Consider the following 57,671-nt stretch of genomic DNA (forward strand, 5'->3'; position numbering starts at 1 on the left):
CTGACATTCACTATGGTAGTAGCTGCAACTATGCATCTTCAAACATCAGCCAATTACATGGTTGCTTCGCAAGCCATTGAAGTCGGGGTCGTATTTTTGGGACTGGCATTTATAGGGCCGGGAAAATACAGCATTGATAAGAAGTGATCTTAAAATAAGTAATGCTTTAAATAAAAAGCTCCCTGGTATAATAATACCAGGGAGCTTTTTCGATAGATCACATTCTTTAGTAACCCGGATTTTGTGTCAAATTAGGATTCGCGTTAAGCTCATCCTGTGGAATCGGCCAAATGTATTTATGGTCGGTATACGGAATTGCAGCCTTACCTGTTGCTGTAACCGGGCGATTCACCACATCCCAGTTGGATCCGGTACCGCTTAAGTTTGTTACCAGGATCTTAGCGGGTATACCGCCGCCCGCAACAGCGAACTGGCTTTGAGATAAGCGCGTGATATCCGGCCACCTGCGTCCCTCTCCGGCAAATTCAACTCTGCGTTCATTCAGGATCGCCTGGGTTAAAGCATCCTGGGAAGTAAAGTTGGCGATTGTATAACGATCCGTCACTGGAACCGCCCTGTTTCTAACAGCGTTTAGCAAGCCTAATGCACGTAAGTCAAGAGCTGTAGTTCTTGAATATGCTTCTGCTACGTTTAGCAAAACCTCTGCATAACGAATGATTGGCGCCCAGTCCGTACTAGTCGTAGGGTCGCGATACTTGTAATTAAAGAAGTATTTGGCCCCATTAGTGCTTTGTTGAATCTGAAGCAGAGTTCTTCTTGTATCGCCGGTAACCCAGAAGGCAGCATTATATAAATTAGGACTGGTAGCAACCAATCCACGGCCAACCTGACTGTTGATAGCATTAGCGGCCGGGCCAAACATATTTGGCAAAGCTCCATTCACGCCGCCATTTGCCGCAGATCCATTTTCTATAGAGAAGATTGATTCTGTGTTGTTGCTAAAACTCACAAATGGCCCGTCAGGACTTGCCGTAAGGCTATAACCTCCTATAGGACTGGTGTATGGTGCCGCAGCAGCACCCGTTCCAAGCTTGGCACCCTCGGTTATAACACCGGCAAAGTCATTCATATGCAGCTTCACACGCGTTTTAAGTGCAATAGCCGCACCCTTAGTGGCGCGTGCGATCTTGCCGGTAGTTCTTGTAGCAGGAAGATTAGTCTCCGCGAAATCAAGATCCGCAAGGATCTTGTTATAAACTTCAGCAACTGTTCCTCGTGTCTGTGAAAGAGTTGAAGCCACGGTGGAAGCACCGGTTACAGCAACTGTCCGATATGGTACGCCCGGCTTATTTCCATTTCCATCAACGAATGGACGACAGTAATTGATCACGAGCTCATGATGAGCCAGGGCGCGAAGAAATCTTGCCTCTCCTGCATACTGGTCTGCAATCGCCTGAGTTATCGTGCCTGCCCCTGCCGCGGCAGTAACACCGTCAATAACGACGTTACACTGGTTGATCACTGAGTATAAATTAATGAACATATTCCAGTTGTTGGCGCTCGATGCCGCGGCAGTGATCGTGGTTTCGTAAGTAATCTGGTAGAATGTTGCCAGGTTAACCATATCTTCGCCTCTCATCTCCCCCTGCTCAATAGAAGCAGCGCCAAAAGGGTAACCACGACCTGTAGTACCATTATAGTTTCCAACAGCCGCCCTGCTATACACACCGTTCATCGCCAGCTCGATATTAGCCGGGTTAGAGAAGGCTGTAGCCTCGGATAACTGGCTCAGGGGACTTAGTTCCGTGAATTTTTTACACGAAGAGATAAGCAGCAAGCCCGTAAAGCATATCACCAGCATCCCTCTTTTAACAAATGTGTTTTTTATAATACTTTTCATATTTCTTCTTATTTAAAATCCAACATTTAATCCCAACACGAATGTCCTTGATATCGGATTTGTGTTATAATCAACCCCGACAGTACTGTTTGATGTCACGCTTGTATTAAGCTCCGGATCCAGCCCAGAGTAATCGGTAATGATGAATGCATTCATCACTTGTGCGTACAGTCTGATTTTGTTGAATTTGAGGCTGTTTACTGCTGATACTGGCAATGTATATCCGAGGGTTATATTTTGCCCGCGGATATAGCTTCCATCTTCCACGAAACGGGAAACAGTATTAGCAGTTAGGTTAGTGAATGCGTCACGTCCGTAGTATAGGCGTGGAGTCTGTGTGTTTGGATTTGACGAAGTCCATCTGTTCAGTAACTCAGCACCTCCGTTAAGGAATTTTTGATTTAACAAACTCTCCTGACGGGTTGCATTCATCACCTCGTTTCCACCGGAGAAAGTCAGGAATATGTTCAGGTCCAATCCTTTATACGTAAAGGTATTGTTTAATCCGCCGAAATAAGTCGGGCTTGAATTACCCAGGATTACCCTGTCGGCCGCAGCTAACGTAGATGATGCGCCAGCAGTACCCGGATTAGCCGGATCATACACGTTATATGACTGGGTAGCAATATTACCCTGAATGATCTGTCCGTTTGCCTTACGGTATAGCGGGTTTCCATTTGCCGGGTTCACACCTTCATATCTATAACCATAGAGAGATGCAATCGATTCACCCACACGGTGGATATTATATGTAAATACAACATCAGAGTTCTTATTGGCAAGAGCTTTAACCTTGTTTTTCACTAAAGTGAGATTCAGGTCTGTTGACCATGAGAAATCATCTTTCTGAACATTAACCGAACCTACAGTGAACTCAAAGCCTTTATTGTTCATGCTGCCGACGTTCTGGTTAATACCGTTTCCAGGTACGCCAAGAGATAAAGGAGTAGGAACGAAAAGAATAATGTTATCTACGTCATTTGTGAAATAATCAGCGCTTAAGTTTAAGCGGTTATTGAACATCGCAAGATCAACCCCAACATTGTACTTTTTGCTGGTTTCGAATTTCAGATCAGGGTTACCTGCCTGGCTGAAGAACAATCCGCTATTGGCGCCGTAAGTAGCCGCGCTGAAGTTACCAGCGAACGGATAATTACCTATATCTGTATTACCTACTTTAGAGTAACCACCGCGAATTTTGAAGTCGTTAATGAACTGGAATGCAGACGAATTCTTGAAAAAGCCTTCTTCCGAAATTCTCCAACCCAAAGAAGCACCCGGGAGGTTTGCAATCTGGTTTCCCTGTGGCAGGGAAGAGATCTGGTCAGAACGGAATGTAGCGCTTAACAGGTATTTTCCTTTGAAGGAGTAGTTACCCCGGACAAACAGTGATTTGTAAGCCTGTTCCGAAACTGAACCGCCAAGCCCGAATGTAGCTTGCGGAAAAGAGTTACTGATAATGTTTTCTCCGCCAAAGAATGTTGTCGATATACTGGTCGCACTGGCATTAAATGCCCGGTATCTTGACTTCTGGAATTCTAGTCCTCCGATCACACCGAAATTATGGTTCCCCATGGTTTTGTTATACCCCAGGGTGTTCGTCCATACATAACGGAATGTGGGGATATATTGTTGAAATGCATATCCTCCGACACCTCTTCCGTCACCGTGCAGAGGGCTGTAATATTGGTAATCCTCGCCAAAAAGGCCATTCGTAGAGATCTGTGTCTTAAGATCAAGACCATCGATGATATTAAAGTTCACAAACGCACCACCAATCAGATTAGTAGTTTGATTACGGAATTTGTTGTTCGCCAATACAAATGCGATGTTGGTATAATTATCATCAATCTCCCTCAAGTTGGCTCCTCTTCCCAAACGGGCAAGGTCGGCACTGAAATTATATGAACCATCCGGATTCATTGGAGCTACGTTAGGTAAGGCGCGGATTGCATTTCCAACGTTCCCTGAAAGAGCGTTAGTTCCTGCATTCAATCCAAAGTTCCTGGTATAGGCTACATTAGCATTGATCCCGAACGTAAGGTGCTTATCAAGCGCACTTTGTTCGATCTTTCCAAAGAATGAATATTTGTTCTGAGTGTTAGACTTAATGGCCCCTTCAAGGTCATTATAACCTAAGGAGAAATAATAATTGGATTGTTCCGTTGCACCGCTCACTGCTATTGCATGACTTTGCTGGAACGCACCTTTGTTAAAAACTACGTCCTGCCAGTCGGTATTAATACCACTTGCAACAGCACCCGCTGCACCGCCGGCATTGGTTAATTTCTCATTAGCAATCGTTATAAACTGGTCAGCGCTTAAAAGATCAAACGTCTTTGCCACGCTTGAAGACGAGAACCATGAATTATAAGCTATCTGGGGCTTCCCAGCCGTCCCTTTTTTAGTGGTGATTATAACCACACCATTGGCCGCTCTTGAACCATAAATTGCAGTTGCTGCACCGTCCTTCAATACGTCAACGCTCTGGATATCATTAGGATTGATATCTCCAAGCGGATTTGTAGTGGTAGTACCACTTTGGTTTCCCGTCACCACAGGAAGACCATCGACAACATACAAAGGCTCAGTACCATTAGAAATACTATTTACACCGCGAATTCGCACCCTTGGCGCCTGACCTAAGATACCGCTCGACACGGTAACCTGAACTCCCGAAACCCGCCCTGCCAGAGCCTGGTCAAAACTGGCTACCGGTTTGTCAGCAAGTGCTCCGCCTGTAACGCTTCCTACAGATCCGGTAACCTCCTTACGGGACTGTGTACCATATCCCACGACAACTACCTCGCTAAGCTGACGCCTGTCTGAAGTTAATTGCACAGTCATTGAAGTACCTGAGATTGCCACCGTTTGAGGCAGGTAGCCAATATAGCTAAATGCTAACGAGGTTGCTCCTGCCGGAACCTGCAGCGAAAAACGACCGTTTCCGTCTGTCGTTGTACCTGCAGTTGTTCCTGTTGCTTTAATACTTACCCCGGGCAGAGGCAAGCCATCCATCTTGTCTGTAACTGTTCCGGTTACAGTGCGTTCCTGTGCAAATGCCTGTACGGCAATAAATAGCACGAGAAACAAACTTTGTAAAAGTCTTTTCATCCTTGTTCTATATTTAGTTAGTTATTATGGTTAGAATGTCAAAAATGAGCAACAAACACGTTACAACAAAATATTTTGTTAATTCTTTTAACCTTTTCAATACAATGAATTGATTAACAGGTAATTAATTTTAAACAAGAAAATTACACTAAATCAAAATCTACTGAAATTCAGCTGGTTATAAGCGTTGGAAAGGAGTAAGATATCGAAGTGAAAAAGAAATCGTTCAACACTATATCCGATTTATCACCAGGTAAAAAATGCTGGCCCATCTATAATTCCCTGATCCAATCAAAAAAGTTCGGGGAAATAAAATCGCATAACACATTATAATACAGCAAATTGATTTGATATTAAATACATACAATGTAACAAAATAATATACATTATATATTTGCACACTACTATGTATTGCAACATACCATACAAAGCATATATCTTTGCTATATGATAGTGGAGAACACACAAACCCAAATGAGGAAGGGAATACTGGAATATTGTATTCTTTCAATTATTTCCCGAGGGGAGATATATGCTTCAGACATTATTGCCGAATTAAATAAAGCCAAGCTGTTGGTGGTCGAGGGTACGCTGTATCCGCTGCTGACCCGTCTAAAAAACAACGGGCTGCTTTCCTATAACTGGCAGGAATCAACTTCCGGTCCGCCTAGAAAATACTATATACTTTCTCCTGCCGGACTCGAAGTTTTAAAAAGACTGGATATCACCTGGGAAGAACTTTCGTATTCAGTAAAAACATCTCTCGAAGGGCGAAAACTTAATTCAAACGAAACAACCAAAAACCGCGATCATGAATAAGACTATAATTATAAATATAAACGGCATCGTCTTTCATATAGAGGAAGACGCTTATGAGGTTCTCAGGGCCTATATGACCGATGTTAAACGGCACTTTGCCTATTCGGCAGATAGCGAGGAAATTGTCACAGACATAGAAAACAGGCTGGCTGAGATGTTTAATGAAAGACTTGAAGTTGATCATAAACAAGTTATTGAACTGCCTGATGTAACCTTTGTTACAGGAAAAATGGGCAACGTTAATGATTTTGACCTGGATGAAGAGGACGGAACCTCATTGCGGTCTGTCAGGAAATTATTCCGCGACACTGATGACCGTATTCTTGGGGGCGTTTGTTCAGGTATAGGGCATTTCTTTAATGTTGAGCCGAGGTGGATGCGTTTACTCGCAATCGCGTTAATCTTCATCGGAGGGCTTGGCTTACCTGTCTACGTTATTTTATGGATCATTATGCCGGCCGCTAATACACGTGCAGAGAAAATGGCAATGAAAGGGGAGCCTATTAACCTGCAGAACTTTAAGAAGAATTTCGATGAGGAGATAGAGGGCTTAAAGGGCGGCTTAAACAGGGCACATAATGAAGTAAGACCGGTAGTATACCAGATCGGAAAATTCATAGAAACATTGGCAACTCTGTTCATTAAACTTGTGGTGAGCATTGTTGCATTCGCGGGTATCCTGGCAATGATCGCATTATTTATAGGCTTGGTAGTTTTCCTCGGCTACTGGAACAGCAATGAACTTAATACGTTCCCGTTTACTATCGTGAATCCGGGTTATAAGTCCGTTTTAGCGCTAAGTGCATTCATTATAGTAGTTATACCACTTACCGCCCTGGTGCTGTTCGCTCTCCGGGTTTTGGTAACCAGGATTACAATATCAAAAACAGTTTATTTCAGCATGCTTATCATCTGGATCGCCGGTCTTGTATTGGGTGCATATCACGCGTCCAAAATTGCGTCCGAATTTAATGAGGAAGCCGAGTTTTCAGTCACAACACCATTGACCCCGTTGCCGGTCTACCACCTCAAAGTAAACCGCGTGGAATTCCTGACAAAGGAAGACAGCCTGCAGTACAATATTAACCCCGCCAATTTTAAGGGAACATTGATAAGCAGGGATCGGGATTCCAACAATCCCAGAAGTGTAAGGATCGTGATCGTAAGAGGAGAGGTCAACAAACCAACACTGGTCCAGGAGTTTAGCGCACGCGGCCCTAATTTCGAGACTGCCCTGGCAACAGCCCGCCGTACTAAACATGAGTTCGTTCAAAAAGATTCCGTTTTGATGTTCCACTCCAAAACACACCTGCAAAAACGCGAGTTGTGGCGCGACCAATCGGTAAGGTTAATTCTTCGCATTCCAGAAAACACAAGGCTGATGATTGACGATGATGTTAACTCATACTTGTCAGACCATGACGTTTGGGAATGTCATCCACCTAATGCTCCAAGGGATTATATTTCCGAGTGGAGGATGACATCAGAAGGATTAAAGTGTCAAAATGATACGTTGTTTCCTCAACAGCAAGATTCTATACAACTAAACCCATAAGAAAGGCCGGGTGTTATCCCGGCCTTTCTTCTTTTTAATGGCCTACCATAAAAACGGCATTGCTAAAAAGGAGTTTGCCGTTCTCCCAAAAACTTCTGAACAGAGGATTATCAGCCAGGTAAACTACTGAACCATTTCCCATTTCCTGAACACCAAAAATAAGTCCGTCTACCAGTTTCTTCCGCACTTGCGCACCTACAAAACCAGTTACATAATTATCTTTTTTTAGCACGCCGACATTCCAGCCTGGCTTCATATACTGATAAACCTTATCGTCTAACTTTAACGTGTAGTAAAATCCCGGAAAACCGAAACCAAGAGGATGAGTATTGTCCAGGTCTACTTTATATATTGCACCGGGAATGTTTGCCTGAACCTGCTCACGTTCCCTGTTCTCATAAACTTTAAGGTCTTCATAAGGGTCGGCATCCTTTTCGTTCTTTTTCGGCTCTTCTTTATTCTTCAGGTCAAACCCCTTCTTGCCCGCGAGCTGTCTCATGGCCCCTTCCATGGCTATTAACTTACCGCCCCCGCGAATCCATTGCAGTATCTTGTCATTTACCGGATCGGTGTAGTTTCCATCCGGGAAAATAATAACATCAAAATCGTTGAGATTTATCCTTCCGAGATCTTCCGTACGAACAATGCTCAACGGATAATTGATCTGTTGCTCAAAGAAATGCCAGATCTCGCCAAATGAAAGAGATGAGGTTGACGCCCCTGTCAGCACCATTATCCGGGGCTTAGCGATAAGCTTGACCTTGTCTGAACCGAGGTCAGCACCTTTGTCCATAAATGCGGATGGGATAGCCTGGAGTGAGATTCCAGAGCTTTTTGCTAAATCCGTAAGCGTTTGCTCGAAGCTCGTCCCAAGGTTTTCGTTGCTGGCTCGGGCAATGATCAGTGATCCTGCGTTAAAAGCCATTCCTCCGGTTTCAAAAGGAACTTCGGAATACCTTACTTTAATATTGTGCTTCAAAAGCTGCCCAAGAAATTTCACATCCGACAGTGAATTCCAGTTTGCTACATAGGCAACGGGGTTGGAAACACCACTGGAAGCAATAGCCACTTCCGGCAGGGTTGCCGACAAGGGCTTAAGATTATCTGATGTTGCAAAAGCGGGTAAACCAAATGCATAGGGAAGCGACCATGCAGTTATATCGTAAGTGGCTGAATCTGATATAAATGTATTAGGCTCAAATAATACCTTCAGCAGCACGGACTTCGGCTGATAGGCACTGATCACCATGTCGTTTTTATCGACCTTAAAGCTTTCTTTCTTCCCACTGAAATAATTATAGCCGCTGCCGCCTCTCGCAGATCCGTAACCGAACTCAATGCCATTACGCTGAAGCATTGTTGCAAGGGTTTTAATCTTTTCGGTATTCTCCCCTTTTATTATATATGTTTTATATTCCCCGGGTGGATTCGATCTGCTTGCTGCAAAATAGTTCTTAAACTCCGACACAGCCTTCGACGCATTCTGAGACAATGCTTCCACAGTGGCAAGAGCGGTAGTATGATGATGATCTATACGGTCCTTCAGCGTCAATGTATCACCGTCGGAGTTTATTATGGCTAAACCTGCCCGGCCGGACCCTCCCTGCTCGTAAGTCATACCTACCGAACCATTGTATATCGGATATGTATCGCCATAAGAAGGGTAAAGCAGATCGAAACGTTCCCGTGTAAAATACATCCAACCCTTCTTATCGAAGTAACGGGCATTATTCTTACCTATTATCCTCTGAAATTCACGCTGCCAGCCGGTGATATCCTGGTGATAAGGTTCCGCAGCTGGCGCGAAATAGTACGGCTCGTTAACGCCTTGCTCATGAAAATCGACATGAACCTGCGGAAGCCATTTATTGTAAAGCAACATTCTCTGCTGAGTTTCACGCTGAGACTGCCAGGCCCAGTCCCGGTTCAGGTCAAAATAATAATGATTCGACCTTCCGCCGGGCCATGGCTCAAAATGCTCCCTTGAATAAGGAAAAGGATCGGGTACAGCGCTGCGGACGGGGTTATAAAAATTAACGTATCGTTCGCGGCCATCAGGATTCAAACAGGGATCAACAATTACAACCGAATTCTTCAGCCAGGATTTCGTTCCCTGATTTGAGGGATCTAGCAGGTCATAGATGGTTTGAAGGGAGGCTTCCGTAGAAACGGCCTCGTTGCCGTGGACATTATAGCTCAGCCAAACTATAGCAGGCTGATCGTTCGAAGCCGTTCCACTGGCAAGTCCGGCCAGGCGGAGATTGTTCATCCGGATATCCTCGATCCTGGAAATATTATCGTCGGATGCCACAATAGCCAGAATCAAGGGTCTCCCTTCGTTAGTCTTTCCGTACTCCTCTAACCTGATGTTCTTGGATGCGGTGGCCAGATAACGGTAATAATCAACAACCCGGTAATGCGGCGTAAATTGCTCGCCCAGCTTATATCCTAAAAATTCTGACGGAGATTGTATTCTTTGAGCCCGCACGCCCAGGCTATTAATAACGAACAGCAATAACAGGATGAGAAATCTATTCATATATCTTCTAATCTACGGATCGTTAGGCTTAAATACCAAATTGTTCATTCGATAACAACAAAAATCTTAATATTGCATAAGGCATAAATATGAAAACAGAAGAGCTCTACGAGATTTATCTCAAACATCCTGTCGTTTGCACAGATACGCGTAAGATCACTGAATCGTGCATATTTTTCGCCCTTAAGGGCGAAAATTTTGACGCCAATGAATTTGCTTCAAAAGCCATCGAAAGCGGGGCTGCGTTTGCAGTAGTTGACGATCAGCGATACGCAGCCAGCGACAGGTACCTGCTGGTCGATGACGTGTTAAGCACACTGCAGCAGCTAGCCTCTTTTCATCGTAAACAGCTAAAAATACCAGTTATCGGAATTACCGGCACTAACGGCAAAACCACAACCAAGGAACTTATTAAATCCGTTCTGTCTCAGCATTGCAGAACTTACGCGACCGAGGGAAACCTAAATAATCATATTGGAGTCCCCCTAACACTTCTGTCCATCAGGCCCGACTGCGATATTGCCATCATTGAGATGGGAGCCAACCACCAGAAAGAGATCGGTTTTCTTTGCAGTCTTGCGCAACCGGGTTACGGGCTTATAACTAACGTCGGAAAGGCACATCTTGAAGGATTCGGCAGCCTTGAAGGTGTGAAGATCGCAAAAGGCGAGCTTTACGAATATCTCGCTCAGACAAACGGAATAGCCTTTATCAATACCGATAATCCTTTATTGGTGGATATGAGCCGTGAAAGGAATGTCGGGAATGTTGTTGGCTACGGCAAAGGACCTGCGAATTATCTATCCGGCAGCTTAAAAGAAGTTTCACCCACTTTAATTGTCGAATGGCAGCTGAAAGGACATGAGGATGGAGCTGTTAACTCCGCTGAATCTAACCTGCCGGGCATTTATAACTTCGAAAATATCCTGGCGGCTATTGCTATCGGAAACTTTTTCAAGCTTAGCCCCGGGCAAATCAATGAGGGGATAAAATCATACATACCACACAACAACAGATCCCAGATCCTCGAAACAGCCAGTAATACGGTGATCTGCGATTTTTACAATGCAAATCCCAGCAGCATGCTGGTTGCTCTGGACAATTTAGCTACCGTCCCCGCAAATAATAAAGCTTTGATACTGGCAGACATGTTTGAACTTGGTGCGGATTCAGCGATGGAGCATCGCTTTATCATGGACAAAGCTTTGAAAACACCGTCTGAAAGGCGGATCTTCGTTGGTGAAGCCTTCTTCAGGATGAAAAGTAGTGTTGATGCAGAGTTTTATAAAAACACCGTCGAAGCTGCGGAAGCGCTGAAAAGACATCCCATCACCGATGCCACTGTGTTACTGAAAGGATCACGGGGAATGAAGCTCGAAGCTTTGGTTGGCTTCTTATAAATCAGGACCCTCCGAGAAGTTTTTTCCTGTATCGCTGCAGGAAAAAGATCGCCAGGCCGCATCCTATTGAAAATATGTACAAAGGATGCGTCACATCGAGAAGAAGCACCGAAGCAATGCAGAAGACGATCAGGAAGACTGCAAGAAAAGTGAAAAATCTGCTTGTCAAAAAGCGCTGAAATGCATTCATCAGTTTGTTTTTTCAACCCGGACGCCGGCATCGGCAACATGGTTCAGGGGATTATCCCGCATATTCTGTTCAAGCTCAATCATATATTTTCCTTTCCGGGGAAACTTATAATTCTCCTTAAAGGGGATCTGATAGCTGTATAAATTTCCTGAACCGCTTCCCAGCCATTCGCCGTCGGGAAGCGCCAGCCTGAACTCCTTTCTTTCCGTACTCCTTTTCCCATCAGGTGTTGTAATATGGACCAGAAGAAAGATATTAGAATATTTATAAGCGGCAGTATGCCGGAGGTTCAGATACAAATTATAAGCGATGCCCGTATCCTCGATTGTTACGGGCACCCGTACTTTCTCGGTATAGCTCCAATTGCCCCCGGGTATTTTTGAATTGCTATCTGCAATAGTTTGCCTATCCTCACAAGCAGAGAGACTGAGCGTAAGGAATAAAATAAACAGAGCTGTTTTAATGGATCTCATTCTCTATTCCGAAGACGGACGTTCACGATTGCTATTATTCCTGTAATTCTTTCTTCGCTTATTATTCCGGCTCGGACCAGTACGTTGACCTTCTGGATTTGCCGCGCCTTCAGGTTTATTTCCAGCCTGTTGCTGAGTGTTCACCGGCTTTGCCTGCATCTGCTGCGGGGCACGTTGCACCTGTTCACCTGCGGTTGCTGTGTTTGGATTAGTACCCTTTGGCCTGTTCTTTTTATTGCGGTTATTCTTTTTGTTCCTGTTGTTCTTATTATCCAGCCGGGTTAAACTATCCTGTCCGACCACGTTCTCGTAATCAAGAACCTTGACCGGAGCCGCTTTACTTACTTCAGCTTCAACTTTCAGGTATTCTGGTTTGATACCCTCGCGGTTCATTTTCTGCACTTCCTTCACGCGCGCGATATCCAATGCAATCCAATTTTCATCATTAGGATAACTGAACCACATCAGTTTTTTGAAGATGTCGGTCTTCTGGTGCCGCACGGTTCCCGTAAGGGTTTCCAGGCGCTCCACGTTATCAGGTATATCCTTTAAGGCATCCATATACGTGTCCAGCTCATAATTGAGGCAGCATTTAAGTTTGCCGCATTGCCCTGCCAGCTTCAGCGTGTTCAGAGACAGGTTTTGATACCGGGCAGCGGAAGTTGACACAGTTTTAAAATCAGTTAACCAGGTGGAGCAGCAAAGCTCACGTCCACAGGAACCGATACCTCCTAAACGGCTTGCTTCCTGCCGCATTCCGATCTGCCGCATTTCTATGCGGATACGGAAAGTCTCCGCCATTTTTTTGATCAGCTCCCTGAAGTCTACCCGCCCCTCAGCAGTATAATAAAATGTAGCTTTTGTCCTGTCGCCCTGGTAATCCACATCGCTTAACTTCATCGCTAACCCAAGTTCTTTTGCCAGAACCCGTGATTTGTGCATGGTCTCAAATTCGAGATCCTTAGAGATCTTCCATTTATCAACGTCTGCCGGGGTAGCTTTTCTATAGATCTTTTTTACGACATCCTCGGTGCGTACATGCCGCTTTTTAAGTTGCATCCGCACCAGTTCGCCGGTGAGCGACACATGGCCGATATCATAGCCGCCGGTAGTGGTTTCAACTGCAACGAGTTCGCCGGCTTCGAGGTAAAGGTTTTCTGTATTTAAAAAGAACTCCTTCCTGGAGCCCTTGAACTTGATCTCTATGATATTGAATGGCTTATAATTCGATGGCATGTCCATATGCGACAACCAGTCATAAACATCCAGTTTACTGCAGCCATTGGTAAGGCACGAGCCATTACTCTTGCAACCTGCAGGAGCACAGCCCCCTGTTGAACAACTTCCACAACCCATAATTAATTCAGTATATATTGAGTCCCCGCAGGGAGCGTATTAAACTTTAAAATTTTAACGAATTGTAAAGATACATCTAAAAATAAAATTTTAGGATTCGCGTTGCGCTCAATGTGATAGTAGGCCTTGTCCATCTCATTAATAAGTGCCTCCGCTTTAGCGAGATCAAGTTGCTGGCTGAATTTATTTACAAATTCCAGCTCGATACCCGGCAAATGTACGAGTTCACTTGCATCCGAAAGTACCATGATACATTCACGGATAAGATTGATCCCATACTTAAGCAGGTTCTTCTGACTTTCCCGTCCAATTTTTGATGTTTCTTCCACAAATTCAAATATTGAAGGGCCCCGGTCTGCAAACGTCATCCGCATCCAACCGGTAAACAATCTGAAATTATCGTTGTCATCTTCTTTCAGGAAATTAAGTGCAGCCTGCAGATTCCCCTCACTTAAGTAGGCAGTTTGAGCAGCCTTTGATTCGCTTATATTTTTTGTTTTCAATAAATAATCACATATCTCCTTCTGGTCCAATGCAGGGATCTTCACTAGCTGCGTCCTTGAAATTATAGTGTTCAGAAGCTGATCCTGATTTTGAGCGACTAATATGATGAGTGTTTTATCAGCAGGTTCTTCCAGTGTTTTTAAAAGCCGGTTCCCTTCATTCTTTAAATATTCTGGAAGCCAGATGATCATCGCCTTATATTCCGACTCAAACGGCTTTAATGAAAGCCGGTGCAAAATGTTCATACATTCCGCTTTGTTGATATTAGGTTGCTTATTCTGTGCATCCAAACGCTCACGCCATTCGTCAAGGTTAAAATAGGGATTTGTAAGAACAAGATCCCTCCATTCCTCCAGATCGGCCATGCTGTCTTCCTTCTCGCCGCCGCGGAAAAAAGGATATGAAAAATGCAGGTCGGGATGGATAAGCTTATTATATTTCCTGCAGGAAGCACATACCCCGCAGCTATCGGTATCTGAACGCTCGGTACATGAAATGAACTGGGCATAAGCAAGGGCAAGGGCAAAGTTTCCAGACCCTTCGGGCCCAAGGAATAGTTGCGCATGGCTTACCCTGTTCTCAGCCACCGTACGGATCAAATGTTCCTTCACTTCATTCTGCCCAACGATATCTCTAAACTGCATGGTTGCAAAATAAGAAAAGAAGAGGTTCCAGTGAAATTTTTTAACCCGCGGCCTCAATTATAGATCACTTGCATTTAAAGCTATGTACATTATATGATATATTTGCCTGCTAATTATCGTCACTACATGCGGATCTTAGCCTTCGATTATGGTACAAAGCGTATAGGCATTGCCGTTACGGATCCCTTGCAGATCATCGCAACCGGTCTCGATACTATCCACCCGAAAGATATCGTAGATTACCTGAAAAAATACCTTGCCAAAGAAGATGTGGAGCTTTTTGTAGTAGGCGAACCGCTCCAGATGGATGGCACACCATCTCAATCCACTCCCCACATCAAGGGCTTCATCACCATTCTAAGCAAGCACTTTCCCGAAATTCCGGTAGCAAGGATAGATGAGCGTTTTACCTCCAAGATGGCCTCGGCTACTGTTGCTCAAAGCGGATTAAAACGTTCTGACCGGCAGGATAAAGGGCGTCTGGACACCATTTCAGCCACCATTATCCTGCAGACCTACCTCGAGAAAAGGGGCCTGATCTAGAGTGACTTAGCTGTCTCGGCCATATTTTGTACCTTTGGCCGATGGAATTTATCAGCGACGACCTAAAAAGCTACCTGCTAAAATACTGTGATCCCGAAGATGATCTCCTCAAAAACATCGACCGGGAGACCAACCTTAAAGTGTCTATGCCGCGCATGTTGTCCGGACACTACCAGGGCCGCGTACTAAGTATGCTCAGTAAAATGATCAAGCCCGACCGCATTCTTGAGATTGGTACGTTCACCGGATACGCAACGCTTTGCCTTGCTGAAGGACTTAATGCGAACGGAGTAATTCACACCATTGACATCAATGCGGAGCTGGAAGATATGGTCAGGGCTAATTTTGCCAAATCACCCCTGAACGGAAATATCGTCTATCACATTGGCAACGCAGTCCGGATAATCCCGGAAATCAATGAAGTTTTCGACATTGTTTTTATTGACGCAGATAAAAAGAATAATGGTACATATTACAGCCTGGTGATCGATAAATTGAGGTCAGGCGGAGTAATCATCATTGATAATGTGTTGTGGAGTGGAAAAGTTCTGGACGAAAAGACAGACACTAATACAGCAATAATTACTAATTTTAATAAAATGGTTAGCGAAGATCAGCGTGTTGAAAAGCTGATCCTGCCAGTTCGCGATGGATTGTTTATCGTAAGAAAAAAGTAAAGGGATTTTTTCCTTTTGTTATTCAGAAATAAAGCATCAATCATGAAACACTTCTTCACACTGCTCTTTATTGGTCTGAGTTTAAGTTTGTCTGCCCAGACTACCGCCCTGGATTACATCGAAAAATATAAAGACATAGCCATCCAGCACATGAATCAGCAGGGAGTACCTGCCAGCGTGATCCTGGCCATCTCTATGCACGAATCGGCCAATGGCCAAAGTAAAATTGCTAAATACCTGAATAATCATTTCGGCATAAAGGGCAAAAATACAAGCAAGGAGATAAAGTCAGCGTACCGCGGGTACGAATCGGTCACCGATTCCTATCTCGACTTTATGGCCGCGATGAGGCGTAATAAAAAGTTCGAAGCGCTGTTCGGAAAATATCCCAGCTATGATTATTACAATTGGGTGCTTGGTATCCAGCATGGCGGTTATGCGGCAAGTAAATTATGGGGCTCACAGGTCCTGGCAATCATCAGGAAATACCGGCTTTACGAACTTGATAACCGGCCAGAGGGATTGGAAGAGAGCGCTGTGGCCGCCTTAGTGCCGGAAAGCGCAAAAAAAGAAGGATCATCAATACCAAAAGTTTACAGGGTCAAAAAGGGTGACACCCTTAACGGTATAGCTAAAAGATACAGTATAAATGTCAAAAACCTAATGAGAAAAAATTCGTTATCTAACAGTAGGCTCTCTATAGGCCAAAAACTATTACTGTAAAAGCGTAATCTCATGAGCAAGTATGTAATTGTATTGATGATTGTGGCATTATTTACCGGTGCATGCAGAATCAAAAAAGCGGGACTGCCAAAACCGAACAACGGCTTTACACCGATTCAATCCGTTAAATAGGCTTGTATCGAAAACGAAAGGCTTTAATGCACCGGAAATATGACAAAGGGTAGCAATATTTAAATGTAAATATTCAATTTAGAGGCGGGATTTTACCGCCACATTGAAATGAAGATATTCCTTATACCCTTATTGGTCGTATTGACCCTTGCCAGCGCCTGCAGTACCCGAAAAACTACCCTTTCAAAGCCCGCGGCTTCTGCACCAAAGGCTTCTCAGCCTGTAAAAACTATTGGCGAAAATACCCTTGTTAATAAGTATTCTGCTCAGGATTATATTGAACGATTCAAAGCCATCGCCATAAAGGAAATGAACAGTTATGGCATTCCTGCTAGCATCACCCTGGCTCAGGGCTTACTTGAATCAGGTAACGGTAACAGCAGCCTTGCCAGGGATGCTAATAATCATTTCGGAATTAAATGCACCAGCGAGTGGAGGGGTAAAACCATCCTGAAGGACGACGACGAGAAAGATGATTGCTTCAGAGTCTACGCTACCCCCGAGGAATCTTTCCGTGATCATTCGGAGTTTTTAAAGCGCAAGCGGTATGCCGCCCTGTTCGAACTTGATAAAAATGATTATCGTGGCTGGGCAGCCGGATTGAAAGAAGCTGGCTATGCAACGAATCCGCGATATGCTGAATTATTAATTACCCTGGTAGATCGTTACGATCTTAGTAAATACGATCGCAGAGAAGGTTATGTAGAGAAAATAAAGCGTGAAGACAAAGTTCTGACGGAAATAGCCCGGAATATTCCTGAAGAAAAAAAACAGGAGCCTCCTAAAACTCCTGTCTCCATGAAAATTTACGAAGTGAAACAAGGCGATACAATGTATTCTATCGCAAAGCGTTTCACTATCACCATCGAAGAGCTAAAGATCCTGAACGACCTCGGAGCTACCGATCTGAAAATGGGACAGTTATTGCTTGTTTCTAAATAGTTTGTTAAGATTTGTTAAATCGGAATCGGCTTGCAGCTTAAACCCGTAAGTTTATGCAATTGAAAAAAGCTATTTATATATTATTTCTCCTTGGGGTTTGTGCTACCAACCTTTTCGGACAAGACAGACCTGTGCAGGGCATTGTATTTGATATGGATAGCAAACAGCGCTTGACCCGCGTGTATATTTTCAATACACGCACGGGCGAGGGTTTCTACAACAATACCAAGGGCGAACTAAAAACAACTGCACGCACGGGCGATGTGCTTGTCGCGGCACTCCAGGGTTATGGTGTGGATACGGTTAGTGTTAAATCTGAAAATACCATCCTTTTCTATCTTCGTAGAAATAGCATTCAGCTTCGGGAAGTAATTGTGCGCGACAGTTTAAAAACGCCTGCTGAACAGCTCAAACAATCACAGGAAGAATACAACACCATCTATTCAAAAGGTGCGGTGAAGGATGTATTCCAGGTAGGTGGCGCTAATGGCGGCGGAGGGGCGGGCTTAAGTATAAATGCCTTGTACAGTTTGTTAAGCAAGGAAGGGAAGAATGCCAGAATGCTCCAGAAGATCCTTGAACGTGATTACCGGGATGCGATGATCGAATACCGATATACAAAAACGCTTGTAAACAGGGTAACCGGGCTAAGCGGCGACCAGCTTACCGACTTTAAACAACAATATAAGCCGGGATATTACTTTATCCTGGAGGCTAATGATTATCAGCTTATACAGTACATCCAGAAATCATATCAAAGCTATATTGAGAATCCCGCAGCCTTGCGTTTGATGCCGCTAAAAACAAACGGTCAATGAGGTTTCCGGTTGTGCATCTCAGGTTTTTACCGGCAAGCGGAATGGCAATATTTCCTTTCGTGCTGATCAAATATCCTGAGCTGAAGCAAGACAGGCAGATCATTAATCATGAACTCATTCACCTCCGGCAACAGCTTGAATTATTAATTCTTCCTTTCTTCCTGTTATATCTTATAAATTATCTCGTCAACCTGATAAAATACAGAAGCCATCATCAGGCATACAGAAATATAGTGTTTGAACGCGAGGCATATACTCATGATTCTAACTACTCATATCTGCGAAGCAGGCGATTTTTCGCATGGATAGCCTATATTTGATGTAACAAATCCTAAAAACATATCATAAAGAGGCCTTTTTTCGTTTTATTTGCTAAATGATCCTTCGTTATCTGGTAATATTATTCTTTGTTCTGCAAGTTCCTCGCGCTTACGCTCAGCAACCCGAGAATAATGCCGATACCACTCTCCTAAAAGAACTCAGGCAGTATCCCCGGAAAAATACTTTACCTGTACGGCGTCCGGTAATCTTTCCCGAAACAGTCCGGCTCTCCGATCCCTCGGAACTGGATATCAGCATAAACTATTGGCGAAGCTGGACCACGTTTGGCCTGAATGTGAACCAGGCTTCGTTCAGCGACAACTGGGGTGGCGGTGGAGTCAATTCATTGGCACTGGGCGGACAGTATTCGTACAAAACCGACTATACCAAGGGAGACAAAAACTTTGTTTCAGAGCTCCTGCTTCAATACGGTAAGCTAAAGAACAGAGGCCAGCTGGCCCGTAAAACGGTCGACCGAATTTTCTGGGATAACAAGGTTGGTCTTAAATTGTCTAAAAGCTGGTATTTTTTCGGTTCCATAAACTTTGAATCACAGTTTGATAAAGGATTCTCGTTCTCCAAAAATGCCCAGGGAAATGAAACCAGAACCCTTCTTTCAAGGTTCATGGCTCCGGGTTATCTTACTGAGTCATTGGGTTTTGAGTATAAGCCGGTTAAGTATTTTTTCCTTCGTATCGGTACCGGAACAGCCCGGCAAACCTTCATGTCCGATACAACCCTGTACAAAACCAATCCGAAGAATTTTGGTGTTGATCAGGGAAAGAGCTTCAGGAATGAACTTGCATTCCAGGTGGTGGCATCATTTGACAAGGAAATAGCAAAGAACCTCACTTTGAAAAGCAGGTATACAATGTTTGCCAATTACGAACAGCTAAGCAGAATAGATAACCGTCTCGATGCGACACTTACAGCACAGGTAAACAAGTTTATTAATGTTTCCCTGGCGGGCGTGATGCTTTATGATGATGATACAGCCGATAAGATCCAGAAAAGCCAGGCATTCTCCTTCGGGCTGGTCTACAAATTACAGCGCTGATCAAACCAACTTTTTTCTGTCAATTCAAGGCCTTTACGTTCAGGTAAGTGGTATTCTAGCCAAAAACCTTAACTTTGTGTTTGCTAAGCTTTTTAAAAAATGTTTGAAAATTTACAGGATAAACTGGACAGGGCCTTTAAAGTATTAAAAGGACAGGGGAGCATTACTGAAATAAACGTAGCGGAAACCATGAAAGAGATTAGGAAAGCTCTCTTGGATGCCGACGTTAACTATAAAACTGCCAAAGCCTTTACAGATGAGGTTAGGGAAAAAGCTATAGGTCAGAATGTTCTGACTGCCGTTTCGCCCGGCCAGTTGCTTACCAAGCTGATGAACGATGAGCTGGCCAATTTAATGGGCGGCACGGTTCAGGAACTTAACATTAGCTCAAACCCAACCATTATACTGATTGCGGGCCTTAACGGAGCCGGTAAAACAACTTTTTCGGGAAAGCTTGCTAATTTTCTTGCAACCCAGAAGAATAAAAAGCCGCTTTTAGTTGCCGGCGATGTGTACCGCCCGGCGGCAATCGATCAGCTGGAAGTACTGGGTAGCCAGATAAATATACCTGTATATACCGACCGGGAGTCAAAGGATCCCGTAGGTATCGCAAAAGCCGGTATCGCTGAAGCGAAAAAGAACGGACAAAATGTTGTCATCATTGATACCGCCGGACGTCTTGCGATCGACGAGGAAATGATGAACGAGATTGCCGAGGTAAAAGCGAACACAAATCCTCACGAGATCCTCTTTGTAGTAGATGCCATGACTGGCCAGGACGCGGTGAATACTGCCAAAGCCTTTAACGACCGCCTTGACTTTACCGGTGTCGTGCTGACCAAGCTGGATGGCGATACCCGCGGTGGTGCTGCTTTATCCATCAAGTCGGTTGTGAACAAGCCGATAAAATTCATCGGTACGGGTGAAAAAATGGAAGCACTGGATGTTTTCTATCCCGACAGGATGGCTTCCAGGATTCTCGGGATGGGCGACGTCGTTTCGCTTGTTGAACGTGCGCAAATGCAGTTCGACGAAAAAGAAGCTGCTGAGCTCCAAAAGAAGATCCGTAAAAACAAGTTCGACTTTAATGATTTCCTTAGCCAGATCCAGCAGATCAAGAAGATGGGAAATATGAAAGATCTTATGGGCATGATACCAGGCGTCGGCAAGGCTATAAAAGACGTTGATATCGATGATAATGCCTTCACTCCAATCGAATCAATCATCCGCTCTATGACGCCTCATGAGCGTGAAAACCCCGACGCCATTAACCAAAGCCGCCGTTTACGTATTGCCAAAGGTTCAGGAACCGACCTTGCCGAGGTAAATAAGCTTATTAAGCAATTCGAGGATATGCGTAAGGTGATGAAACAATTCTCAAACCCGGCCGCCGCGGCGAAAATGATGAAGGGCATGCCGAAGATGCCGTTTGGGAGGTAGGATTAAACGGTAACTAACGTACCATTTTTTTTAACCGCAGAGGACGCGGAGTTTTACGCAGAGAGCGCAGAGAAATGAGTTGTATTTCCGTAGCGCTGTCAAGCTTCCCTCTGCGCTCTCTGCGTGTACTTTGCGGCCTTTGCGTTTAAATATCCATTCAGGTACGAGGTCTCGTGAAATCCATATTCCTACAGCAATATTACACCCCACTTGCATTAACAATATATTTATCCCCCAATATTCCTAAATTTATAGTAATGCTATAAGTTGGAAATGGTTAAAGGCTATCTGACATTGGTGTTCCTGCTTCTGTCGCTGCTTACCCGCGCAGCCTCTATACTCATCCCCATGGATGAAAGCCAGAAAGATCATCTCAAATCTTACGGCATTGCCTACTGGACCTTAAGGAAAGACGTAGCCGTAGACTGGCTGCTCAATTACCGCGGCGGAAGCTTCCTGATCAAATACTCACAGGCTATAGAAAATGAATGCCGTGTGCGCGGAGTTTCTTACGAAGTGATCACTGACGGGCAGGTCAACACAATCCTGACCGAAATTACGAGCCCTGAGGTAAATATGGACATGATGAAATTGGAAACGGCTGCGAAAATTGCGGTTTATTCGCCCAATAACGTCTTCACTACAAAGGATTATACCGATGCGGTACAGCTCGCTTTGGAGTATGCCGAAATACCTTACGATATTATTTATGACGATGAGGTACTGAACGGTGCACTGCCAAAATATGAATGGCTGCACCTGCATCATGAGGACTTTACCGGGCAGTTCGGGCTGTCGGGGCAACGGCAGTCGCAGGAAGACATCAATATTCAGAAATCCATAGCACAGCGGCACGGTTATACCAAAGTGTCGCAGATGAAGCTGACCGTAGCCAAGAATATCAACAAGTTTGTAATGGGTGGCGGCTACCTTTTTGCGATGTGCTCCGCAGGCGAAACCCTGGATGTTGCTCTGGCAGCTGAAGGCATTGATATCATCGAAAGTACATTTGACGGCGACGGCGCTGACCCGCGTGCGCAATCGAAGCTCGACTTCAACAAGACCTTAGCGTTTGGCAACTTTATTTTGAAACCTGATTATCGCGGCTTTTCAAATATCAATGCCGGCCGTTACGCTAATCCTGAGAATGATTTCTTTACACTATTTAGTTATTCGGCGAAATGGGATCCTGTGCCCTCCATGCTCACTCAGGATCATGAATTTGTGATCAGAGGCTTCAACGGGCAGACCACGGCTTTCAATGAGGCGACCATCAAGTCGAATGTGCTTGTTATGGGCGAAACAAAGATCGTCGGCGTTGCACGCTACATCCATGGTGAGTTGGGCAATGGGCAGTGGACTTACTACGGGGGACACGATCCGGAGGGCGACTTCGGACGTGGCGGCAGCTTCAGAAGCGGCGCCAGAATGCCGTCCGGTCCTGCCGGCCGAAAGCGGGATCTGAGCCTGACTCCCAACTCCCCCGGCTACAGGTTAATTCTTAACAATGTTTTGTTTCCTTCTGCAAAAAAGAAGAAGCAAAAGACCTGAATATCAGGCTGTATTTTTGTTTTACATAATAAATCCCTAAGTTAGATCACCTATTCTGCGATAATGGAAAAAGCAATGAACGTGGTTCTCATGTGCAGGCTTAGAAAACAATTTTACCTCCTGGCGCTGCTCGGGTTTTTCTCATACCCATTGGGAGAAGCAGTAGCACAGACTTACATAGGTATACGGATCACACCGACCCTGAACGCGCTGCCCAAAGTCTTTAACAATTCACCCGCCAATATCTCAACGGGCACAAGCACAGCTATTGAAGCAGGGCTTGATTATACTCTTATGCTTAACAGGAACTGGGGCTTAAGCGCAGGTACTGACTTTGGTGGCAGTAATTGGTCTTATAATCTCAAAGCGCCCTTAGCCTCATTTGGAATTGCTTCTGGTCCGGGAGAAGTGAATATGTCGCGCTTCCATAATTATCTGTATAACTCCGGCACACTGAATGCTGTGTATAAAATACCGGCAAAAGCAAGCGATATCAGGTTGTTCGCCGGCCCGACTTTCAGGATCCATCATTCTCAGCGGGTTGGCAGCTCACGCCGCAACCCGGATACCAATCCCTATTCCATGTATGCCAATGATCCTGGTACAGGCACTTCGGATACTCCCGATTTTTCGGTCGTATATCCCGATAACGGCCCCCTCTTAGCAATCATGTCGGCTGGAATAGGCTACGAACGCAGAGTTAGTCAGAAACTGGACGTGCTCCTTGGCGTCCGGGCGAATATTGGCTTACACAGCACCGCCAAAAGCATCATGACGATCAACATGAACAATCAGCTTTACCAGGGTTCGATTAATACCAGCTCAAATTATGTCGGTTTTGATGTAGCCTTCCGGTTCAAGACTCTGGCAAAAGGCTCAAGGAGAAAGTCTTAGGCCTGAGCGCCCAAATAAAACTCATAATATTCTTACCGGCCAAAAACTTTCTCCGTATTTTCGTTTAACGAAATTATTTCAGGAAATCTCCATCATTTTTTGACCCCAAACAGTCTGGTCCCCTACCAGTCTCGGCTCTACTTCGTTAATATTTCGGAGCAGAAAGATCAGGGAAAGTTAAGGGATACATCCGGAACAGTTTCAGGAAAAACGTAGTACTTTTCCGAAGCCTTCTCGGAACTGTTTCGGAACCATCCCGGAACTGATAATAAAAAGGTATATAGATGTTCTCCCGGTGGGGCTTGTACTTATAGAAGTTTTTTGGAAGGGCTAACAGCCCGGTCGGATTGTAACTTGAAGTTAATGATAAGGTTTTGTATTTGCAATTTCCGGGGCGAATTACCGTTCGCTCATTCGTATAATCATTTCCAGCCTGCGGCCAAAGCATTTCGTAAATTAGGTTTCGTACAAAAGCGGGATGCCAGTAAAAACCTACGGAAGCGCAGTATTTGGAATTGAGGCTATCACCATAACCATGGAGGTTAATATGAGTGGTGGGACGAGATATTTTATTGTAGGATTACCTGATAACGCGGTCAGGGAAAGCTTGTACCGGATTGAGAGCGCTCTTAGTAACTCAGGCTATAAGATGCCGCGGAGGAAGATCATCGTAAACCTGGCACCTGCGGATATCCGCAAGGAAGGATCTTCTTATGACCTTCCGATAGCGATCGGGATTCTGGCCGAGTCCGGTCAGATAGACCGGGATAAGCTTGAGGATTTTTTGATCATGGGGGAAGTATCGCTTGACGGTGGCTTACAGCCAATTAAGGGCGCCCTGCCCATCGCCATACAAGGAAAGAGGGATGGTTTTAAGGGTTTGATCCTTCCCAAGGTTAATGCTCGCGAGGCGGCGATCGTGGAAGACCTCGAGGTATATGGCGTGGAGAACCTGGACGAGGTTATCCGGTTTTTTATGGGAAACCGGCAGCTTGAGCGGACCATCGTGGATACCAAACAGGAATTCCTCCAAAATATCAGCAACTACGAGAGCGATTTCTCGGATGTCAAAGGCCAGGAGAACATTAAGCGCGCCCTGGAGATTGCTGCAGCAGGCGGGCATAACGTGATCTTGATCGGTCCGCCGGGAGCCGGTAAAACTATGCTGGCAAAAAGGCTGCCTACTATTTTACCTCCGCTTGACTTGCATGAGGCGCTCGATACGACCAAGATCCACTCGGTAGCGGGCAAACTCTCCGCATCCGAATCCATTATGACGGTCAGGCCCTTCAGGTCGCCGCATCATACGATCTCGGATGTGGCCCTTGTGGGCGGGGGGACAAACCCGCAACCCGGTGAAATATCGCTGGCGCATAACGGCGTGCTTTTCCTGGATGAGCTGCCGGAGTTTAAGCGCACCGTTCTGGAAGTCATGCGCCAGCCGCTGGAAGAGCGGCGGGTTACCATCTCCCGGGCAAAATCTACCATTGATTATCCTGCCAGTTTTATGCTTGTCGCTTCGATGAACCCCTGCCCCTGCGGGTTTCATAATCATCCCGATAAGGATTGTATCTGCGGCTCGGGCGTAGTTCAACGGTATCTGAGCAAGATCTCCGGTCCTTTACTCGACCGGATAGACCTTCATGTAGAAGTTACACCCGTTAACTTCAATGAGCTTTCTTCAGACCGGCCGGCCGAGAAAAGCAACCTGATCCGCGAACGGGTAAGCAACGCAAGGGATATCCAGATCCGGCGCTTTGAAAACAGGGAAGATGTTTTTTGCAATGCCCAGATGAGTCCTAACATGGTGCGAAGCATCTGCAGAATAGATGATGCCGGCCAGGCGCTTCTAAAACAGGCTATGGAAAAGCTGGGCTTATCGGCACGGGCGTATGATCGCATTCTTAAAGTCGCCCGAACCATCGCCGATCTGGCACAAACTGAGGAAATACAGCTGGAACACCTGGCAGAGGCTATTCATTACAGGAGCCTGGATAGGGAGGGATGGGCGGGATAGTGATAAATTTCCTCTACATTTGCAGGACATGGACTACCAGGTACATACCCTGCAAAACGGGATACGCGTTCTGCATAAACCAACAGCTTCAAACATTTCGCATGCATGTATTATAATTAATGCAGGTTCGCGTGATGAGGATGATTCTAAAGATGGCCTGGCTCACTTTATAGAACACCTGCTTTTCAAAAAGACCGGGAAACGGAATACCAACCAGATCCTGAACCGGCTGGAACTTGTGGGTGCGGACCTGAATGCATACACCACTAAGGAATATACATGCGTCCACGCGTCTTTCCTGAAGCCTCACCTGGAGCGGTCGCTCGATCTTTTTGAAGATATTGTTTTCCATTCAGTGTTCCCTGAGGATGAAATGACCAAGGAGAAGGAAGTCATCCTGGATGAGATCAGTTCTTACCAGGATCAGCCTGACGAAGCTATCAACGATGATTTTGAAGACCTTTTGTTCGAAGGCCATAACCTCGGCAGAAATATATTAGGTACCACAGAATCAGTTCAGGCATTCACACAGAAGGATATCTTCGATTTCCTGAAGACGAACTATAACAATGAAGAGATCATTGTCGGCGTTTCCGGCGATTATGACTTTAAATATATCGCCCGGCTCTCTGAAAAGCTTTTCGGCAGAATCCCTCCGAACAAACAAGAGCGTAATCGAAAGGCTGTCAATATCTACGATCCCAAGGAGTTACGATTCAGCAAGCCGATAAATCAGTCGCATTGCGTCATCGGAAACCGTTCATATTCTATACACCATAAACACAAGGTGGGTTTTCTTCTCTTGAATAATCTTCTTGGCGGCAATGGCATGAGTTCCAGGCTTAACCTGGAGATCCGGGAAAAGCATGGTATAGCCTACACTATCGAATCGAACTATACCCCCATGAGCGATACCGGGATCTTTTCGATCTATTTCGGTACCGACGCGGGGAAGATCCATAGGGCTGTTAAGCTGGTCGAACGCGAGCTCCGGAAGCTCCGTGAAATTAAGCTGGGACCGCTGCAGCTTCACCAGGCCAAGCAGAAGTTCATCGGACAGATTGCCCTGGGGGAAGAAAACCGGATGGGGCTGGTCATTTCCATGAGCAAGAGCCTGATGGACTACGGGCGGGTAGACTCGCTGGAAGATATTTTTGCAAAGATCAATGCAGTGACATCCAGCCAGCTTCTGGAAATAGCCAACCAGATGTTTGATCCAAAATTGCTAAGCCGGCTGATCTTTGACTCTCAGGAATAACAAACCCAGGATCGAATTTTTCAGCTCTGCTAAATGCTGTTATATAAATCCTGAATCAGGCCATTTCGTGCATTCTAATTAATCCTGTATTTTTGTGATATGAAGTTACCAATCATCGCCTACGGCGATTCTGTTTTACGTAAGAAAGCTGCAGAAATATCGGAGGATCATCCTGACCTGGACGTTTTGATCGCGAACATGTTCGAAACTATGTACGGGGCTCATGGTGTTGGCCTTGCTGCGCCTCAAATTGGTCTTTCCATAAGATTATTTGTAATTGATGCTACTTCCTTTGCGGAAGATGAGCCAGCGCTGAAAGACTTCAAAAAGGTATTCATAAACGCCCGGATCATTGAAGAGACAGGTGAAAAATGGACCTTTAACGAAGGCTGTTTGAGCATTCCGGATATTCGCGAGGACATCAGCCGGAATGATACCCTTAGGATCTCCTACTTAGATGAAAACTGGGTTCAGCACGAAGAGACCTTTAGCGGTTTAGCTGCCCGGGTTATCCAGCACGAATACGATCATATAGAAGGGAAACTGTTCACAGATAAATTGAGCCCGCTTCGCAAAGCTATGCTAAAAAACCGGCTTGATTCTATCTCCAAAGGGTTGGTGAAAGTCGACTATAAAATGAAATTTCCGTCGCTTAAAAAGGGTAAACGCTAGGGGTATTACTGCCGGCTTTTATCGCCGCTCAGGATTTGTTGGATAAGCGCCCCCCAGGCAAAGGGATTTAGCAGCGGGTTGGCCAAGCGCTGATTCATGTTCTTATTTGTCAGCCGGGCGTGATTATTCTGGAAATTATAGCTCTGCATTTCGGCTCCATCCCTGGGTAAACTGGCCATCATTGCTGAAAGGCTTTCTTTAGAAACATTTTTACGGGCGATTTCCAGGTCATCATCGGCAAACTTCATCGTCATGAATTCCTTTTTAAACTCATCCGTACTTGCCCAGGGGTAAACCCGCACCGCGGGAAGATTAATAACATCCTGCTTCATTCGAACCAGCACCGTGTAACTATTATCAGTAAGATCGGCCGGAATTACAAGCCCTTCTTTTTTATAACCCACCGCAGTGAATAACAACGTATCGCCAACGTTAGCAACAAAGGAGAAATAACCTTTGTAATTAGCGGCATAAAATTGTGCTTTTCCGGTTACGTTCGTGATAGTTACGTAGGGCACGACAATATTGCTGTCGGTGTTCATTATAACGCCTGAGAATTGAACAAGCTTCTTCTGTGAGGTTTGAGAAAACCCGGCAGTTGCACTTAACAGAAGTATCAGGAAGAACCAGATGCGCATGTTCAAAGTTAATATAATCGTAACGGAGCTTTTGTTAAATTGTGTTAAAAGCGAGGCCTCACAGAGATAACGAGGGTTTTCCCGATGTATTGCTATTGAAGCCTTTCGGGCAGAACCGCTTCCGGATCATCTATATCAGTCAGGTTAATAGCTTCTATACTTTCGATTTCAGGCACGGCTCTTTTGATAGCCTGCTCGATACCAGCTTTAAGTGTCATAATACTCATCGGACACGAACCACATGAGCCCAATAAACGCAAACGCACAACGTTCTCCGGAGTGATCTCCTCGATTGATACATTTCCACCGTCAGCCTCGAGATAGGGCCGGATAGTATCAAGTGCAGTTTCAACTCTTTGCAACAAATCCATGGTGTTATATTTTTATAAAGATACGAATTTTTTAAAAAATGATTATTTGGCGGCATTCCGGATCGCAACCTGCTGCGCTACCTTTTCCGCGATCTGCATGAATGCCTCTCCCATCAAGCCATTCTCTTCAAGGATTACAGGCTTTCCGGTATCGCCGGCATCACTAATACTTTTTACAAGCGGTATTTCACCTAAAAAAGGGATATCATATTGATGTGCTAAAGCCTGTCCGCCGTTCATCCCGAAGATGTAATATTTGTTATCGGGCAATTCGGCTGGTGTGAAGTACGACATATTTTCAACAACTCCCAGCAGCGGTACGTTAACCGCATCCATCAGGAACACTCCAACCCCTTTCCTGGCATCGGCAAGCGCTACGTTTTGCGGAGTTGTAACAATAACTGCACCGGCTATGGGGAAACCCTGGGTGATTGTAATATGTATATCTCCCGTTCCCGGGGGAAGGTCAACCACCATATAATCTAGTTCGCCCCAGTCGGCATCATTAAACAATTGTTTAACGGCTGTGGATACCATCGGCCCCCGCCATGGCACAGGCTGGTTGGGATCAGTAAAAAAGCCTATCGAAAGTAACTTTATCCCATACTTTTCAATCGGCTCTATCCTGGTTTTACCATCGGCATTCTGCGAAGCACTTGGACGTTCATTCTCTACACCAAACATTATAGGAATAGACGGCCCGTAGATATCGGCGTCGATCAGGCCAACCCTGGCACCTTTGCTGGCCAGTCCGAGGGCCAGATTGGCTGCTACCGTAGACTTTCCAACACCGCCCTTACCGGAAGCCACAACAATAATATTTTTTATTCCCGTTAATCCCGGCTCCTGTTTGCTCGTTACCCGTGATGTCATGCGGATAGATATTTCAGCATCCTTAGTAACAAAGTGGAGAATCGCATTTCTGCAGGCGTTCTCCAGCATATCCTTCATCGGGCAAGCCGGCGTGGTAAGCACAACAGAGAAACTTACTTTATTTCCGTCGATTGCTAAATCCTCAATCATATTGAGAGTAACCAGGTCTTTTTTAAGGTCCGGGTCTTCAACATATCGTAATGCGCTTAAAATCTGCTCGGGAGTGATCATCTTAAAATCTAAGGGAATTTAGGTGTTCTTTTTGTTCGTACTGAGATTGTGCCCCTGGCTTTATTCAAATGGGCATATCTGTCTTATTTACATCTTTTTGAGCAGCGGCTCATCAAGGTTTTATAACTTTAACGCAAATCTACTAAAACCAGGAGGCTTTAGCACCAGCGTTCCATCGTTTTTACAGTAGATTGACCCGTAAATTAAAATATGGCCAAAACGATTCCAGCATTAAATACGTTATCCTTCAAAAGATTAGGAAACGCCTTCATGCAGATACCGCAGAAATACTATAAAATAGCCCTGGTCACTTTAATAAGTTTTCTTGTTTTTCTTATCATCGCAGTAAGCATTGCCTACGCGAAACGGGAAGCCCTGTTACGCTCTGCCATTGAGCGGGGAATTAATAAAGCCAAACGCGATTACGGGCTTAATGTAAAGATAGGTACAGCCGCATTTAGCGGTTTAAGCACTGTCAGCTTTAAAAACATTACCGTAGTCCCGGAAAACCGCGACAGCCTTGCGGATATTCATGATTTCAGGGTTGGTGTTAAACTGTTCCCTTTATTAGTTGGTGATATTAAGTTATCTGAGATAAACCTGAACGAGGGCAAAATAAACCTGGTTAAAAAAGATTCAGTAAGTAACTACGATTTTATTTTCCGAAAGAGGGCGACAGGCACAGAACAAAAATCAGAGATGAATCTGGCTAGACTGGCAAACAGTCTTATTAACCAGTTGCTTTACAAAATTCCTGATGATATGAACATCAGGAATTTTGAAATTGCTTTTCGTGATGATACAAGTACTCTTAACTTCAATACCACCAGCGCCACCATCGACGGGGGTGACGTGGAATCGACGATCAGGGTAAATGGTAATGAATCCACCTGGCACGTTCGCGGTACGGTTGACCCGGGAGACCAGCAGCTCGACCTGATGATGTTTGCCGACAATAAGAAGGTTGAGCTGCCCTACCTTGAAAAGAGGTTCGGCCTGAAGTTAAGTTTCGACACGGTAAGCACTGAAATGCGCGGGATACGAAAAAGCGGCAGTGAATTGGAAATCAATGGGTCATGGGGTGTGAAAAACCTTCTGTTCAAACATTCCAGGATCTCTGCCAACGATATAATTGTTCCTGATGCTTCACTGGATGCCGACATGGTCATCGGGAAAAACTTCATCGCTATTGATAGTACATCAACCGCCCATCTAAAAAATATTGCTATTCATCCTTTTATTAAATACACTTTATCACCCAGCAAGATCTATGAATTGAGGGTTCATACGGATGAACTGGATGCACAGCAACTTATTAATTCCTTTCCGCAAGGCTTGTTTGAATCGCTGGAGGGCATGCAGGTTGAGGGCAAGGTGAAATACGATCTCGATTTTTACCTGGATGCTAAAGCTCCGGATGATTTAATTTTTAACTCGCAGCTTAAAAACATTGGCTTTAAGGTTCTAAAATGGGGTAAAACCAATCTTCAAAAAATAAACAAGACGTTTGTCTACACACCCTATGAATATGGGAGGCCGATGCGGGACATTATGATCGGTCCTGAGAATCCGGATTATGTTCCGCTCGAACAGATCTCACCTAATTTAAAAAATGCACTGCTGACGGCGGAGGACCCTTCCTTCTACAGCCATAATGGATTTGTAGAAGAATCGTTTCGCAATTCCATCATCACAAACTTTAAAGAAAAGGCATTTAAGAGAGGCGGCAGTACTATTTCGATGCAGCTCGTGAAGAATGTTTATCTGAACCGCCAGAAGACCATGGCTCGTAAAGCCGAGGAAATGCTGATTGTCTGGATCATTGAGAACGGCCGGCTAACGAGCAAGTCGAGGATGTTTGAGGTCTACCTTAACCTGATAGAATGGGGGAAGAATGTTTACGGAATCGGGGAAGCGTCGAGATATTATTTTGGAAAGCACCCTTCCCAGCTGGATATTGGTGAGGGAATCTTCCTTGCCAGCATAGTTCCGCGGCCTAAAGGGGGCCTCTACCGATTTGAAGGGGATGGAAGCCTGCGCCAGTCACTAAGAGGTTACTTCAGGCTCATAGGAGGTCTAATGGCGCGCCGCGGCCTTACACCGGCGGATACCAATGCCTACGGATTTTACTCTGTAAGACTTCGGGAAGGCTTAAGGTCGGGACTTCCGGTAATTGATTCATTAACGGCAGACAGCCTCATGATTGCTGAACCGGAGGAGGAGATCAGCATATTGGAACAGATACTCGGTAAAAAGCGCCCGGATACAGTCAGTGTCAAGAATCCGGATAAAGCGAAGCCGGTTATCAGCGATACAGTAGCTACGCCAGCTGACCGGAGAAAGGAAAGACGAGAGCAGCGCAGAAAAGAACGGGAAGCTAAAAAAAATGACGAAGATTGAGTTTATGCTTACATTTAAGATATGAGGATTGAAATTGACGACAGGAAATTCGACCTGATGCTGGAATACGAGCAAATAAAAAAGAGGATTCGCCTTATAGGTATTCAATTAAACGTGGATTTTGAAAACCGGGTGCCTGTTTTTATAGGAGTTTTGAACGGCAGCTTCGTGTTCCTGGCCGATCTGATAAAAGAAGTCAGCATTTCATCAGAAGTGACGTTCGTGAAAGTATCGTCGTACGAAGGGGACAAAAGTACTGGAAAGATCAGGAAAGAAATAGGACTGCAAATGGATCTGAAAGGAAGAGATGTTGTTATCGTGGAAGATATCGTGGATAGCGGACACACCCTTGGCTATATCCTGGACATGATCAAAGCCGAAGAGCCCGCATCTGTAAATGTTTGCACCCTTCTGTTAAAGCCTAAATCCCTCAAAACCAAGTTCGAGGAGATCTGCTATGTGGGTTTTGAGATTCCGGATGAGTTTGTAGTGGGGTACGGACTGGATTATAAGGGCCTGGGCAGGAACCTGAGAGATATTTACAGGGCTGTTTCCAAGTAGTTGTTGCCGGAAAAATGTATTTTTGCGCAAACATTTAAACTATAAAAATGACCATTCATAAGGAAGGATATTCATCCATCGCACTTTGCATATTGTTTATTTTCATTCTGAATGCGCTTATCCAGTATCTTTTGCCGGATGTGAATTGGCTGCACTGGATCATTTATATTTTGTCGTTTGTGCTTTTTATTATTGTCCTGCAATTCTTCAGAAGCCCGAATATTCTTGTTCAAAAAAATGAAGAGCAGATTATTTGCCCCGCGGACGGAAAAGTCGTTGTTATAGAGGAAACTGAAGAAACTGAATATTTAAAGGATAAAAGAATCCAGATCTCGGTTTTTATGTCGCCGATAAATGTTCACGTGAACAGGAACCCGATCTCGGGAATTGTCAAATATTCTAAATATCATGCTGGTAAATTCCTGGTGGCCTGGCATCCGAAATCATCTACTGAAAATGAACGCACCACTGTAGTTATTGAAACTAGTAACGGGGTGTCTGTACTGTTTCGTCAGATCGCGGGAGCTTTAGCCCGGCGAATCGTATGTTATTCAAAAGAAGGCCAGGAAGCAGTCCAGGGTGAGCAATTTGGCTTTATCAAATTTGGTTCGCGTGTCGATGTATTCCTGCCATTGGGAAGTGAAGTTAATGTCGAGCTCAACCAAGTAGTTAAAGGAGGTGTCACCGTTTTGGCACATTTGAAAGCTCCCGAAAAAAAGAAGAAAAAAGAAAGCCTTGCCAGCTGATAATTAAGACGGCCAGTCGGCAACCCCAGTCAAACGATCAGTTCGCTAAATCTTCAGGTTTTTTCCCTGCGGACTCAGCCGGAAATCCGGTGTATGCAAATTGTGGAGGCAAGGCGAACCTGGCTCCATTGTCGGCAACGATCTTTATGATCCGGTAATTTATGTCCTCTTTGATCTGTGCGTAGTCTGCACCTTCTGCTACTTTAATAAAATACTGCACCTGTATATTCAGCGCTGAATCGCCCAGTGTATCAAAGGTGACTATTGTCTCATCGGTAATTAAGGATTGGGAAGCAATAAATTTCTTAATTTCTGCTGCTATTTTCTCCATCACTTCGATCGGTGTATCGTATTTAAGCCCTATATTAAATTTTATCCGGTGGAAATTCCTGAGAGTCAAATTCTCCAGCGGGCTATCTACCATTTTTTTGTTTGGTATGACCACCAGGGTTTTATCGGTAGTCCGGAGCAGAGTGCTTCTGAAACCCACCTTCTCTATCGTTCCTTCGTATTTGTCAATCTTTACGAGATCACCGACCACAAATGGCTTATCTGCAAAGATGGTGAATGAACCCAGAAGGTTTTGGAGGGTGTCCTGAGCAGCTAGGGCCACTGCTATACCGCCTATCCCCAGACCTGCGATGATGGTTGCAACATTCAGATTAAAGACTGAGCCCAATACCACAAACACTGCAAAAATAATGGTGATAATCTTAGACAGCTCTTTAGCAAACGGCACCATCTGATTGTCTGACTTAGATTCGGTCAGTGAGGCTTTGTAAAGAAAAATATGCGCTATAAAGTCTATAATACGCAAGAGGATCCTGAAGAAGGAAATGATAAATAACAGCAGAAACACTTTGTCGATCGCCTGTATGAGCCTGATCTCATAAACTGCCGCTGGCTTGCCTGAAATATCAGTCCGCCTGAAAATCACTTCGTTTAAAGGATAGTCAAGCTGATTAATTGCCAGGTAGAGAGTACTTAAGAGGATTAGAAGTTCGACTGGTTTAAGCAGCAGCCCTATGAAAACATTTGAATCTGTGCCAGCATGAACGCTCCTGAACATTCTGTAGAGCAGCTTGCTTAAGAAGCGTGAAAAAATACGTTTAAACAAAAGCCCGAAGAGTAGTATACCGATAAACAGGAGATAATTCCTGATGCTGTTACCTAAGACTATATTGTTTAAAAATTCAGTTTTCATAAAGCATAATCCGGGTTGCCGGAACTATAATAAAACAAAAAAGCCTCCCGGATAGTATCCGGGAGGCTGAATTAGTATGATAAAATTATACTCTTTTTGATTTGATACGAGCTGCCTTACCAGTTAACTCGCGTAGATAGAATAGTTTCGCGCGGCGAACTTTTCCGTGATTGTTAACATCAATTTTATCGATGTTAGGGGAGTTTACAGGGAAGATACGCTCTACACCTACTCCATTTGACATTTTGCGTACAGTGAATGTCTCATTAACACCTACACTATTGCGCTGGATAACCACACCCTGATAAATCTGGATACGTTCTTTATTTCCTTCGCGAATTTTATAGTGAACGCTAACCGTATCACCAGCTTTGAATGCAGGAACTTCTTTCTTAACTACTACCTGCTCTTCAACAAATTTTACTAAATCCATGATTTTAAGCTCTTAAAGTCGATTTTTAGCCCGTAAAAATCGGATTGCAATATTACGAATAATTATTAACAATTGAAAAGAAGTGTGAATAATTTTAAGCAGAGTTTTACGTGATACGTTGTACGTTGTACGTAATTGCGTCTTAAGCCAGCAAATTACCTGTTCAATTAAAATGTACAACGAGTTCCGCAAACTTATAACGTACCACGTAAAAACGTATTACTTCAATAAATCCGGTCTTCTCTTTTGGGTTCTCTCCAAGGCCTGATCGTGTCTCCATTCGTTGATTTTTGCCTCGTTTCCGCTCAACAATATGTCCGGAACTTTATGTCCGTTCCACTCGGCAGGCCTGGTATATACCGGTGCGTCCAATAACTCGCCCTGGAAGGAGTCAGATAGCGCAGAGGTCTCATCGTTCAGCACGCCTGGCAACAGCCTCACTACGCTGTCTACAAGTACCGCTGCCGGCAACTCACCACCAGACAAAACGAAATCACCGATCGATATTTCCCTGGTCACGAACACATCGCGAATCCGCTGATCAATACCTTTATAATGCCCGCATAAAATGATTATGTTTTTCTTACCGGAAAGTTCGTTTGCCATTGTTTGATTAAGCGTTTCACCGTCGGGGGTCATAAATATCACCTCATCATATTCACGCTCAGACTTCAGCTTTTCTATGCAATTAGCGAACGGTTCGATAGTCATTACCATACCACTGCCCCCGCCGTACTGGTAATCGTCTACAGACTTCTGTTTATGATTTGAATACTCCCGGAGGTTATGCACCACAATCTCTGAAAGGCCTTTTGTTTGAGCGCGCTGTAAAATAGAGTGCGCAAACGGACTTTCAAGTAAGGCAGGAAGAACGGTTATAATATCGAAACGCATCTAAGTTATAGGTTATACATTGTAAGTTGTAAGTGCATAACGATTATTGCTATTCGCCTATATAAAGATCGATTAATCCTTCCGGAAGATCAACTCTTAAGATCCCATTTTCTTCGTCGATCTCAACGATCAGGTCATCGTTCAAAGGGAACATCACCTCATTAAACTTGTAAGGCACGACGGCAATGTATTGCTGCGGATACTCATGGATCTCAATAATCTCACCCAACTCACCAGCCGTTTCATCATGAACGATGAATCCCTTCAGATCGGTTATGAGAAATTCATCATCTTCACGAACCGGCTTTAATGATAAAGGTAAATAGAGCTTCTTGCGAATGAGACTTTCTGCCTTTTCAATTGTATCTATATCATCAAAGTAAAAATTGCCTGTATTGTTATTTTGCAGTTTATGCTTTGAAATAAAAAAGGGAACCAGCTTGCCGTTTATTTCGGCGAATACTGAATCAAGCACAAGATCTTCAGGCTCTTCATACTCAAAATAGACCTGAAGCTCACCTTTTAAACCCTTGGTTTTGGTAATGTATCCGATGTAAAAACAATCTTCGATCTTCATAGGCTTAAAACAGGAACGTCATTGCCAATGAGTCTATCCTAACCAGGTTAGTTGAGACATCATTTGCAATGACGTTGAATTATTTTTAAAAATAATTATGCCTTTTCCTCGTCAGAAGCCTCGCCTTCAGCAGCAGGAGCTTCTTCAGCAGCAACTTCCTCAGAAGCTTCAGCAGCTGGCTCTTCAGCCGGTGCTACTTCTTCAGCAGCAGCCTCAGCAACTGGCGCTTCTTCGCCTACAGTTTCTTCAACAGCAGGAGCTTCTGTTTCTTCAACAACTTCTTCTTCAGCCGGAGGAGTATTTTTAGCCGCGATCGCAGCAGCAATTTCCTCTTTCTTCTTAGCTTCAGCAGCTAGAGCAACTTTCTTGGTTTCTTCCTTAGATTTAGACAGTCCTTCTTTCTTGCCTGCAATCTTACCTTCTTTGCTATCTAACCATGCAGCAAATTTAGTTTCAGCTTGTTCAGCAGTTAAAGCGCCTTTTTTTACACCACCTTCAAGATGTTTTTTGTACATCACACCTTTGTAGGAAAGGATAGCGCGACAAGTATCTGTAGGCTGAGCTCCCTTGTTCACCCAATCCAACGCTTTGTCGAAATTGATGTCAATAGTAGCCGGGTTAGTGTTTGGGTTGTAAGAACCGATACGTTCGATAAACTTACCATCTCTTGGAGCACGTGCGTCTGCTACCACTACGTGATAAAAAGGTTTTCCCTTTTTACCAAATCTTTGCAATCTGATTTTAGTTGCCATTTTTCAAGTTTATGTATTCAACATATTCCCGGAGCCTATTCTGCGGGGATGCAAAGATACAAATAAATCACATTTAAAAAACCGAATTCGCTATTTTTGAGGCATGTCTACAAGAAAACCCCGCATAGCAGTTGATATGGACGAGGTCTTAGCCGATCCACTTGCTAAATTTATCAAACTTTATAACCGAGATTACAATGTGCCGCTGGATCTGAAAATAGCTCCCGGAAATGAGATAGGTATGCATGTTCCCGAGCATGCGAAGTTAAAATTACGGGAATACATCAACGAAAAAGGCTTCTTCCGCGATCTTGATGTTATTCCTGACGCGGTTGAAGTGATGAAAGAGCTTCAGAAAAAATATGAGGTGTTTATAGTTTCTGCAGCGATGGAGTTCCCTAACTCCTTACAGGATAAGCAGGAATGGCTCGCTGAACATTTTCCGTTTATTGGCTGGCAGCATATTATGTTTTGCGGATATAAGATCGTGAACACTGATATTATGATCGATGACCGGATCAAAAATTTTGTTGATTACGATGGCAGAAAATTGCTTTTTACCTCACCGCATAATATGTTGCTTACAGATTATGAAAGGGTAAATACGTGGAAAGAGGTCGCTGAGAAATTGTTGTAAGGGAAGTAGGAGTTTGTTGTTAGATACCGGTTGGTTAAGTAATCTCTTTTGTACGGAAATCCAGCAGCATTAATAGCAGCATTATCCCTGCGATCTAAACGGGATCGAAGCTCCGCCCGGCTAAAGCCATTCGGACGGGGGTAGCCTTTTGCCAAAAGCCCATTTGTTTTTTAGTTCAATATTCCTGGCAAAAGCTATAGCGAAGAGCCCGGCTGAAGGTTCCGATTATCACAGGCTTTGCTTTCCAAATAAACCAGGAGGGTTATAAATCCCCAACCTTGCCTTCACTGATATCTGTCCTACCAAGATATCATCAACTAATTTACAAACCACTCCCTGTAACTTTTTGTTCCTTTTAAAATCTAACAATAAACCATCAACTCTACAACCATGATCGTAACTACAACAAACAATATCGAAGGGAAAAAAGTAACCAAGTACTTTGGAATAGTTTCGGGCGAAGCTATTATCGGTGCAAACATAGTTAAGGACTTTTTCGCCGGCATACGCGACATCGTAGGCGGCCGTTCAGGCTCTTACGAAGAGGGTTTGCGTGAAGCAAAAGATATCGCCTTGCGTGAAATGCAGGAACAGGCTTTCCGTATAGGTGCGAATGCTATACTGGCAGTAGATCTTGACTATGAAACTCTTGGAAGCAATGGCAGCATGCTGATGGTCAGTGCTTCAGGAACTGCAGTTATCGTTGAGGATACTACCGGTTTATAATTACCCGACAAACAGCGATTAGTTAAGATTTCTCTCCACGTAATCAATTAAGCTGTGGATTACCTTTATGTGGATCTCCTGCGCGCGGTCCGCATAGGGTGATTTTGGCGCTCTTATTTCTACATCGCACAAATCTGCCATTTTCCCTCCGTCCTTTCCGGTAAGGCCTATAACCATCATTCCTTTCTTTTTTGCGGCATCTATGGCTTTCAGAATATTCACGGAATTTCCACTGGTACTAATTGCAACAAGAACGTCGCCTTTTTTACCCATTGCTTCGATCATTCTTGAAAAAACAAAGTCGTATCCGTAATCATTAGCCACGCATGAGATATGTGCCGGATCAGAAATAGAGATGGCAGGGTATGCCGGCCTGTCGTTCCTGTACTTACCCGACAGCTCTTCCGCGAAATGCATGGCATCACACATGGATCCCCCGTTTCCGCAGGAAATTATCTGGTTCGCATTCTTTATAGCTGTGACCAGCAGGGCGCCGGCAGTTTCAATGCTTTTAAAGGAAACGGGGTCGCTAATAAATTGCGACAATATGTCCTGCGCTTCAGTAAAGTGTTTCTTGATTTCTTCCATTCAATCTGATAACCTGCTTTAGATTTTCTCAGCAAGCGTATAAGTTCGACCTTTGTTCTGCTCTTTGAGCCACTGCATCAATGGCTCGAAATAATTAAGCATAGGCCTGGCGCTTAATTCGGATCCGGTCTTCTCTTTCAGAACCGCTTTCCAGTCTTTACTGGCGCCCGGAGCCATTATGTCTTTTAAAAACTTGCCTACTTCTTTGTTACCATAATAATTGGTTGCTTTAGGGTCCTGTTTCAGGATGTTCTTAGCTATATGATCATGAAGCTGGAACAAGATCACGAATGAGAGGGCGTAATCGTAGTATTGTGCTGCATCGTCGTTAATGTGGGTTTTAGAAGCTGCATCGGCAAAGTTTTCACCCCGTTCTGTAGGAGGCACTATGCCCTGGTATTTCTTTGCCAACTCCCACCACTTTGCGTTGATCTGGCCGGCGGGAAGGTTATCGGCGTAAAGCGATTTTTCAAACTCAGTCATTGTGCCCGCGGAAAAGGGGATAAAAACGGCATAATTTAATGCTTCTTTAAGAAGAGCCTGAATCTCATCTGATTGTGCACCCGCAGGAATAATGCCTTTGTTTTCAAGGAATGGCTTTTGAACAGATGCCAGGCCCATTAAACTTCCCATGGCTTCATGATAAGCACGGTTCGCCCCCTCCCGCAAAAGTGGCGGGACATCCTTATTGGTATAAGCCATATAATAGTATACATGGCCTAGCTCGTGGTTAGCCGTTTCATACCACTCTGCGTTAGGTTCCACGCTCATCAGACTGCGAACATCGTCTTGCAGGTCCATATGCCAGGCGGATGCATGGTTGTTCTTTTTATAGTTAGCCCCTGCCGGTGCCGGATATAAACTAGACTTCTGCCAGAATGAGGCTGGAAGAGCATCGAAGCCCAGGCTTTTGTAAAAGTCTTCACCATCCTTAACTATATATTCAGCCGATTTTGTTTTGAGGACTGAATCCAGGTCCATTCCTTTTACGGTAATCATGGAGCTCCAGTCCTGGCCCCACCTGTTTGGCAACCAATGCGCCGGCAGATATTCGGGTACCTCTTTTACATTGTATTTTTGGGCAAGCTCATATCTCGCATAGGTGTGGAGCTCGCGGTAAAGCGGACGCAGCTCCTGATTGATCTTCTGGATGAGGGCCATCATCTCATTTGATGACATTCCATAATCAGAGACCTGGTAATCAAAGTAATTTTTATACCCCAAAGCCTGCACAGTTTGGTTTCGGAGCTCCCTTAAATTTAACAGCCCGGGCTTAAGGCCCACACCCACTTCTTTACTTGCTTCCCAAACTTTTAGCCTCCTGACAAGATCGGTTTCATCACGCAGGACATTGTCGATATCATTCGCTGTAACTGATCTACCGTCCACCTTAAAGTCGAAACCGAATAATTTTTCAGTCTGGCTATTTTCTGCTTTAATACGGGCTTTAACAAGCCCCGCGACCGTTTGGGGATTATTAGCGGCATAGTAAAGAATCTTGTCGAGCTGCTTTTCCTGCAAAGCACTAAGCTTCGACCTGTTTTTAAGAAAGCCCTGTGCCTTTTCTATGTTTTCTTTGCTCCCGGTAAAAGCCGCATAAGCCTCGCCCGTACGCTCAACCTCTTTAGCATTTGTACTGTCGCCCTCAATTATTTTTGTATTTGATGCCCATTGCGCTTCAGATGAAGCCATGTATAATTTAACGTACTCTTCGGTGTAGGTGTCGATAAATGCCTGTGCTTCAGCACTACTGACCGGCTTATTACTATTACATGCCGCAAAGGTTAATAAAAGACCTGCAAAGAAGAGATTTTTCATATCATGATGATTTTAAAGGGACAATATTTCGACGATTTTTAGCAGTTCAGAATTGACATCTTTATTGTGTTTAATAGCTTGGCTGAATGGTGTAAAGTGAATTTTACCATTTACGATACCAATCATCTCGCCACTTCTTCCGTCCCGTAGCGATTCTACTGCTGCAACTCCCAGTCTTGAAGCCAGCACCCTGTCCATACAGGTTGGAGCTCCACCACGCTGGATATGGCCCAGCACGGAAACCCTGGTGTCGATAAATGGAAATTTGTTCTTAACAACCTTTGCGATTTCAAAGGCTCCACCCGCGTCGTCCCCTTCGGCTACTATGATGATCTTTGAAGATTTATCCCTGCGGCTAACTTCCAGACGTGACAGTAATGCTTTAATATCGGTTTTTGTTTCCGGAATGAGAATAGCTTCCGCACCGGTCCCTATTCCGCTTCTAAGGGCGATAAGACCGGAATCACGCCCCATGACCTCTACAATGAACAACCTATCGTGTGATTCGGCAGTATCACGGATCTTATCTACCGCATCAATCACTGTGTTTATTGCCGTATCGTATCCGATGGTAAAATCGGTTCCTAAAAGATCATTATCTATTGTTCCGGGCAAGCCGATTACCGGAACGTTAAATTCTTCGAAAAAGATTTTCGCCCCGGTAAAAGTACCATCGCCCCCGATAGCAACGAGTGCATCGATCTTTTGAGCTTTTAACTGCTGGTTCGCTTTTTTCCTTCCTTCTTTAGTTCTGAATTCATCGCTCCGCGCAGTTTTCAGAAAGGTACCTCCCCGTTGAATGATGTTTGCTACTGATTTCCGCTCCATGGGAAGAAAATCACCACCAATCATACCATCATAACCCCTTAAAATACCTGTAACTTTAATATCATAATATAGCGCTGTACGAACAACCGCGCGAATTGCCGCATTCATTCCCGGGGAATCACCTCCTGATGTAAAAACTCCAATATTTTTAATCGTTCTCTTCGTCATATCATTACTCGCGGTCAAACGCTTGCTTACCGCTGTTTAAAAAATTAATATAATTGTCAATGTTGAGGTTAAAAGCCTGCGGCGTTACCAGGGGCTGTCCATCGTGACCCGCAATGACATAGTAAGGTTGCGAGTTGGTTCCAAATTTCGAGGCCTGAAAATCACTCCATTTTTGTCCGATAGTTTTAATTTTCTTTCCGCTAAAGGCCGACGTATATTTCTCATTCTCGTCAAGTTCGGTTTTGTCATCAACATACAAAGATATTAAAACGTAGTCTTCTTTAAGCCTCTTTAAAACCTGGGCGTCCGGCCATACACTGGCTTCCATCTTACGGCAATTAACACAGCTCCATCCTGTAAAATCGATTAGAACGGGTTTATTGACTTCCTTTGCATAAGCAAGCCCTTCTTCATAATCGTAAAAAGCATTTAGTCCGTGAGGTGCATGAAAAAGGCCTGCATATTTCTTTCCCGCCTTTCCGGCGACATCAGGAGCCGAAATTCTGTTGGAATAAAGATCAAAATCCTGAGTAGTTTGCGGGGGGAGCCAGGCACTGAGAGGCTTCAGGGGTGCACCCCATAAACCAGGAATCATATAGATCGTAAATCCTAAAACCAGCATGGAAAAGAACAATCTTGGCAAGGACAAAAATCCTGTTTCGTTGTCGTGCGATAATCGAATCTTGCCTAAGAGGTATAATCCCCAAAAGCCAAAGATGACAATCCAGATGACAAGGAATATATCACGGTTAAAAACATTCCAGTGATAGGCAAGGTCTACATTAGACAGGAACTTAAATGCAAGAGCAACTTCCAGGAATCCCAGGGAGACCTTTACTGTATTTAACCATCCACCTGATTTAGGCATCTCTTTAAGCCAGGAGGGGAAAATGGCAAACAGTGTAAAAGGTATTGCCAGTGCCGATGAGAATCCAAGCATTCCAGTTGCCGGCCCCAGATAGGATCCTTTAGACACCGCTTCTACTAAAAGCGTCCCGATAATTGGCCCTGTACATGAAAATGATACTAAAGCCAACGTAAAAGCCATAAAAAACAAACCAACGAATCCACTCTGGTTTGACTTTTCATCCATTTTGTTTACCAGCGACGTCGGAAGGGTTATCTCAAATGCCCCAAGGAAGGAGATTCCAAAGATTATCAATGCAACAAAGAACAACAGGTTAAATGTTGCGCTACTCGCTGCCTCATTAAGAGCTGAGGCACCGAATATCACGGTGATTAAAAGGCCAAGAGCAACGTATACAAGGATGATGGAGACTCCATAAATGATCGCACTTTGAATACCCTTAGCCCTCGAGCCAGATTTTTTTGTAAAGAAAGATACGGTGAGAGGAATCATAGGATAGATGCATGGCATAAAAAATGCTGCAAGACCGCCGATAAAACCAGCTATGAAAATGCCCCACAAAGATCCGTCAGTGCTGCCAGGAGCGCTAACGGAGTCTTTAACCCGAGCAGTATTCTGCGGCGGCGATACACTAGCTGCCAGAGAATCAGCTGTCTTTATTTGAGTCGTGTCTGCGCTGGCTTGACTGCCTTTACCAAGCTGATCAACGCCTTTGACCGGAATTTGAAATTCGACTTCTGCCGGGGGCAGGCATTTCTTATCATCGCATACCATAAACTCCAGTACACCCGAAACTGTCGTTTGAGGTACATTTAAGACGATCCTTTGCCTGAAATCAACTCTATCCTGGTGCCACGCAATCTGCATATCGAAATTTTTATCAAACGCGGACACAGCCTTGGGCGTCTCACTGACTTTTCCTTTTAACTGATATGCCTTAGATGGAGTGAATTTAAAGGAGGTGGGAATCGGCCCACCTTCTGCTATGAACTGTGAATACACGTGCCAGCCCTCATCGATCTTCGCTGTAATAACGAGATCGAACTCGGTATGGCTAATCTTTTCTGATTTGAAGCTCCAGCGAACGGGGTCTTCGATTTTTGCATTCGGATCGGCAAACTGCGCATGGGCATTGAATCCCAGAAATAATGCTACAAGCGAAAGTAATTTCTTCATATCACTGCTAAACGTTAATAAACTCCACTTCTTTGTTGTTAAAAATCAAAAGACCTTCGAAGGTTTCTACTATCAACTGCCCCGAAGGCGTTACTCCGGTAATCTTTCCTTTAAAAAACTTATTTTCTGATCTAAACACAGACCACTCATCGAGAAGGTATAAGTGACTCAAATAATCTCTTGTCACCTTTTCAAAGTGTCCTGCCTTTAATTGAAGGTACCTTGCTTCAATTGAGCTGCAAATTTCGCTTAACAAAACGGACAGGTCGTAATCCTTGTGTAAAGCTTGTTTCAAGGATGTAACATTTTTAAGAGATTGAGGGAAAATAATCTGGTTTACATTGAGCCCAATCCCTATTATGGCATTTCTGATAGTAATACCACTAACCATGTTCTCTATAAGCAGCCCACCGGTTTTTTTATTCCCGATATAGATATCGTTGGGCCATTTTATAGTGGCCGTATCCCCCACATAAACTCTCAACACATCGTTCAGAGCAACACTGACAGCCTTATTGAGCTCAAATTGACGATCGGCAGGCAGGAAGGTTGGGGTGAGTAGGATGCTAAACGTTAAATTTTTTCCTGCATCGCTGACCCAGGTATTATCAGCCTGACCCCTGCCAGCAAACTGCTTCTCTGCCATTATTACAGTGCCTTCCAATAATGGCGTAGATTTTGACAAAGCATCCTTTAGAAAGGTATTTGTCGAGGCTACCTCTTTTAATGTAATAAGATTTTGTCCTACAAATAGTCCTGAAAAAGTATTATTTTGCAATTAAGATTTGCTTTATATAATTATCAAAACTAATTTTTTTTAATGGTAAAAAACAAAATAGCTAAAGAATCCACTTCAATCTCAGAACTCGCGATACATGGTATCCAGGAGAAAAAAGGAAATGACATTGTTCGGTTGGACCTAAGAAATATACACAGCTCGGTTGCAGATTATTTTGTTGTTTGTCACGCCGAGTCGTCTACTCAGGTAAAAGCTATAGCACAAAGCGTTGAAGATGAAATTTTCAAGGCGCTAAAATTAGATCCGTGGAGAAAGGAAGGTCTGCAAAATGCAGACTGGATAATCCTTGATTATATCGATGTTGTAGTACACGTTTTCAAAACTGATAAACGTGAATTTTATGGTATTGAAGATCTTTGGGGAGACGCAGAAATGCAATCGTTTAAAAGCGCGTAACCAGACCGCTTTATGCTTATGAAAATTTAAATACAACCTTGCACAGAATGAAAGAAGATAAATCAGATACCAAGAGACCTATAAAGAAAATACCCGGTAAGAAGATAGTCCCCAAGCCTCCAAAGTTCAACATTATGTGGCTTTATGCTATTATAATCCTGGGGCTTTTCGTAGTTCAGTATATGTTTAGTGGCAACAATGCTAAAACTATCAACTATCAAAAATTTGAAAACGAAATGCTTAAAGCCGGTGATGTTGAAAAGCTGGTCGCTTATAAAAACGGGGACCTTTACAACATTGACGTCTACATTAAGAAAGATCGGCTCAACCAATCTAAGTATGACGATGTAAGAACTAAGAGTAGTTTAAACATGTCGTCTACCGGGCCTCAGTATATTTTCACCCAGGCGACTTATGAGAGTTTTGAAACAAAGATTAAAGAAGCGGAAAAAGATCTGCCGATTGATCAGCGTACGCCTATAATTACAGAATCGCGTGAAAGCCCCTGGGCGGGATGGCTAATGTCGTTTATTTTGCCAGTCCTCTTACTTGTTGGTTTCTGGGTATTTATTATGAAGCGTATGGGCGGCGGCGCCGGTGGAGGCGCGGGCGGACAGATATTCAATATTGGTAAATCAAAGGCAACTCTTTTCGATAAAGAATCTCAGGTAACCATAACCTTCAACGATGTTGCCGGGCTGGAGGAAGCCAAACAAGAGGTAATGGAAATTGTGGATTTCCTTAAAAATCCAAAAAAATATACCAATCTGGGAGGTAAAATACCCAAGGGAGCCTTACTAATTGGTGCTCCCGGTACCGGGAAAACCCTGATGGCTAAGGCAGTAGCAGGTGAAGCTCAGGTACCATTCTTTTCGCTCTCAGGATCCGACTTTGTTGAGATGTTTGTTGGAGTTGGAGCGTCGCGTGTGCGGGATTTGTTTAAGCAAGCTAAAGATAAAGCGCCATGTATCATCTTTATTGACGAGATCGATGCAATTGGCCGGGCCCGTGGAAAAAACAACATAGTGGGCGGTAATGATGAACGTGAAAACACGCTTAACCAATTACTCGTTGAAATGGATGGCTTCGGGACAGATTCTGGTATTATTATCCTGGCTGCAACTAACAGGCCCGATGTTTTGGACACGGCTCTCTTGCGCCCCGGACGCTTTGACCGCCAAATCTCCATCGATAAACCAGATTTAGTTGGCCGTGAGCAGATCTTCAAAGTTCACCTTAAACCTCTCAAGCTGGCCGAGGGTGTTGATGCCAAAAAGCTTTCAGCGCAGACTCCTGGCTTTGCCGGAGCTGAAATTGCCAACGTTTGTAACGAGGCTGCTTTGATCGCAGCCCGCCGCAATAAAGAAGCTGTTGATATGCAGGACTTTCAGGATGCTGTGGATAGGGTTATCGGTGGACTTGAAAAGAAAAATAAGATTATCTCGCCCGAGGAGAAAAGAATCGTGGCTTATCACGAAGCCGGCCATGCAATTGCAGGTTGGTTTCTTGAGCATGCCGATCCCTTGGTTAAGGTGTCTATCGTACCCCGTGGCATTGCAGCACTTGGTTATGCACAATATCTTCCTAAAGAACAGTTTCTATACACTACTGAACAACTGCTTGATGGTATGTGTATGACACTGGGGGGACGTGTTGCTGAAGACATAGTCTTTAATAAAATATCTACTGGTGCTCAAAATGATCTTGAAAGAATCACCAAACTGTCGTATGCCATGGTTACTATCTATGGTATGAATGATAAAGTTGGAAATGTTTCATTCAATGACACTCAGGGCGAGTACCAATTCAACAAACCTTATTCAGAAAAAACCTCTGAATTGATTGACATAGAGGTTAGAGCTCAGATAGATAATGCATATCAGCGAACCAGACAACTTCTGACAGATAAAAGAGAGGGGCTGGAAAAACTGGCAGAAAAACTGCTGGAAAAAGAGATCCTGTTCCAATCGGATCTGGAAGAAATTCTCGGTAAGCGTCCTTTTGATAACCGTACGACTTATGACGAGTTTGTGAACGGTATAGAACCTGCAGAGGTTGCGAAAAAGAACCTTGAGCACGAGGGTGTGGCCGATCATAACGTAGACCTTCCTGAAAACCGGTCTGCTCTGGACTAATATTTTAAATCTAAGAAAGGGGATCTGATAAAATCAAATTCCCTTTCTTCAAATCCGGCTTACATGAACGAAACTACTTCTAAAGAAAGAATGCTAAAGAAAGTCCGTAAAGCGCTTCTCGAAAAGCGGGACAATCCCTACCCTAATTTAGAAGACAGTTCACTTTATGAAGATTACGCCGGTCATATCGATCTTCTCTTCGCCGAACAACTAACAGCAGTAGCCGGAAATTTCATTTTTTGTGAAGACGATATCCAGCTTATAGAAAATTTGCTTCATTTAGCTGACGAAAAGAACTGGCGAAAGATATATTGCTGGGAGCCCCGCTTACAAAAGCTCCTTGAAATGTACGAATATCCGTTCTACAGTACAGAAACAGACTTTTTAAATGCGGAAGTTGGTATTACCACCTGCGAAGCATTAATTGCACGAAACGGCAGCGTCCTTGTTTCGAACAGTGGCCACGCCGGCCGAAGGTTAAGTATCTATCCAAATGTGCATATCGTTATCGCATACACGTCGCAACTTGTTCTTGACATCAAAGACGGCTTAAAATTGCTGAAAGAAAAGTATCCAAACGGTCTTCCGACTATGATTTCAAACATAACAGGACCTAGCCGGACCGCTGATATTGAGAAAACCCTGGTGCTTGGCGCCCATGGTCCTAAAGAATTATATGTCTTTCTTCTGGAAGGTTAAAAAATCGAAAACTTCATCTTCCGCTCATCTTGATAAACTAGGTTTGATACCACTTTACAAAAAAGATGAAAAAACTATCACTCATCAATTACCTCTTATTGAGAATTGGTATCTCGATGTTCAGATTGTAATATTAAGACGCCGTTAGCAATTCCTGGACATCTTTATATTTAGAGCATGAGTTTTATTAGCTGAGATGTGGATTGATACGCTACTTGCTGTATATCCGCAAACAATAACGTCCACAACAAGCCGCCCTGCTTTAACATCCTTCAGAACAGCCTTTCCCTGCTCGTCACATACAGCAGTCCGGCCTATACTATCGATGCTTATCATGGCCCTGGAAATTGATCTGGCGGTCTCTTTATCTGTTACCAGCAACTCAAGGGCAGCGACGCCGGGAAGCTCAGGCTCAATAGGCTGAAAAATCGGAGGTTCGTTTATAAGATAACGCTCAGGAGAGTCCTCCTGCAAAACTGCACTTGTACCGATCATTTTAGTCTAATTTTTTAACCTAATTTCTTAAGCCATGCTTTAAACGCTTTTTCGGACAAGTTAGGTGAGAGCCGTTAATGTCCATTCGTTATTTAACGTCTTTTGTATCCGTTATTTAACGGGTATAAAAATAACAAACAATATCAATAATAAGAATCGCGATAAGGTTTACTAAAAATATTAGTATTTTCGCGTATGACGCATGTAGAAAATAAGGAATTCTTTAAGGGGCGTGGAGCTCAGATAAACACCCACAATAAGTTTCAAAAAAACAAATATGTTGCAGATCATCAAGAAGGTTTAGACGACTTGATGCTGGAGGACACCACAACACAATTATTCGAGGAGCATCCAAAAAATATAGTTAGCAAGTCTAATAGTCCCGACCTGCCGTTTATGCTCTCAATAAACCCATACCAAGGTTGCGAACACGGCTGCTTATATTGCTATGCAAGGAACGCCCACGAATATTACGGGTTTAGTCCGGGACTTGATTTTGAGCGAAAGATAGTAGTCAAGAGAAACGCCGCAGAGCTTCTAGAAAAGTTCTTTAACAAAAAGGGCTATATTCCGGATACAATAATGATGTCCGGCAATACTGATTGTTATCAGCCTATAGAGAGAAAGCTCAAGATAACCCGGTCGCTCCTCAAGATTTTTTTAAAGTATAAGCACCCGGTCAGCATAATTAGCAAGAATAATTTGATGTTGCGAGATATCGACATTCTTTCGGAACTGGCCAAACTCGACCTTGTTCATGTAGCTGTAACCCTGAACTCCTTAAACGAACACCTTCGACAGAAGCTGGAACCAAGGACCGTAACCGGACAGAGCCGCATACGGCTTATATCGCAACTGGCAGAACATAATATCCCGGTCAGACTTATGTGTGCTCCAATAATTCCAGGGTTGAACAGCGATGAAATACCCACAATTATAAAAGCAGCGGCTGATGCCGGCGCAAGCGCAGCGACGTTTACCCTTGTAAGATTAAACGGTGCAATTGCAGAAATTTTTACTGATTGGATTTACAAGGCCTATCCGGACAGAGCTGACAAAGTCATGCACATGATAGCAAGCTGCCACGAAGGAAAGCTAAATGACAGCCGCTGGAATAGGAGGATGAGCGGTGACGGAAAAGTGGCTGAAAGCATTCATCAGTTGTTTCGCATCGCGGTTAAGAGGTTTATGAATGGACGGGCTTTAAAGCCGTTAAATATGACCCATTTCAGTCCGCAAGGAGGTAAGCAACTCGATTTATTTTAATTAACCACATTTATATTTGTGGGAAATAGTTTACCTTTAATACACTAAACCATTATAGTATTCAGTATAAATTCCGGATGAACGATAATATTAAGTCGGTTATAATAGGTACAGGTCACTACGCACCAATAAATATTATACCAAACGATCATTTTTTAGAACATAGCTTTTATGAAAAAAATGGAGAAGCTATCGTTAGAGGGAACACCGAGATAATTTCAAAGTTCCAGGACATAACTGAGATCGAGGAGCGGCGATATGCCGATCCGGACCAGCGGGCTTCAGACCTCGGATTTTTGGCAGCACAAAATGCAATTGAATCGTCCGGAATAGATCCCGAAAAGCTGGATTACATCATTGCGGCCCACAACTTTGGAGACATCGCACCGGGCTCTACCCGACCCGACGTTCTTCCGACTATAGGCTCGAGGATAAAGCACAAGCTTGGGATTAAAAATCCGGATTGTGTTGCGTATGATCTCCCTTTTGGGTGCCCCGGATGGTTGCAGGGGATGATTCAAGCTGATTATTTTATACGATCAGGTGATGCAAAATACATTCTAATCATTGGTACGGAAACGCTCTCCAGGGTGATTGATCCCCATGACCGCGATAGCATGATCTTTGCTGATGGGGCTGGAGCCACAATTCTCGAGGGTAAACAGAACTCCGCAGCCGGGATTCTCGCACACAAAACACAAACACACACCCACGAAGAAGCATATTATTTGTATTCGGCAAGATCAAGCAATCCTGATGCTGATTCCCAGGAACAGTTTATTAAAATGGACGGTCGCAAGATTTATGAATATGCATTGAAGAATGTTCCTCTTGTGATTCAACAGGCTCTTCAGAAATCAGATACCGATATTACAGATGTAAAAAAAGTTTTGGTCCACCAGGCTAATGGCAAAATGGATGAAGCTATTCTTAAAAGACTCTTTAAGCTTTATGGCTATAGGGATACTCCTTCGAATGTTATGCCCATGACCATAAGTACGTTGGGCAATAGTTCGGTGGCTACTATACCTACACTTTTAGACCTTATAATGAAGAATCGAATGCAAGATCACCAGTTCGAATCAGGCGACAGAATTGTGCTGGCGTCGGTGGGAGCGGGTATGAATATTAACGCCATGGTATATCAATTTTAGATCGCCGTTGTTAACATTGATATCATAGAATTTGTACTGATCTTCTATTAAAAGAAAAAAGCGATCAAAATTTGATCGCTTTTTATATTATGTTAGGCGCTTGGCGATTCTTCCAGTGCAAATCCTTCATCAACCAGGATTCTGCCGCAGTGTTCGCAAACAATAATTCTTTTACGCTGACGAATGTCCAACTGTCTCTGAGGAGGAATTTGATTGAAACATCCCGAGCAAGAATCGCGCTGAATAGTAACTACAGCCAGGCCATTCTTGGCGTTGTTACGAAGACGGTTGTAAGCAACCAGCAAACGTTCTTCAATACGCTTTTCTGCAACATCTGCTTTTGATAATATACTGGCTTCCTCTTTTTCCGTTTCAGCAGTTATCGTATCCAGTTCAGCCTTCTTTATATCAAGATCCTTTTTGCGTTCTGTAATATTTGCTAAAGCTTTCTCATAAACTTCAGTTTTATTTTGGATCTCAAAAGTGTGCTCCTTGATTTTCTTCTCAGAAACCTGGATTTCCAAACCCTGGATTTCGATTTCTTTGGAGATCGCATCATACTCGCGGTTATTCTTAACATCGCTTAGCTGAACTTCGTATTTTTTTGTAGCAGCGAGCGCCTCCTTGATCATATTCTTACGGGTTACGATAGAATCTTCCAATTCGTCAAGTTCTGCTTTTATTTTCTGTATCCGGGTCTCCAAACCAGCAACTTCATCTTCAAGATCGGCAACTTCCATAGGAAGCTCTCCGCGGGTTTGACGAATCTTGTCGATCTGTGTATGAAGGGTTTGAAGTTCGAATAGGGCTTTTAATTTCTCTTCTACTGTTTGTTCCATTAAATCAAATAATTTATGGGGTTTGTGTTCTGTACTGTTAAACGGAGGGCAAAGTTATGAAATTTTTCCGTAATTAATTCTAACAATAATTCTTGCGTAAACTGCTCACTTTCAAAATGTCCGACATCTGCAATGATCAGCTTTCCATCGGCTTCAAAAAACTCATGATATTTGAAATCTCCTGTAATAAAAATATCCGCGCCAGCGCTTATAGCATTTTGCAAAAGAAAGCTTCCGGAGCCACCACAAACCGCCACTCTTCGTATTTTTTTTCCCCTTAAATTCGTATGCCGGATCAGTTTTGTGTTGAGCTTTTCTTTGACATGCTTTAAAAAGCTCTCCTCATCCTGGTCTTCATCTATATTTCCTATCATCCCGGATCCAACTTGAGGATAGGGATTACTTACCGGGTAAAGATCAAAAGATACTTCTTCATACGGGTGCGCTTCAATTAAGGCTGCAACCACCCTGCGCTCGATATTAGCCGGATAAATTGTTTCAATCCTTATTTCAGGCTCCTGATGCATCGTTCCAATCTTACCAACGTGGGGATTTGTACCTTCCAAGGCTTTAAAAGTTCCAAATCCTTCTGAATTATAACTGCATTCAGAATAATTTCCAATCCACCCGGCACCTGCATCAAACATCGCAGTACGCACTTTTTCCGCATCTGAATTCGGGCAAAATGTAACCAGTTTCTTTAAAGCACTTTCTTTAGGTTTTAAGATCCGTGGGTTTTTAACTCCCAGTTTGTCACAAATCCTTCTGTTAACCCCTTCAACAACATTATCAAGATTAGTATGGATAGCATAAATGGCTATGTCCTTTTTAATGGCCTTGATTACTACCCTTTCCACATAATTTTTTCCATTTAGCTTTTTTAGACCTTTAAAAACAATTGGGTGATGCGAAATAACAAGATTATATCCCATCGAAATTGCCTCATCAACAACTGCTTCGGTACAGTCCAGTGAAATTAATGCACCAGTAAGCTCTTGATCCGGATCGCCTACTATTAAACCAGAATTGTCATAATCCTCCTGATAGGCTGGAGGAGCAATAGTTTCAAGAAATAAAATCAGTTCCCGGAGTTTCATAAAAAATTAGCGAAGGATATCAGCAGTAAGCCCCGATGCCCTACTGTTACTTATTATTAAGGAGAACGTAAAAAGGAGCCCTTGGGGTATAAAATTAGTGATAAGAGCAGGTTATACTTTGAAATGGTTGTGTCAGGAATTTGATGCCATCATCTTAACCATCTGCAAAGCTTCGTAAGCCGCTTTCTGATTATAGTCGGTAGCGATTGATTTATGATTAATAACATCTACTATGGTTCCGATAAAACACAAACCAGCGGTTAAAATATAAAGAATTCCCATACCCATCTGCCCGACCACAAAACGTTGAATCCCCGCGATGCCTAAAAACCCGAGGATTGTAAACAGCAGTATATCCTGGGGACTTTTACGCTTCCCGGAATAAAACATGACAAAATTTTGTGCCTGCCTCTCATCCATCCCCATCATAACTTGTTTAAGATATGAGTATTCTTCCGGGTTCATGCCACGGAGATTAATGAGCAGATCTTTTTCCATGCTAAATGTTGTTTTTGCTCAATAAATTTAATAGGAATTTATTTAATAGTTGCAATATCCTGCAAATTAGAATCCCAAAGGCCGGGATACCGAACCAGTGTTGTTTGAAGGAAAGACTAAACTCTCCGTGTAGAAGATAACTCACAGATCTCCCAAGACCACAGCCAGGGCACCACGAAAATCCAAGATTTTCCAAGGGACATAGGGTGAAATGATGAACGCGTTGCGGATATGAAAGACCAAAAAAGATAAGGGCGCCAGACCAGATGATAAGTTCAAGGGGCCACTTTGCAAACATTACAGGTGCTTTTGCTTGTTCATCAAAATTAATGAAATCGCCAGGTTAAACAATATCCCAATTAGTACAGCAGCAGCAATCCGGTACATATAATCGGTGTTCATTACACTAACATTTACCTGCACGTAAACTATCGCAAAAAAAGCTGCGATAACACCACCAATTGCTATGATTTTAAATCCTTCAAAAAGACCTTCAAAAAACTCCATCTTCCCGCCTGAAATATGGTCCCGGTAATTTTTTATCCCCGTGTATAAACCGATTGCCGGGATTAACATAGATGCCCATTCCATCCATTGCATCTTGCTTGCCTCTTCTATTGAGTCTTTTGCATATACACCAGAAAAGTGCATAACCAGAATCCATATGCCACTTAGAATACCTGTTATTATACCATACTTTGCTGCATTTCTCATTTTGTCGAACGTTTAGGTTTTTATGTTTAATTGCATATTTAACATTAAAAACAAATAACTGTTTGTAAAAAAGCCCGGCCTTTGAATTATTTTTTAACTGAAAAGAACAACTGATTCTAATAAATATAGCTCTTTTAATAGAAAGGCAAAGCAAATATTTTGGCCCTGCCAGCTAAACCTTCTGATTTACTTCTTTACTCGTATATTTGCAATGAAATTCAAAGTGTGAGTATCCGGGAAATTTTAAATCATTACAAGTCGGATCCCCGTGTTGCCTGCCTGGCTGAAGCTGTTAAAAGTGGCGGAAATCAACGGGTTCATCTAAAAGGTCTTATCGGTTCGAGCGATTCGGTAATAGCGATAGCATTGTATTTTTTGCAGCACCGGAATATGATCTTTGTTCTTCCAGAACGGGAAGAAGCTGCCTTTTTCCTCAGCGATCTTGAAAATCTTCTTGAAAAAGAAGTACTGCTTTTCCCGTCTTCCTTTAGAAAATCCTTCGACTTTACTTTGGTTGACAGCAGCAATGTGCTTCAGCGAGCAGAGGTATTAAATGAACTGATCCATTCAAGTGAATTCGGCAAAATAATAGTTACGTATCCTGAGGCTCTTGCCGAAAAGGTTATTGACAGGGCGGCACTGGAAAAGAACACCCTGGAAATTTCCACAGGCAATAAACTTGGCATAGACTTCATCAACGAGTTTCTTGTAGAATATGATTTCGAACGTGTAGACTTTGTTTATGAGCCCGGCCAGTTTTCAATCCGGGGCGGTATAGTCGATATATTTTCGTTTTCTCATGACCTGCCATACAGGGTTGAGTTTTTTGCTGATTTCATTGAAAGTATAAGAACTTTCGAAATAGAGGACCAGCTTTCTGTGGAACAGGTACAAAGTATTACGATTGTTCCTAATGTTCAATCCAAATTTCTTACGGATCATAACATTTCACTTCTCGAGTACGTTGAGAGGGATACCCTCATCTGGTTTAAGGACGTTCAGTTTACGTTGGATGTTGTAAAGACTGGGTTCAAAAAAGCGCTTGAGTTTTGGAAAGCACTGGCTGCTGAGGATAAACATCAAAATCCACACTGGATAGATCCAAAATTTAATTTTACAGACGAGAAACTTCTTGCCGACCAGCTTCGAGACTTTGCCCTGGTTGAATTCGGAAAGCAGTTCTTTTATGAGGCCGCCACAACGGTGTCTTTTGAGATCAAGCCGCAGCCATCTTTTAACAAGGATTTTAATCTTTTAATTCACAATTTTAAAGAAAATGAAAAGGCCGGCCTCGAGAATCTCATCTTTACTGATTCCACAAAACAGATTGAACGCCTTTATAGTATTTTCGACGACATTGATCCGACGGTAAGTTTCAAACCGGTTCATTTATCTTTAAGAGAAGGCTTTATTGATCATGGCCAAAAGCTGGCATGTTATACCGATCACCAGATTTTCGACCGGTATTATAAGTATAAATTAAAAAAGGGCTATATCCGCTCGCAAGCGATCACCCTTAAAGAGCTTCGCGAGTTGAAACCCGGCGATTATATTACTCATATTGACCATGGAATAGGGAAATATGCGGGCCTGGAAAAAGTTGATGTAAACGGGCGCTCACAGGAAATGATCCGGCTGGTATATGCAGACAATGACCTGCTTTACGTAAACATCAATTCCTTAAATCGCATTTCCAAATATTCAGGAAAGGACGGAACAATCCCGAAACTAAATAAACTTGGCACTGATGTTTGGGAGAAACTAAAGAAAACCACTAAAAAAAAAGTTAAGGATATAGCGCGTGACCTCATTAAACTTTACGCAATACGAAAAGCACAAACGGGCACGGCATTCCTTCCGGACACCTATTTACAAACTGAACTCGAAGCCTCCTTTATCTACGAAGACACTCCGGATCAGGTAAAAGCAACTGCTGATGTAAAAAGAGATATGGAGTCACCTCATCCAATGGACAGACTGGTTTGCGGTGATGTAGGATTTGGCAAAACGGAAATTGCCATCAGAGCAGCTTTTAAAGCTGTGGCCGATAGTAAGCAAGTGGCTATCTTAGTTCCTACAACAATCCTGGCGTTGCAGCATTTCAAAACCTTTACGTCCCGTTTGGCAGACTTTCCCTGCACTATTGACTATATAAACCGGTTCAAGTCAACGAAACAGATCAAAGAAACACTGGAAAAACTCGCGGACGGGAAAGTTGATATTATCATCGGTACTCACCGAATAGTAAGCAAAGACGTCAAGTTCAAGGACCTGGGGCTTTTGATCATCGATGAAGAGCAAAAGTTTGGTGTTAGCGTTAAGGAGAAACTAAAGCAATTTCGCGCCAACGTCGATACACTGACTCTTACAGCTACTCCTATTCCAAGAACTCTGCATTTTTCTTTAATGGGAGCCCGCGACCTTAGCATTATTAACACGCCGCCGCCAAACAGGCAACCTGTGGTGACAGAGCTTCATGTTTTTAATGAAAAGCTGATCAAAGAAGCAGTTGAGTTCGAAATTGACCGTGGCGGGCAAATTTTCTTCATTCACAATCGCGTTCAGGATCTGATGCAGCTGGGTGGATTAATAAACACTCTTGTCCCAAAGGCGCGAATTGGAATTGCCCATGGCCAGCTTGAAGGAGATGCATTGGAGGATGTAATGTTGAAATTTATATCTGGGGATTACGATGTCCTGGTTGCTACCACCATCATTGAGGCAGGGCTTGATATTGCCAATGCGAATACCATCCTGATCAATCACGCCCATATGTTCGGACTAAGCGACCTTCACCAGATGCGGGGACGTGTGGGGCGGTCAAATAAGAAAGCGTTTTGCTATTTGCTGAGTCCGCCACTATCCACTCTTACCAATGAAGCGCGAAAAAGGCTTAGCGCGATTGAAGAGTTTTCCGATCTTGGCAGCGGGTTTAACGTGGCAATGCGCGATCTTGATATTCGTGGAAGTGGGAATCTTCTTGGAGCTGAACAAAGCGGCTTCATCGCTGAAATAGGTTTCGAGATGTATCATAAAATACTTGATGAGGCCATTCAGGAATTAAAGGATGATGAGTTTAAAAATTTGTTTGCCGAAGAAAAACCAAGGCCATTTATCTCTTTCACTCACGTTGATACAGATCTTGAAGTGCTCATCCCTGATGAATATGTAACCAATATCGCTGAACGTTATAACCTCTACACGGAATTGTCCAACATTGAAAACGAAACAGCTCTTGATGAATTCCGGCAAAAGCTCATCGATCGATTTGGCCCGGTTCCGGCACAAGTAGACGAGCTTATAAATACCTGGCGCCTTCAGTGGTTGGGAAAAATGATAGGGTTTGAAAAAATCACCTTTAAAAAAGGCGTGCTTCGTGGGTATTTTATAAGCAACCAGCAATCACCTTACTACGAAACCGAACAGTTTGGCCGTGTTTTGCAGTTTGTTCAGGCGCATCCGCGAATTTGCAATCTTAAAGAGGTAAAAAATTCGCTGAGATTAGCGATCGAGCATGTTAGTACGCTTGACATGGCTATAGATACCTTACAGGAAATTGCCCTACCACAGCCCGTTAATCCGTGAGCTGG

General features: G+C 43.7%; 54 protein-coding genes (2 of these 54 cut by a window edge). 28 read left to right on the forward strand and 26 right to left on the reverse strand.

Annotated elements, in window-relative coordinates:
- On the forward strand, nucleotides 1-147 hold the final stretch of the coding sequence (locus P2W76_RS02940; RefSeq protein ID WP_276345986.1) for a DoxX family protein. It extends 261 nt beyond the left edge of the window; 147 of the gene's 408 nt are visible here — the last part of the coding sequence; the start codon falls outside the window, past its left edge; it ends in the stop codon at nucleotides 145-147.
- Nucleotides 148-226: 79 nt separating this feature from the next.
- Here P2W76_RS02940 and P2W76_RS02945 read toward each other — a convergent pair whose 3' ends face one another.
- Together P2W76_RS02945 and P2W76_RS02950 are read right to left on the reverse strand one after the other, a co-directional pair.
- Entirely contained in the window at nucleotides 227-1,861 is a 1,635-nt protein-coding gene (locus tag P2W76_RS02945; RefSeq protein ID WP_276345987.1) for a RagB/SusD family nutrient uptake outer membrane protein, read from the reverse strand.
- A 12-nt stretch (nucleotides 1,862-1,873) separates the two neighbouring features.
- Entirely contained in the window at nucleotides 1,874-4,975 is a 3,102-nt protein-coding gene (locus P2W76_RS02950; RefSeq protein ID WP_276345988.1) for a TonB-dependent receptor, read from the reverse strand.
- A gap of 447 nt (nucleotides 4,976-5,422) precedes the next feature.
- Between P2W76_RS02950 and P2W76_RS02955 the strand changes: the two genes are divergently transcribed.
- Together P2W76_RS02955 and P2W76_RS02960 are read left to right on the forward strand one after the other, a co-directional pair.
- On the forward strand, nucleotides 5,423-5,794 hold the full coding sequence (locus tag P2W76_RS02955) for a PadR family transcriptional regulator (RefSeq protein WP_276345989.1): 372 nt from the start codon (nucleotides 5,423-5,425) through the stop codon (nucleotides 5,792-5,794).
- Complete coding sequence (locus tag P2W76_RS02960; protein WP_276345990.1) at nucleotides 5,787-7,349, forward strand: PspC domain-containing protein; 1,563 nt, start codon at nucleotides 5,787-5,789, stop codon at nucleotides 7,347-7,349. Before P2W76_RS02955 ends, P2W76_RS02960 begins: the two co-directional genes overlap by 8 nt.
- Before the next feature lie 34 nt (nucleotides 7,350-7,383).
- On the opposite strand, the gene P2W76_RS02965 is transcribed toward P2W76_RS02960, so the two are convergent.
- Nucleotides 7,384-9,888 (reverse strand): M14 family metallopeptidase, encoded by a 2,505-nt coding sequence (locus P2W76_RS02965; protein WP_276345991.1) that lies wholly within the window; start codon nucleotides 9,886-9,888, stop codon nucleotides 7,384-7,386.
- 89 nt (nucleotides 9,889-9,977) lie between these two features.
- On the opposite strand from P2W76_RS02965, the gene murF reads away from it, so the two are divergent.
- A complete protein-coding gene (gene murF, locus P2W76_RS02970) occupies nucleotides 9,978-11,288 on the forward strand; it encodes a UDP-N-acetylmuramoyl-tripeptide--D-alanyl-D-alanine ligase (RefSeq protein ID WP_276345992.1) in 1,311 nt (436 codons plus the stop codon).
- A gap of 189 nt (nucleotides 11,289-11,477) precedes the next feature.
- On the opposite strand, the gene P2W76_RS02975 is transcribed toward murF, so the two are convergent.
- The 3 genes from P2W76_RS02975 to P2W76_RS02985 are packed head-to-tail and all read right to left on the reverse strand — an operon-like array spanning nucleotide 11,478 to nucleotide 14,455.
- Nucleotides 11,478-11,951: a gliding motility lipoprotein GldH gene (locus P2W76_RS02975; RefSeq protein ID WP_276345993.1), complete on the reverse strand. Its 474-nt coding sequence runs from the start codon at nucleotides 11,949-11,951 to the stop codon at nucleotides 11,478-11,480.
- A gap of 3 nt (nucleotides 11,952-11,954) precedes the next feature.
- Nucleotides 11,955-13,307 (reverse strand): regulatory iron-sulfur-containing complex subunit RicT, encoded by a 1,353-nt coding sequence (ricT, locus tag P2W76_RS02980; protein WP_276345994.1) that lies wholly within the window; start codon nucleotides 13,305-13,307, stop codon nucleotides 11,955-11,957.
- A gap of 2 nt (nucleotides 13,308-13,309) precedes the next feature.
- Nucleotides 13,310-14,455, reverse strand: coding sequence for a hypothetical protein (locus tag P2W76_RS02985; protein ID WP_276345995.1), 1,146 nt, complete (start codon nucleotides 14,453-14,455; stop codon nucleotides 13,310-13,312).
- Between the two features lie 126 nt (nucleotides 14,456-14,581).
- Here P2W76_RS02985 and ruvX point away from each other — a divergent pair, with 126 nt between their 5' ends.
- The 13 genes from ruvX (at nucleotide 14,582) to def (ending at nucleotide 27,500) form a co-directional block, all read left to right on the forward strand.
- Nucleotides 14,582-14,998, forward strand: coding sequence for a Holliday junction resolvase RuvX (gene ruvX / locus P2W76_RS02990; RefSeq protein WP_276346071.1), 417 nt, complete (start codon nucleotides 14,582-14,584; stop codon nucleotides 14,996-14,998).
- Between the two features lie 41 nt (nucleotides 14,999-15,039).
- On the forward strand, nucleotides 15,040-15,675 hold the full coding sequence (locus P2W76_RS02995; RefSeq protein WP_276345996.1) for an O-methyltransferase: 636 nt from the start codon (nucleotides 15,040-15,042) through the stop codon (nucleotides 15,673-15,675).
- Nucleotides 15,676-15,717: 42 nt separating this feature from the next.
- Entirely contained in the window at nucleotides 15,718-16,398 is a 681-nt protein-coding gene (locus tag P2W76_RS03000; RefSeq protein WP_276345997.1) for a glucosaminidase domain-containing protein, read from the forward strand.
- A gap of 240 nt (nucleotides 16,399-16,638) precedes the next feature.
- Nucleotides 16,639-17,472 carry a glucosaminidase domain-containing protein gene (locus P2W76_RS03005; protein ID WP_276345998.1) on the forward strand — a complete coding sequence of 278 codons (834 nt, stop codon included), beginning with the start codon at nucleotides 16,639-16,641 and terminating at the stop codon, nucleotides 17,470-17,472.
- A 53-nt stretch (nucleotides 17,473-17,525) separates the two neighbouring features.
- Nucleotides 17,526-18,290 (forward strand): hypothetical protein, encoded by a 765-nt coding sequence (locus tag P2W76_RS03010; protein ID WP_276345999.1) that lies wholly within the window; start codon nucleotides 17,526-17,528, stop codon nucleotides 18,288-18,290.
- A complete protein-coding gene (locus P2W76_RS03015; protein ID WP_276346000.1) occupies nucleotides 18,287-18,610 on the forward strand; it encodes a hypothetical protein in 324 nt (107 codons plus the stop codon). Before P2W76_RS03010 ends, P2W76_RS03015 begins: the two co-directional genes overlap by 4 nt.
- Nucleotides 18,611-18,666: 56 nt before the next feature.
- Complete coding sequence (locus P2W76_RS03020; RefSeq protein ID WP_276346001.1) at nucleotides 18,667-19,668, forward strand: DUF3078 domain-containing protein; 1,002 nt, start codon at nucleotides 18,667-18,669, stop codon at nucleotides 19,666-19,668.
- 99 nt (nucleotides 19,669-19,767) lie between these two features.
- On the forward strand, nucleotides 19,768-21,108 hold the full coding sequence (gene ffh, locus P2W76_RS03025) for a signal recognition particle protein (protein ID WP_276346002.1): 1,341 nt from the start codon (nucleotides 19,768-19,770) through the stop codon (nucleotides 21,106-21,108).
- A 273-nt stretch (nucleotides 21,109-21,381) separates the two neighbouring features.
- Nucleotides 21,382-22,659: an asparagine synthetase B gene (locus P2W76_RS03030; protein ID WP_276346003.1), complete on the forward strand. Its 1,278-nt coding sequence runs from the start codon at nucleotides 21,382-21,384 to the stop codon at nucleotides 22,657-22,659.
- Nucleotides 22,660-22,722: 63 nt separating this feature from the next.
- Complete coding sequence (locus P2W76_RS03035; RefSeq protein WP_276346004.1) at nucleotides 22,723-23,553, forward strand: hypothetical protein; 831 nt, start codon at nucleotides 22,723-22,725, stop codon at nucleotides 23,551-23,553.
- Between the two features lie 478 nt (nucleotides 23,554-24,031).
- Nucleotides 24,032-25,570, forward strand: a complete 1,539-nt coding sequence (locus tag P2W76_RS03040) for a YifB family Mg chelatase-like AAA ATPase (RefSeq protein ID WP_276346005.1) — start codon at nucleotides 24,032-24,034, stop codon at nucleotides 25,568-25,570.
- 28 nt (nucleotides 25,571-25,598) lie between these two features.
- Nucleotides 25,599-26,828, forward strand: coding sequence for a pitrilysin family protein (locus P2W76_RS03045; RefSeq protein WP_276346006.1), 1,230 nt, complete (start codon nucleotides 25,599-25,601; stop codon nucleotides 26,826-26,828).
- Nucleotides 26,829-26,927: 99 nt separating this feature from the next.
- Nucleotides 26,928-27,500, forward strand: a complete 573-nt coding sequence (gene def / locus P2W76_RS03050; protein ID WP_276346007.1) for a peptide deformylase — start codon at nucleotides 26,928-26,930, stop codon at nucleotides 27,498-27,500.
- A gap of 5 nt (nucleotides 27,501-27,505) precedes the next feature.
- Here def and P2W76_RS03055 read toward each other — a convergent pair whose 3' ends face one another.
- The 3 genes from P2W76_RS03055 to P2W76_RS03065 all read right to left on the reverse strand — a co-directional run bounded on the left by P2W76_RS03055 (nucleotide 27,506) and on the right by P2W76_RS03065 (nucleotide 29,613).
- Nucleotides 27,506-28,138 (reverse strand): hypothetical protein, encoded by a 633-nt coding sequence (locus P2W76_RS03055; RefSeq protein ID WP_276346008.1) that lies wholly within the window; start codon nucleotides 28,136-28,138, stop codon nucleotides 27,506-27,508.
- A 92-nt stretch (nucleotides 28,139-28,230) separates the two neighbouring features.
- Nucleotides 28,231-28,509 carry a NifU family protein gene (locus P2W76_RS03060; RefSeq protein ID WP_276346009.1) on the reverse strand — a complete coding sequence of 93 codons (279 nt, stop codon included), beginning with the start codon at nucleotides 28,507-28,509 and terminating at the stop codon, nucleotides 28,231-28,233.
- Nucleotides 28,510-28,551: 42 nt separating this feature from the next.
- Entirely contained in the window at nucleotides 28,552-29,613 is a 1,062-nt protein-coding gene (locus tag P2W76_RS03065) for an Mrp/NBP35 family ATP-binding protein (protein WP_276346010.1), read from the reverse strand.
- A 210-nt stretch (nucleotides 29,614-29,823) separates the two neighbouring features.
- On the opposite strand from P2W76_RS03065, the gene P2W76_RS03070 reads away from it, so the two are divergent.
- The 3 genes from P2W76_RS03070 to P2W76_RS03080 are packed head-to-tail and all read left to right on the forward strand — an operon-like array spanning nucleotide 29,824 to nucleotide 33,320.
- Nucleotides 29,824-32,013 (forward strand): transglycosylase domain-containing protein, encoded by a 2,190-nt coding sequence (locus tag P2W76_RS03070; protein ID WP_276346011.1) that lies wholly within the window; start codon nucleotides 29,824-29,826, stop codon nucleotides 32,011-32,013.
- Between the two features lie 21 nt (nucleotides 32,014-32,034).
- Complete coding sequence (gene hpt / locus P2W76_RS03075) at nucleotides 32,035-32,574, forward strand: hypoxanthine phosphoribosyltransferase (RefSeq protein ID WP_276346012.1); 540 nt, start codon at nucleotides 32,035-32,037, stop codon at nucleotides 32,572-32,574.
- Nucleotides 32,575-32,621: 47 nt separating this feature from the next.
- Nucleotides 32,622-33,320: a phosphatidylserine decarboxylase family protein gene (locus tag P2W76_RS03080; RefSeq protein ID WP_276346013.1), complete on the forward strand. Its 699-nt coding sequence runs from the start codon at nucleotides 32,622-32,624 to the stop codon at nucleotides 33,318-33,320.
- A 37-nt stretch (nucleotides 33,321-33,357) separates the two neighbouring features.
- Here the strand turns inward: P2W76_RS03080 and P2W76_RS03085 are convergent, their stop codons facing one another.
- The 5 genes from P2W76_RS03085 to P2W76_RS03105 form a co-directional block, all read right to left on the reverse strand.
- Nucleotides 33,358-34,524, reverse strand: a complete 1,167-nt coding sequence (locus P2W76_RS03085; protein ID WP_276346014.1) for a mechanosensitive ion channel family protein — start codon at nucleotides 34,522-34,524, stop codon at nucleotides 33,358-33,360.
- 85 nt (nucleotides 34,525-34,609) lie between these two features.
- Entirely contained in the window at nucleotides 34,610-34,957 is a 348-nt protein-coding gene (rplS, locus tag P2W76_RS03090) for a 50S ribosomal protein L19 (protein WP_276346015.1), read from the reverse strand.
- Nucleotides 34,958-35,176: 219 nt separating this feature from the next.
- A complete protein-coding gene (gene trmD, locus P2W76_RS03095) occupies nucleotides 35,177-35,851 on the reverse strand; it encodes a tRNA (guanosine(37)-N1)-methyltransferase TrmD (RefSeq protein WP_276346016.1) in 675 nt (224 codons plus the stop codon).
- A gap of 49 nt (nucleotides 35,852-35,900) precedes the next feature.
- Nucleotides 35,901-36,428, reverse strand: coding sequence for a ribosome maturation factor RimM (rimM, locus tag P2W76_RS03100; protein WP_276346017.1), 528 nt, complete (start codon nucleotides 36,426-36,428; stop codon nucleotides 35,901-35,903).
- 95 nt (nucleotides 36,429-36,523) lie between these two features.
- On the reverse strand, nucleotides 36,524-37,180 hold the full coding sequence (locus P2W76_RS03105; RefSeq protein ID WP_276346019.1) for a 30S ribosomal protein S16: 657 nt from the start codon (nucleotides 37,178-37,180) through the stop codon (nucleotides 36,524-36,526).
- 103 nt (nucleotides 37,181-37,283) lie between these two features.
- Here P2W76_RS03105 and P2W76_RS03110 point away from each other — a divergent pair, with 103 nt between their 5' ends.
- Nucleotides 37,284-37,817 (forward strand): 5'(3')-deoxyribonucleotidase, encoded by a 534-nt coding sequence (locus tag P2W76_RS03110; protein WP_276346020.1) that lies wholly within the window; start codon nucleotides 37,284-37,286, stop codon nucleotides 37,815-37,817.
- A gap of 390 nt (nucleotides 37,818-38,207) precedes the next feature.
- On the forward strand, nucleotides 38,208-38,543 hold the full coding sequence (locus tag P2W76_RS03115; RefSeq protein ID WP_276346021.1) for a heavy metal-binding domain-containing protein: 336 nt from the start codon (nucleotides 38,208-38,210) through the stop codon (nucleotides 38,541-38,543).
- Nucleotides 38,544-38,561: 18 nt separating this feature from the next.
- Here P2W76_RS03115 and lpcA read toward each other — a convergent pair whose 3' ends face one another.
- The 5 genes from lpcA to P2W76_RS03140 are packed head-to-tail and all read right to left on the reverse strand — an operon-like array spanning nucleotide 38,562 to nucleotide 44,767.
- Nucleotides 38,562-39,131, reverse strand: a complete 570-nt coding sequence (gene lpcA / locus P2W76_RS03120; protein WP_276346022.1) for a D-sedoheptulose 7-phosphate isomerase — start codon at nucleotides 39,129-39,131, stop codon at nucleotides 38,562-38,564.
- Nucleotides 39,132-39,149: 18 nt separating this feature from the next.
- A complete protein-coding gene (locus P2W76_RS03125) occupies nucleotides 39,150-40,949 on the reverse strand; it encodes a M2 family metallopeptidase (RefSeq protein WP_276346023.1) in 1,800 nt (599 codons plus the stop codon).
- A gap of 12 nt (nucleotides 40,950-40,961) precedes the next feature.
- Nucleotides 40,962-41,945 (reverse strand): 6-phosphofructokinase, encoded by a 984-nt coding sequence (gene pfkA, locus P2W76_RS03130; RefSeq protein ID WP_276346024.1) that lies wholly within the window; start codon nucleotides 41,943-41,945, stop codon nucleotides 40,962-40,964.
- A gap of 4 nt (nucleotides 41,946-41,949) precedes the next feature.
- Entirely contained in the window at nucleotides 41,950-43,989 is a 2,040-nt protein-coding gene (locus P2W76_RS03135) for a thioredoxin family protein (RefSeq protein ID WP_276346025.1), read from the reverse strand.
- Nucleotides 43,990-43,996: 7 nt separating this feature from the next.
- Nucleotides 43,997-44,767, reverse strand: coding sequence for a biotin--[acetyl-CoA-carboxylase] ligase (locus P2W76_RS03140; RefSeq protein ID WP_276346026.1), 771 nt, complete (start codon nucleotides 44,765-44,767; stop codon nucleotides 43,997-43,999).
- Between the two features lie 42 nt (nucleotides 44,768-44,809).
- Here P2W76_RS03140 and rsfS point away from each other — a divergent pair, with 42 nt between their 5' ends.
- The 3 genes from rsfS to P2W76_RS03155 all read left to right on the forward strand — a co-directional run bounded on the left by rsfS (nucleotide 44,810) and on the right by P2W76_RS03155 (nucleotide 48,018).
- The gene (gene rsfS, locus P2W76_RS03145; protein ID WP_276346027.1) at nucleotides 44,810-45,184 is read left to right on the forward strand and encodes a ribosome silencing factor; all 375 of its coding nucleotides are present in this window, start codon (nucleotides 44,810-44,812) and stop codon (nucleotides 45,182-45,184) included.
- 47 nt (nucleotides 45,185-45,231) lie between these two features.
- Entirely contained in the window at nucleotides 45,232-47,319 is a 2,088-nt protein-coding gene (gene ftsH, locus P2W76_RS03150; protein WP_276346028.1) for an ATP-dependent zinc metalloprotease FtsH, read from the forward strand.
- A gap of 63 nt (nucleotides 47,320-47,382) precedes the next feature.
- The gene (locus P2W76_RS03155) at nucleotides 47,383-48,018 is read left to right on the forward strand and encodes a lactate utilization protein (RefSeq protein ID WP_276346029.1); all 636 of its coding nucleotides are present in this window, start codon (nucleotides 47,383-47,385) and stop codon (nucleotides 48,016-48,018) included.
- A gap of 144 nt (nucleotides 48,019-48,162) precedes the next feature.
- Here P2W76_RS03155 and P2W76_RS03160 read toward each other — a convergent pair whose 3' ends face one another.
- On the reverse strand, nucleotides 48,163-48,513 hold the full coding sequence (locus tag P2W76_RS03160) for a carboxypeptidase-like regulatory domain-containing protein (protein WP_276346030.1): 351 nt from the start codon (nucleotides 48,511-48,513) through the stop codon (nucleotides 48,163-48,165).
- Nucleotides 48,514-48,708: 195 nt separating this feature from the next.
- Here P2W76_RS03160 and P2W76_RS03165 point away from each other — a divergent pair, with 195 nt between their 5' ends.
- Complete coding sequence (locus P2W76_RS03165) at nucleotides 48,709-49,779, forward strand: PA0069 family radical SAM protein (RefSeq protein ID WP_276346032.1); 1,071 nt, start codon at nucleotides 48,709-48,711, stop codon at nucleotides 49,777-49,779.
- 77 nt (nucleotides 49,780-49,856) lie between these two features.
- Nucleotides 49,857-50,933 carry a ketoacyl-ACP synthase III gene (locus P2W76_RS03170; RefSeq protein ID WP_276346033.1) on the forward strand — a complete coding sequence of 359 codons (1,077 nt, stop codon included), beginning with the start codon at nucleotides 49,857-49,859 and terminating at the stop codon, nucleotides 50,931-50,933.
- 92 nt (nucleotides 50,934-51,025) lie between these two features.
- Here the strand turns inward: P2W76_RS03170 and P2W76_RS03175 are convergent, their stop codons facing one another.
- The 5 genes from P2W76_RS03175 to P2W76_RS03195 all read right to left on the reverse strand — a co-directional run bounded on the left by P2W76_RS03175 (nucleotide 51,026) and on the right by P2W76_RS03195 (nucleotide 54,081).
- Nucleotides 51,026-51,772, reverse strand: a complete 747-nt coding sequence (locus P2W76_RS03175; protein WP_276346034.1) for a C4-type zinc ribbon domain-containing protein — start codon at nucleotides 51,770-51,772, stop codon at nucleotides 51,026-51,028.
- On the reverse strand, nucleotides 51,772-52,869 hold the full coding sequence (locus P2W76_RS03180) for a Nif3-like dinuclear metal center hexameric protein (protein WP_276346035.1): 1,098 nt from the start codon (nucleotides 52,867-52,869) through the stop codon (nucleotides 51,772-51,774). Before P2W76_RS03180 ends, P2W76_RS03175 begins: the two co-directional genes overlap by 1 nt.
- 132 nt (nucleotides 52,870-53,001) lie before the next feature.
- Complete coding sequence (locus P2W76_RS03185; RefSeq protein ID WP_276346036.1) at nucleotides 53,002-53,367, reverse strand: NINE protein; 366 nt, start codon at nucleotides 53,365-53,367, stop codon at nucleotides 53,002-53,004.
- Nucleotide 53,368: 1 nt separating this feature from the next.
- On the reverse strand, nucleotides 53,369-53,665 hold the full coding sequence (locus tag P2W76_RS03190) for a DUF2752 domain-containing protein (protein WP_276346037.1): 297 nt from the start codon (nucleotides 53,663-53,665) through the stop codon (nucleotides 53,369-53,371).
- Nucleotides 53,665-54,081: a DUF4199 domain-containing protein gene (locus P2W76_RS03195; protein ID WP_276346038.1), complete on the reverse strand. Its 417-nt coding sequence runs from the start codon at nucleotides 54,079-54,081 to the stop codon at nucleotides 53,665-53,667. The genes P2W76_RS03190 and P2W76_RS03195 overlap by 1 nt, the downstream gene beginning before the upstream one ends.
- 225 nt (nucleotides 54,082-54,306) lie before the next feature.
- Between P2W76_RS03195 and mfd the strand changes: the two genes are divergently transcribed.
- Nucleotides 54,307-57,666, forward strand: a complete 3,360-nt coding sequence (mfd, locus tag P2W76_RS03200; RefSeq protein WP_276346039.1) for a transcription-repair coupling factor — start codon at nucleotides 54,307-54,309, stop codon at nucleotides 57,664-57,666.
- Here mfd and P2W76_RS03205 read toward each other — a convergent pair.
- Nucleotides 57,656-57,671 carry the 3' portion of an energy transducer TonB gene (locus tag P2W76_RS03205; RefSeq protein ID WP_276346040.1) on the reverse strand. Its footprint extends 1,049 nt past the window's final position, so the window shows 16 of its 1,065 coding nt (coding positions 1,050-1,065); its start codon lies off the right edge, out of view — the gene reads right to left on this strand; it ends in the stop codon at nucleotides 57,656-57,658. The two genes, mfd and P2W76_RS03205, sit on opposite strands and share 11 nt — an antisense overlap.

Source organism: Daejeonella sp. JGW-45, assembly GCF_029360805.1.
GTDB lineage: Bacteria > Bacteroidota > Bacteroidia > Sphingobacteriales > Sphingobacteriaceae > Daejeonella.

Coding starts and splice junctions, on each gene's coding strand:
- P2W76_RS02945 (WP_276345987.1), bottom strand. CDS start 1,861: ATGAAAAGTATTATAAAAAACACATTTGTTAAAAGAGGGATGCTGGTG.
- P2W76_RS02950 (WP_276345988.1), bottom strand. CDS start 4,975: ATGAAAAGACTTTTACAAAGTTTGTTTCTCGTGCTATTTATTGCCGTA.
- P2W76_RS02955 (WP_276345989.1), top strand. CDS start 5,423: ATGATAGTGGAGAACACACAAACCCAAATGAGGAAGGGAATACTGGAA.
- P2W76_RS02960 (WP_276345990.1), top strand. CDS start 5,787: ATGAATAAGACTATAATTATAAATATAAACGGCATCGTCTTTCATATA.
- P2W76_RS02965 (WP_276345991.1), bottom strand. CDS start 9,888: ATGAATAGATTTCTCATCCTGTTATTGCTGTTCGTTATTAATAGCCTG.
- murF (WP_276345992.1), top strand. CDS start 9,978: ATGAAAACAGAAGAGCTCTACGAGATTTATCTCAAACATCCTGTCGTT.
- P2W76_RS02975 (WP_276345993.1), bottom strand. CDS start 11,951: ATGAGATCCATTAAAACAGCTCTGTTTATTTTATTCCTTACGCTCAGT.
- ricT (WP_276345994.1), bottom strand. CDS start 13,307: ATGGGTTGTGGAAGTTGTTCAACAGGGGGCTGTGCTCCTGCAGGTTGC.
- P2W76_RS02985 (WP_276345995.1), bottom strand. CDS start 14,455: ATGCAGTTTAGAGATATCGTTGGGCAGAATGAAGTGAAGGAACATTTG.
- ruvX (WP_276346071.1), top strand. CDS start 14,582: ATGCGGATCTTAGCCTTCGATTATGGTACAAAGCGTATAGGCATTGCC.
- P2W76_RS02995 (WP_276345996.1), top strand. CDS start 15,040: ATGGAATTTATCAGCGACGACCTAAAAAGCTACCTGCTAAAATACTGT.
- P2W76_RS03000 (WP_276345997.1), top strand. CDS start 15,718: ATGAAACACTTCTTCACACTGCTCTTTATTGGTCTGAGTTTAAGTTTG.
- P2W76_RS03005 (WP_276345998.1), top strand. CDS start 16,639: ATGAAGATATTCCTTATACCCTTATTGGTCGTATTGACCCTTGCCAGC.
- P2W76_RS03010 (WP_276345999.1), top strand. CDS start 17,526: ATGCAATTGAAAAAAGCTATTTATATATTATTTCTCCTTGGGGTTTGT.
- P2W76_RS03015 (WP_276346000.1), top strand. CDS start 18,287: ATGAGGTTTCCGGTTGTGCATCTCAGGTTTTTACCGGCAAGCGGAATG.
- P2W76_RS03020 (WP_276346001.1), top strand. CDS start 18,667: ATGATCCTTCGTTATCTGGTAATATTATTCTTTGTTCTGCAAGTTCCT.
- ffh (WP_276346002.1), top strand. CDS start 19,768: ATGTTTGAAAATTTACAGGATAAACTGGACAGGGCCTTTAAAGTATTA.
- P2W76_RS03030 (WP_276346003.1), top strand. CDS start 21,382: ATGGTTAAAGGCTATCTGACATTGGTGTTCCTGCTTCTGTCGCTGCTT.
- P2W76_RS03035 (WP_276346004.1), top strand. CDS start 22,723: ATGGAAAAAGCAATGAACGTGGTTCTCATGTGCAGGCTTAGAAAACAA.
- P2W76_RS03040 (WP_276346005.1), top strand. CDS start 24,032: ATGCCAGTAAAAACCTACGGAAGCGCAGTATTTGGAATTGAGGCTATC.
- P2W76_RS03045 (WP_276346006.1), top strand. CDS start 25,599: ATGGACTACCAGGTACATACCCTGCAAAACGGGATACGCGTTCTGCAT.
- def (WP_276346007.1), top strand. CDS start 26,928: ATGAAGTTACCAATCATCGCCTACGGCGATTCTGTTTTACGTAAGAAA.
- P2W76_RS03055 (WP_276346008.1), bottom strand. CDS start 28,138: ATGCGCATCTGGTTCTTCCTGATACTTCTGTTAAGTGCAACTGCCGGG.
- P2W76_RS03060 (WP_276346009.1), bottom strand. CDS start 28,509: ATGGATTTGTTGCAAAGAGTTGAAACTGCACTTGATACTATCCGGCCC.
- P2W76_RS03065 (WP_276346010.1), bottom strand. CDS start 29,613: ATGATCACTCCCGAGCAGATTTTAAGCGCATTACGATATGTTGAAGAC.
- P2W76_RS03070 (WP_276346011.1), top strand. CDS start 29,824: ATGGCCAAAACGATTCCAGCATTAAATACGTTATCCTTCAAAAGATTA.
- hpt (WP_276346012.1), top strand. CDS start 32,035: ATGAGGATTGAAATTGACGACAGGAAATTCGACCTGATGCTGGAATAC.
- P2W76_RS03080 (WP_276346013.1), top strand. CDS start 32,622: ATGACCATTCATAAGGAAGGATATTCATCCATCGCACTTTGCATATTG.
- P2W76_RS03085 (WP_276346014.1), bottom strand. CDS start 34,524: ATGAAAACTGAATTTTTAAACAATATAGTCTTAGGTAACAGCATCAGG.
- rplS (WP_276346015.1), bottom strand. CDS start 34,957: ATGGATTTAGTAAAATTTGTTGAAGAGCAGGTAGTAGTTAAGAAAGAA.
- trmD (WP_276346016.1), bottom strand. CDS start 35,851: ATGCGTTTCGATATTATAACCGTTCTTCCTGCCTTACTTGAAAGTCCG.
- rimM (WP_276346017.1), bottom strand. CDS start 36,428: ATGAAGATCGAAGATTGTTTTTACATCGGATACATTACCAAAACCAAG.
- P2W76_RS03105 (WP_276346019.1), bottom strand. CDS start 37,180: ATGGCAACTAAAATCAGATTGCAAAGATTTGGTAAAAAGGGAAAACCT.
- P2W76_RS03110 (WP_276346020.1), top strand. CDS start 37,284: ATGTCTACAAGAAAACCCCGCATAGCAGTTGATATGGACGAGGTCTTA.
- P2W76_RS03115 (WP_276346021.1), top strand. CDS start 38,208: ATGATCGTAACTACAACAAACAATATCGAAGGGAAAAAAGTAACCAAG.
- lpcA (WP_276346022.1), bottom strand. CDS start 39,131: ATGGAAGAAATCAAGAAACACTTTACTGAAGCGCAGGACATATTGTCG.
- P2W76_RS03125 (WP_276346023.1), bottom strand. CDS start 40,949: ATGAAAAATCTCTTCTTTGCAGGTCTTTTATTAACCTTTGCGGCATGT.
- pfkA (WP_276346024.1), bottom strand. CDS start 41,945: ATGACGAAGAGAACGATTAAAAATATTGGAGTTTTTACATCAGGAGGT.
- P2W76_RS03135 (WP_276346025.1), bottom strand. CDS start 43,989: ATGAAGAAATTACTTTCGCTTGTAGCATTATTTCTGGGATTCAATGCC.
- rsfS (WP_276346027.1), top strand. CDS start 44,810: ATGGTAAAAAACAAAATAGCTAAAGAATCCACTTCAATCTCAGAACTC.
- ftsH (WP_276346028.1), top strand. CDS start 45,232: ATGAAAGAAGATAAATCAGATACCAAGAGACCTATAAAGAAAATACCC.
- P2W76_RS03155 (WP_276346029.1), top strand. CDS start 47,383: ATGAACGAAACTACTTCTAAAGAAAGAATGCTAAAGAAAGTCCGTAAA.
- P2W76_RS03160 (WP_276346030.1), bottom strand. CDS start 48,513: ATGATCGGTACAAGTGCAGTTTTGCAGGAGGACTCTCCTGAGCGTTAT.
- P2W76_RS03165 (WP_276346032.1), top strand. CDS start 48,709: ATGACGCATGTAGAAAATAAGGAATTCTTTAAGGGGCGTGGAGCTCAG.
- P2W76_RS03170 (WP_276346033.1), top strand. CDS start 49,857: ATGAACGATAATATTAAGTCGGTTATAATAGGTACAGGTCACTACGCA.
- P2W76_RS03175 (WP_276346034.1), bottom strand. CDS start 51,772: ATGGAACAAACAGTAGAAGAGAAATTAAAAGCCCTATTCGAACTTCAA.
- P2W76_RS03180 (WP_276346035.1), bottom strand. CDS start 52,869: ATGAAACTCCGGGAACTGATTTTATTTCTTGAAACTATTGCTCCTCCA.
- P2W76_RS03185 (WP_276346036.1), bottom strand. CDS start 53,367: ATGGAAAAAGATCTGCTCATTAATCTCCGTGGCATGAACCCGGAAGAA.
- P2W76_RS03190 (WP_276346037.1), bottom strand. CDS start 53,665: ATGTTTGCAAAGTGGCCCCTTGAACTTATCATCTGGTCTGGCGCCCTT.
- P2W76_RS03195 (WP_276346038.1), bottom strand. CDS start 54,081: ATGAGAAATGCAGCAAAGTATGGTATAATAACAGGTATTCTAAGTGGC.